A 48,579-nucleotide genomic window follows, 5' to 3' on the forward strand; every position below is an offset into this window, starting at 1 on the left:
CCGCACCCCCAAGGACGTCGAGCTCGCCGCATAACCCCAGCGACCCCGAACCACCCCAAACCCGACAGGGGTGCCTTGACACAGGACATAGAGGCACCCCCCGCGCCCGCCCCTTCCCGCAGGGAAGTCCGGCCCGGGGCGGACGTGCTGCGTGCAGAGCCGCGAAGCGAGACCCGAAGAGCCGCGTAGAGCCGCGTAGAGCCGCGAAGAGCTGCGAAAGCCGCGACGAGCCGCGAAGAGGCGTGACGAGCCGGGAAGAGCAAGGCCCGGTCGTCGGTGACCAACGCTGACAGAGGGCAACCAAGCGGACACCGTTTCGTGGCAGGTCAGCGCTGAGCAGGGGTGCTCTGACCTACTCGTTTCCGCCAGAGCACAGGCGTACGGCAAGATGGGGAGTATCTGCCCTCCCTCGGTCACGGCGCACGACGGCCCTGGGGCGGGGCCGCACAGACCCTGATCGATCCAATCTGCCGGACGGTTTCTCTTGGCTGAGTACATCTACACGATGCGCAAGGCGCGCAAGGCGCACGGCGACAAGGTCATCCTCGATGACGTGACGCAGAGCTTCCTGCCGGGCGCAAAGATCGGTGTCGTGGGCCCCAACGGCGCCGGTAAGTCCACGGTACTGAAGATCATGGCCGGTCTTGAGCAGCCGTCGAACGGTGACGCGTTCCTCTCCCCGGGCTACACCGTCGGCATGCTCCTCCAGGAGCCGCCGCTGGACGAGTCCAAGACGGTGCTGCAGAACGTGCAGGACGGCGCCGCCGAGATCATGGGCAAGCTGCACCGCTTCAACGAGGTCGCCGAGCTGATGGCGACCGACTACTCCGACGCGCTGATGGAGGAGATGGGCAAGCTCCAGGAGGACCTCGACCACGCCAACGCGTGGGACCTGGACACCCAGCTGGAGCAGGCCATGGACGCCCTGGGCTGCCCGCCCGGCGACTGGCCGGTCACCAACCTCTCCGGTGGTGAGCGCCGCCGCGTCGCGCTGTGCAAGCTGCTGCTGGAGTCCCCCGACCTGCTGCTGCTCGACGAGCCCACCAACCACCTGGACGCCGAGTCCGTGCAGTGGCTGGAGCAGCACCTCGCGAAGTACCCCGGCACCGTCGTCGCCGTCACCCACGACCGGTACTTCCTCGACCACGTCGCCCAGTGGATCTGCGAGGTCGACCGCGGCCGCCTGCACGGCTACGAGGGCAACTACTCCAAGTACCTGGAGACCAAGCAGACCCGTCTCAAGGTCGAGGGCCAGAAGGACGCCAAGCGCGCCAAGCGTATGAAGGAAGAGTTGGAGTGGGTCCGCTCCAACGCCAAGGGGCGGCAGGCCAAGTCCAAGTCGCGACTGGCCCGTTACGAGGAAATGGCCGCCGAGGCCGACAAGATGCGGAAGCTGGACTTCGAGGAGATCCAGATCCCGCCGGGCCCGCGACTGGGCAATGTCGTCATCGAGGTCGACAAGCTCAACAAGGCCTTCGGCGAGAAGGTCCTGATCGACAACCTGAGCTTCACGCTGCCGCGCAACGGCATCGTGGGCGTGATCGGCCCGAACGGCGCCGGCAAGACCACGCTGTTCAAGATGCTCCAGGGCCTGGAGACCCCGGACTCCGGTGACATCAAGGTCGGCGAGACCGTCAAGATCTCCTACGTCGACCAGAGCCGCGAGAACATCGACCCCAAGAAGACCCTGTGGGCCGTGGTCTCCGACGAGCTGGACTACATCAACGTCGGTCAGGTCGAGATGCCCTCGCGGGCGTATGTCTCCGCGTTCGGTTTCAAGGGCCCGGACCAGCAGAAGCCGGCCGGGGTGCTCTCCGGCGGTGAGCGCAACCGCCTCAACCTGGCGCTGACCCTCAAGCAGGGCGGCAACCTGCTCCTCCTCGACGAGCCGACCAACGACCTCGACGTCGAGACCCTGTCCTCGCTGGAGAACGCGCTCCTGGAGTTCCCGGGCTGCGCCGTGGTCGTCTCCCACGACCGCTGGTTCCTCGACCGCGTCGCCACGCACATCCTGGCGTACGAGGGCGAGTCCAAGTGGTTCTGGTTCGAGGGCAACTTCGAGTCGTACGAGAAGAACAAGGTCGAGCGCCTCGGCGCGGACGCGGCCCGCCCGCACCGTGCCACGTACAAGAAGCTGACCCGGGGCTGACCGCCGTGCGTCACCTCTACTCCTGCCCCCTGCGCTGGTCGGACATGGACGCGTTCGGCCACGTCAACAACGCGGTGTTCGTCCGCTACCTCGAAGAGGCGCGGATCGACTTCATGCGCCGGCTGGCGCCGGGGGACGGCAGCCCGTCGTTCACGGGCGGCTCGGTCGTCGCCCGGCACGAGATCGACTATGTGCGGCCCCTGGTCCACCGGCCCGCCCCGGTGACCGTCGAGTTGTGGGTGACGAAGATCAGCGCCGCGTCGATGACGGTCGGCTACGAGGTCAAGGACGAGGACACCCTCTACCTGCGGGCCTCGACCGTCGTCGTCCCGTACAACTTCACCGAGGAGCGCCCCCGCCGTCTCACGGCGGAGGAGAAGGCGATCCTCAAGGAGTATCTGGACGACGCCGCGCAGCAGCGGGGAGCCGTCGCGGTATGACGGCGTTGCACCTCGCCGGCGCCGGGGAGGCCGCGGATCTCGCCGCCTTCCTGGCCCGGCTGATCCACTACGACAAGGCCGCGGCGGTACGGCTCCAGGCCGGCGGCGGGGTGCTGGCCGTCTTCGGCCGTCCGCCGTCCTTCGAGGTGCTGGCGATCCGCACCGCCCGGCTCGCCGGGGACAGCGCCCTGGACACCACCCTGGACACCACCGTCTCGGCCGGTGAGCTCCTCGACGGCATCGAGGAGCCGGCGGACACGGTGACCGTGCCTGCCGCGGTCACCGGCCCGCCGTGGACCGGGCTGCTGCCGCCGCGCGGCGGCTGGCAGCGGGTGCCGGGGCTGCCCGCGCCCGAGGCGCTGGTGCGTGCGGTGGCCGCCGCGGTCGCCGAATTCCGCTCCCGTGACGAGGCGTTGCCGCCACAGCACCGCACCCGCAGCGAACGGGACCGTATCGGCCGGGAGATCTGGTCGCGCACCCTCGGCGACACCCATCTTCCGCTGCGTGCCGCCCATGCCGCGCAGTCGCTGGGCTTTCTGCGGCGGGCGCGGGCCGGTGCGCTCGCGGGCGGCGGCGCCCCCTCCGGGGCCGCTGCCGCTGTGCCGCAGTCTGCACTCCAGCCCGAACCCCGGCCCGAACCCGAGCCGTTGAGTCTGCTGTCCGCGGGCGGCTGGCTGCGGTTGAGCACCCCGTACGGGTCGGTCGCCGTACGGACCGGGGGTCCGGCAGGGCTGACCGGGCTGTCGGGGCTCACCGTGACGCCCGCCTGATCGAGGCGGGGCGGGGTGAGGCGAGGCGGTTGCTGCGGGGTGTGGTGTGCCTGCCCGGACGTGGACCGAGCCGGACGCGACCTAGCCGGGCCGGACCGAGCCGGACGCGACCGAGCCGGGCCGGACCGAGCCGGACAGGGCGGGGACCGGGCCGGTTCCGTCCGGGGTCCGGCCCGGTGTGGGGCGTCTCTCAGTCCGCGGCGTTGATCATCGTGGCGGCCGCGTACGTGAGGTAGTTCCACAGCTGCGTCGCGTGTGCCTCGGACAGGCCGAGGGAGTCCACCGCGTCCCGCATATGGCGCAGCCAGGCGTCATGGGCGGCCCGGTCGACGGTGAACGGGGCGTGCCGCATCCGCAGCCGGGGGTGGCCGCGCCCGTCGCTGTACGTACGGGGGCCGCCCCAGTACTGCATGAGGAAGAGCGCAAGCCGCTCCTCGGCCGGGCCCAGGTCCTCTTCCGGGTACATCGGCCGCAGCAGCGGGTCCTCGGCGACTCCCTGGTAGAAGCGGTGCACCAGGCGCCGGAAGGTCTCCTCGCCACCGACCTGTTCGTAGAAGGTCTGCTCCTCGAGCGTGCCGCGTGGAATCTTGTTCACCCGTCCATGGTGGCAGACGTCCCGGCCGAGGACTTCGGCCCTGGGGCGAAGAGGCGGGCGACAGCAGGAAATGACCCCGGGGCGCGATCGGCTGATCACGCCCCGGAGTTGCCGTGCGGTGGCCGGCGGGTCAGCCGCGGCGGACGGTCAGCGTCGTCCAGGCGCCGACATGCACCCGGTCGCCCTCATGGAGCGGCACCGGGACATACGGCTGGATGGGGTCCTCGGCGAGGTTGATCGTCGTGCCGTTGGTGGAGTTCTGGTCCACCACTGCCCAGCTGCTGTCCTGCTGCTGCACCAGCAGCGCATGCTGGTGCGAGACGCCCGGGTCCTCCGGCGTGCTGCCCAGATCGATGTCCGGGGCCTCGCCGGTGCTGTTCCGGCGGCGGCCGACCGCGATCTGGCCGTTGGCGAGCGGGAGCACCTGCTCGGGCGAGTACGAGGGCAGGTTGAGGCCCGCCGCCTCCGGGCCGCTGCGGCCCATCATCGCCATGAAGTACTCGCGGTCCGGCGCGATCGCCACCACCCAGCCGTTACCGACGACCGGCGCGGGACCCTGCGGCGGCGCATCGGGAGCCTGGCCGGGTCCGCTGTTCCACTGCTGGTCCGGGCCGGGCATCTGCTGCGGCGGCATCTGCTGCTGCTCGTACGGGCCGGTCTGCTGCTGCTCGAACGGAGTCTGCGGCTGCTGCTCGAACGAGGCCTGCGGCTGCTGCTCGAACGGGGCCTGCTGCTGCGGTTCGTACGGCCCCGGCTGCTGGGGCGGGAACGGTGCGGGCTGCTGCTGTTCGTACGGGGCCTGCGGGGACGGTGCGGGCGGCGCGAACGCGATCGGAGGGGGGCCGGGCTGGGCGCTCGGCGGGTTCAGCGTCCAGTCGTCGCCGCCCTGCTGCGGCGGCGGCGGGCCGGGCCGGCCGGGATCGGGCATGCCGGGCGGCGGACCGGGCGGGCCTGGGAAGCCGCCGGGACCGGGCTGACCGGGCTGGCCGGGGCCGCCGGGCGGCATGCCCTGCTGCTGCGGGGGCTGGGGCTGCTGCGGCGGCGGGAAGCCGTAACCGCCCTGACCGCCCTGCGGGCCGAGGGCGGGCGGCGGGAAGCCATAGCCACCCTGACCGCCGCCCTGCTGGCCGGGAGGCGGGGCGTAGGACGTCGGGGAGTTGGTGAGGAAGTTGTAGCGGCAGCCCTCACAGAACGGCGCCATCGCCTCACGCGGCGTACCGCACTGCGGGCACGTCTCGGACCGCCCGGACGGGTCGGGTCCGGGGACGGGCGGCGGGAAGCCGTAACCGCCCTGGCCGCCCTGGGTGCCCTGACCGCCCTGAGTGCCGGGGCCGGGAGCGCCGGGGCCGGGCGCGGGTGCCGGTGGCGGGAAGCCGTAACTGTCCTGGCCGCCCTGCGGGCCGGGGCCGCCGGGGCCCGGTGCGGGCGGCGGGAAGCCGTAGCCGCCCTGGCTGTCGGGAGCGCCGAAGCCGGGGCCGGGCCCGGGGGCGCCGGGCGGCGGGCCGGGCTGTCCCGGCGGCGGTCCGGTCGGCTGTCCCGGCGGCGGCGGTCCGGCCGGCTGGCCGGGCGGCGGTGTGTTCAGGAATCCTGCAGGCAGGGAGGGCGGCGGGGGGACAGTGCCCGCCATCCGCTGGCCGCACACCTCGCACCAGTCTTCGGCCACCGACTGGTGGCCGCTCGGGCAGGTCGGCATGTCGGTTCTTCCCCCTCCGTACCGATTTGCTTCGGTGGTACTGCTCGGTACTGATCGTGGCTATTTCTTCACGCGAACGGTCTTGGTCGAGCGTGTCTCGAGAGTCATCTCGTCCGCTTCGGCGACCTTCGCCTTCAGTCGCACAGTACCGGTCGCCGCATCGACGACGTCCACCACCTTCGCAAGGAGTTTCGCAGTCTCCTCGTTCCCCGAGGCGCCGGCCAGCTGTACCGCACGGCCCAGTTTCGCCGCCGCGCCGTCGGTATCACCCGACTTGCGGGCATCCAGCCCCTGTTGGATGACGTGTGCCAGTTCGGCCTGTCCTGTGTAGTGCGCCACCTGTGGATTGATCGATGTGGAAACGGTCACATCGTCCGTCCACACGGCCCGTACGAGAGCCTGTGACAGGGGCTGCGCAGGGGTGGCGGGCGCGCTGAGGCCGTCCGCTGCGGGGCCGCCCGCGGCGAGGCTTTCCGCGGTGAGGCCGTCCGCGGTGAGACCGTCCGCTGCGGAGAGGGTCAACGAGACGCGTCCGGCGAGCATTTCCTGGCCGACGGCGGCGGCCGGGACCCGCAGGCAGAGGTGGTAGTCGCGGGACTCGTCGCCCCAGGAGCCGGTCGGGTAGTCCCCCGACCGCGGACCGGACTCCCGGCGCCGGCCCGTCAAGTCCTGGACCGTGGGCGCCACTTGCTTGACGAAGACGGTCTCGGCGCCCAGCGGGGTCCACAGCCGCAGGGCGACATCGGCGACCTCCTTGCCCATCGCCTTCTCCATCACCCGGGTGAAGTCGGCCGTCAGATTGGCCGGATCGGCGACGATATCGGCGGTGCCCAGCAGTGCCGAGGCGATGTCGGTGACCTCCTTGACCTCCCAGTCCGTGCCGACGCCGCGGGCGTCGCAGGTGAAGGAGCCCGAGCAGGCGTCCAGGGCGGCACGCAGTTCCTGCGGCGACTCGTGTTCATTGCGGCCGTCGGTGAGCAGGAGGGCGTGCCGGATGCCGACCCCGGCGGACGACAGCAGCCGGCCGGACAGCCGCAGCCAGGTCCCGATCGCCGTACCGCCGCCCGCGCTCAGCTTCCGCAGCGCCTCCCTGGCCGCCGCCCGGGTGGCCGGGCCCGCCACCGCCAGTCGGCCGCCGCCCGGGTAGACCTCGGCGGCCCGATGGGTTCCGGCCACCACCGCGAAGCCGGCACCGTCACGCACGGTGTCCAGGGCGGCGGCCGTCGCCTCCCGGGCGCCGCGCATCTTCGCCGGCGGATGGTCCATCGACCCGGAGCAGTCCACCATGATCACCACGCCGGCGTCCGGCCCGCCGGCGCCTCCGGCGGTTACCGGCCGGCCCCCGGTCGTGCCGCCCCCGGTCGCGGTGACCGTGACGATGGCGTGCACCTCGCGCCCGCCCTCGGGGAGGTAGGGGTTCTGGTACACCTCGGCGGAGAAACGCGGCACTTGCGACTTGGTGAAGTTGGCCATCCGTTCCGCTCCTTGAGACGCCGTATCAGGTCGATCGGTCCCGTGATGCGTCGTGCGTGGTGCGTGGTACGTGGTGCGTCGTGCGTGGTGCGTCGTGCGTGGTGCGTCGTGCGTGGTGCGTCGTGCGTGGCGTGAGCAGTGCGTGGTGCCGTGCCTCGCGGGGCGCGCCGTGCCTCGTGCCTCATGCGTGAGGCGCGAGGCACGAGGCGTTGTGCTGTGCACCCACCGGCGTCCGGCTCATTCGGATGTCAGCTGGTCAGGCCGATTCTGCCGGTCCCGCCGGAGCGGGGAACGGCACCAGTGCCACCGTGACGTTGTCGTGCCCGCCGCCGTCGAGGGCGTGGGTGACCAGCGTCCGGGCGCTGTCCAGGGGCCGGCTGGGGGCGTCGTACGGCAGGACCGCGGCCATCTGCTCCGCGGTCTCGGCGTAGTTCCACAGTCCGTCGGTGCAGACCACCACGACACCGGGGCCGTCCGGCTTGAACGTGGCGGTGTGCGGCTCGACCTCGTACGCGTCCGCGCCGAGCCAGCCGGTGATGGCGTGTGCCCGTTCGTCGGCGTTCGCCTCGGCCTCGGACATCAGGTTGTTGGCGACCATCTGGGCGGCCCAGGAGTCGTCCTCGGTGAGCCGGGCGGGCGGCGCCGAACGGTCGTTGGGGATCCAGTAGGCGCGGCTGTCGCCGACCCAGCCGACGGTCAGCAGCCCGCCGCCGACCACCGCACCGACGAAGGTGCAGGCCGGGGCGTTCTGCTGGCGGTGTTCGTCATGTGCCGAGGAGGGATCGGCGGCCAGCGCGTCGACCGCCGAGGAGGCCGCCAGGATGGCGTCGTGCATGGCCTGTTGGGGATGGGTGCCGCTGGGCAGCGACGCCCGCAGGGCCTCGCCGGCGGCCGCGGACGCCGCCGCGGACGCCTCGTCCGGGCGGGTCGCCGACGAGACACCGTCGCAGACGACCGCGAGCACGGCGGGGGTGCCGTCGGGGAGCGCGGCGGCGCCGAGCGCGAAGAAGTCCTCGTTGCGATGGTGCCGGTGGCCCCGGTCGCTGACCGCCGCGATGCCCGCCAACGCGCGCTCCATGTGGTCGCGTTCGCGGGGCTGGGCGTGGCCGCAGTGCTCGCAGTAGCCGTCCGGCCCCACGGCGGCGGCACGGCAGGCGGCGCACAGGGGAGTGCCTTGGGCGGGGGTGCCTGGGGCGGGGGTGGCGGACGGGGCAGCGGATCCCGCACCGGGCACACCGGGCCCGACGCCGGGCACGCCGGGCACGCCGGGCCCGACGCCGGGCGCAGGGAACTCCGCGGCCGCCTCCGCCTCCGCCGCCGCGTCGGCGGCCGCCTCGTATCCGGCGACGCGCGGGTCGGCGGCCGGCTGCGGATCGGTCACCGGTGCCGGGCCCGGCACCGCGGGCGCGTGGCCGGGTACCGGTGGCGCGTGGCTCGGCACCGGGGGCGCACCCGCGGCCCCGTACGGGAGAAGGGCCTGCGGGTCGGGTGGCGGCGGACCGGCCGGGCCGGTCCCTCCGGCCGGCGCGTACGGTGCGGGTGCCGCCGGCGGACCGGGCGGCGCCGGTGGCACGGGTGGCGCCGGTGGCACGGCCGGCAGAGGAGGTACGGCCGGCCCGCCGTGCGCGGGCGGGGCGCCGTACGCCGGTGGCGCGGCGGCCGCCAGGAGGTCGGCGCCGCACCGCCCGCAGAAGTTGTCCCCCGCGTCGAGCGGTTCGTCACAGCCCGGACACCGGGACGGCCCAGTCACACCCATGTCACACCCACGTCCTGGGGCGGAAGCGGTTGGCCCGTTCCACCAGTTCGATCCTTTTCTCACCACGCTGCGCCAGCCGTGCGAGCAGGCGGTACGACCGTTCCAGGCCGAACCGCAGGCCCCGCTCGTCCAGCGGGCTGCCGAGCAGCTCCGGCCGCTCGTCCACGGCCGCCGTGCCGTCCGGCCCGGCACCGTGGCTACCGGAGAGTACCCAGTCCAGGGCGCTGCCCAGTACCTCGGTGGTGAGTTGTTCCCGTCGCTCGGCGTCCAGACCGAAGTCCGCGAGCGCTCCGACCTGTTCGGCGGCCGCCCGCAGATCCGCCCGCAGCGGATCGCGGGGCGGGCGCTCCCGCAGCCGGGCGCGGACCGCCGCGATCCGCGCCGCGAGGTAATGGATGGACGACTCCGGTACGGACTCCAGCGCCTCGACCGCGCCCGTACGGTCGCCCGCCGCCAGCCGGACCCGCGCCAGCCCGAACGCCGCGCTGACATAGCTGCGGTCGGTCGCCCACACCAGGTGGTAGTACTCCATGGCGTTGTCCAACTGGCCCAGCAACTCCGCGCAGATCCCCAGCGCCAGCTTCGGTGCCGGCTCACCGGGGAACGCGTCGTAGACCGCGTCGAAGGCCAGCGCGGCGCTCTCGCGGTCACCGGTCGTCAGCGCCACCAGACCGCGGTGCCACACCACCCGCCAGTCCGCGCCCCAGGTGTCGGGCCCCGCACCGCCCCGGTGCGCGGCGGCCCACTGCTCCGCGGGTTCCGCCGCGATCGCCGCCAGCACCCGCTGCGCCGCCGCACCGTCACCCGTCTCCAGACGGGCACGCAGTTCCCGCAGCCGGATCTCCAGGGAGTCGGCGGGCGCCGAGCGCAGGGCGCCCAGCAACTCGGCGGGCGGAGCGGCCAGCAGTCCGGCCAGCAGCCCGGCGTTGCGGTCGCCCGGATCCACCCGCGGCACCGGCAGGGCCAGGGCCGCGCCGGCGACGTCCAGCGGGCGCAGCACGGGACCACCGGACCGCGGCTCCTCGGGGCGCACCGGCGCCGCCCCGCGCGCCCCCAGCAGCGAACTGTCGCCCTCCGCCGCGGCCATCAGCTCCGTGTCGACCACCCGGAGTTCGGGCCCGAACAGCTGGGACAGCGCAGGCCGCGGCTCGCCCGTCTGGAGCGCCACCACCTCCCGCAGCACGCCCGTCAGCTGCTCGGCCATCTCCTGTGCCGAGGCGAATCTGCGCACCCGGTCCGGGTCCGTGGCGCGCACCAGCAGCCGGTAGAAGGACTCGTAGGTGCGGAACACCTCGATGTTGTCCGGATCGGGCAGGGAGTCCGCGAAGACGTTGGTGTAGCCCTGGAAGTCGAAGGTGAGGACGGCGAGGGTGCGCGCGACGGTATAGAGATCGGAGGAGACCGACGGGCCCAGCGCGGCGATTTCCGGCGCCTGGTAGCCGATCGTGCCGTAGATCGGACTCTCGTGGTCGTCCATCCTGCGCACCGCGCCCATGTCGATCAGCTTGAGCTGGTCGTGCTGCTGGATGGCGTTGTCGACCTTGAAGTCGCAGTAGAGGTAGCCACGGCTGTGCAGATGACCGAGCGCCTCCAGGGCCGCGATGCCGTACGCACAGGCCTGTTCGACGGGCAGCGGATCGCGCCTGCCCTGGGGCGTGCGCCGGTCGTTGGCGAGGTCCTTGAGGGACATGCCGCCGACGTACTCCATGACGATGTAGCCGTCGAGGCTGCCCGTCGTCCGGTCGAGATGCTCCACGAAGTTGTAGATCCGCACGATGTTGGAGTGCTCGATCTCGGCGAGGAAGCGCCGCTCGGACATCGCCACCGCCAGCGCCTCCTCATCGCCGGTGTCCAGCAGCCCCTTGAGCACCACCCACCGGTCGGAGACCGCATGGTCCGCCGCCAGATAGATCCAGCCGAGCCCGCCGTGCGCCAGACAGCCCACGACCTCGTACTGGCCGTGCACCATGTCGCCGGGCCGCAGTTTGGGAACGAAGCTGTACGGATGGCTGCACTTGGTGCAGAACCCTTCCGTACGGCCCGGCTGCTCACCGCGCGCCCGGCCCACCGGCGCACCGCAGTCCGCACGGCTGCAGAACCGCTTGCGCTCCGGGACCTGCGGGTCCTCCAGCACCGCCGTGGCCGGATCGGGACGCGGCACCTCCGGCACCGTCACCAGGCCCGCGCCCAGCCGCCCGCGCGCCGCCCCCGAGGACGCACCGCTGCCCGCACTGTGCACCGACACTGCCGGCATCCCGCGCGTCGGACCACCGCCGGACACCGCGCGCGAGCGCCGCCCGGACACCGAGCGCCGGGACGTCGACGAGCGGGCGGACGGCGCACTGTGGCCGGAGCCGGAGCCGGAGCCGGAGCCGGAGCCGGAGCCGGAGCCGGGAGCGGGGGAGGGGACCGTCAGCAACGCCCCCGCCGCCGCCCGGCGGGCCGTGGTGCCGGCGAGCGCCCGGCCCGTCAGCCCCGTGGGCGGCGAGGACAGCAGGCCGTCCGGCGAGACCACCGGCGCCAGACCGCACACATCGCAGTACAGCTGCCCGCCGCCGACATCCTCGTAACTGCCCGCGCAGTCCCGCCGCTGGCAGCGCTCATCGGCCCGCTCCGTCACCGGTCCCCCCTGCTCTCACCCTCCGGCTGCGGCGGCACCAACGCCTCCGCCGCCGCCTGCTGATAACGCCACACCGCCTGCTCGGCCACCCGCAGATCGCACGGCGCGCTCCACAGCATCCGGCGTGCCAGGTCGTAGCGCTCCGTCAGCAGCGGGTCCTCCGCCATGCCGTGGCGCGCCACCTTCGCCTTGTACGCGTCCAGCCGGCCGCGCAGCTCGGCCCGCACCGCCAGCGGCGCGGTCACCGCCGTCAACGACTCGCGGGCCCGGTGGAGTTCGTCCTCCGCCCGCTCCTCCAGGCTGTCCAGCAGTGGCGAGAGCCGGTGCCACTGCGCCCGTCTGCGGTAGTCGGCGGCCGCTGCCAGCTGCTCGTGCAGCGCCGTCGACGGGCCGCTGACCGCCGGCACCTCCGACGCGGCGATCTTCGCCAGCACCTCGCCCCGGGCCTGCCGCGCCTCGGTCAGCGTGCGGTCCGCCCGCGACAGCACGTCCCGCAGCTGCATCAGCCGTCGCTCCGCGTCCTGCCGCACATCCAGCACCGCCGCCACCTCCCGCCGGATGTCCTCCAGCGCACGCGCCGCACGGTCATAGCGCGCCGTGTCCGGACGGCCCCCGCCCGGCGCCGAACTCCCCGTCGACGAGGACACCCAGAACGCCAGCGGATCCGCGATCACCCGGTCCCGCAGCCGCAACAGCTCGTCCGTGATCCGCTCCAGGTCGTCCCCCGCCGGATGCTCGCCGGGCCGCACCCCCACCGAATGCGCCAGCGAACGGGTGCGCTGCAACTCGGCGGAGAGCAGGTCTATCCGGGCCGGCAGCGCCGACCAGACCGCATCGGCGGCCACGATCACATCCAGCGACTGCGCGTACAGCCCGTTCATCCGCTCGACGAGCCCCGCCAGGCTGAAGCGTTCGCTCAGCCGGGCCCCACCGCTCTCCGCGCCGCCGCCTGCCGCGGCCGCACCGGGCACCGTCACCCCGTCCCCGTGCAGCAGCTCCGTCAGCTCCGCCAGATCCTCCGGGGACGGCCACCGGCGCCGCGCACGCAGCTCCCGCGCCGTCTCCAACGCCGCCGTGTACGCATCGAACAGCGACCACAGGACCGTGATGGCGCGCTCCGCGGCGGCCCAGCGCTCCTTGGTCGTACCAGACAGGTCGGCGCCCTCCAGCAGCCGGCGCCCGGCGTGATCCTGCAACGCGAGCAGCGACGTCTCGATCGCCTCGTACTCGGCGCCGAGCCGCGCCAGGGCGCGGTCCACCGCCTCCCGGTCCGGCACCGGGGCATCGGGCCTCCCCGGAGAACCGGGGAAGGGTCCAGGGACCCCCATCGATCACCTCTCCAATACGCGTACGGTGCACGGCGGTTGCTGCGGCCCGGCGGCCGCTGCGGTCTGCTCCTCCCAGGTCCTCTTCCATAGTGACGGCATCCGGCCCTCCCGGGGCGATCGGCGGCGTGAGTCCGCTCCTTGGAGCGATCAGTCGCTGTACTCCGGCGACGGCGGCCCGGATATGCCCGGCAGATCGGCCTTCAGCCACTTGCGGTATGCCTGCATCCAGGCGCTGTCTTCCCCGCCGCCCCGGTAGGCGTCCAGGACCTTGTTGACCCGCCGCACCAGATCCGTGTCGTCCTTGTTCATCGCCACGCCGTATGACTCGTCCGTGAACGGCTCGCCCTTGAGCTCCACCGTCGGATCCTGCGCTGCCTGGGCCGCGGCCAGCGCACTGTCCGTGACCACCGCATCCGCCTGGCCCAGCTGCAGCCGTACCAGACAGTCGAGTTGATTGGGCACCGTCAGCACCTTCGCGCCGTGCCGCCGCGCCGTCAGCGCGCTCTCGCCCGTCGAACCCGCAGCCGTGCACACCCGCTTGCCCCGCAGCGAATCGTCGAACGCCTTGACCTTCGAGGTGATCGGGGCCAGCACCTGCTGCCCCGCCTGGAAGTACGACGTCGAGAACGCCACCTGCTGCTTGCGCGCACAGTTGATCGTCATCGTCCGCACCACCATGTCCACCGAGCGTTTCTGCAGCGCCGGAATCCGCTGGTTGGTCGGCACCGCTTTGAAGACCACATCGGGGTGCGGTCCCAGGATGTCCTCGGCGATCGCCCGCGCCAGATCGATGTCGAAGCCCTCCAGGGCGCCGGTGGCCGGATCGCGGTACCCCCACCGGTAGGTGTTCTGGTCGACCCCGACGACCAGCTGGCCCTTCTCCTTGATCCGCGTCACCGCCGCACCGTCGGCGGACGACGGGCGCAGACTCTCCGCGGCGTTCCCCGCCGTGCACGGCGCGGCGGCGGGCGCGGCATGCGCCGCCCCCGGGCCGTACGCCCGGTGCGCCGCGGTCGGCGGGGAGGCCCCGCCCTGAGCGCCACCCGCCCGCCCGGCACCGGCGCCCAGCGCCGGCACCAGCACGGCGGCGGCCGCCGCCATCACACACATCCCGGCCGTGACCGGCGCCAGGACGGCCCGCAGATTCCTCAGCCCTCGCGCGCCCACCCTCATGTCCCTCTCACCAGGCCCCCTCACCGGTACTCCGCCAGCCTGCGGCCGATCCCCAGCACCGCGCCCGCCGCCGCCAGCGCCGCCAGCACCCCGGCCCCCACCGGCAGCCCGCCCAGCGCCCCGCGCCCGGCGTCCGCCGCCGACCGGAACTCCGCCTGCTCGTACACCAGCGCCTGCTGCAGTCCGGCAGCCACCCGGTCGAAGGACGCGCCGGTGGAATCGCCCGCGCCGATCACCTTGGCCAGCGCCCGTTCGTAATCACCCTTGTCGTCCGCCGCCCGCGCCTCGGCGTGCCGCGCCTGCCACTGCCGCACCTGCGTCAGCGCCTCGCGCACCGGACGCCGCCCCGCCTCGTCGTCGGCCAGGGCCAGCGCCGCCCCCAGCCTGCTCTTCGCCCCCGCCGCACCGTGCTCGCCCCCGCCCGCCAGATCCGCCATCCCGGAACGGAAACCGGCCTCGTAGAAATCCTGCTGCCCCTCGGTCAGCACCGCACCGCGCGCCACCAGCGTCAGGTTCTCGTCCCCGCGCGCCTGCAGCGCATCGATCCGCGCCTCGTTGAGCACCCGCAGCGAGCGGGCACCGTGCTCATACGAACCGGTCAGCCCCGTACGCGCCACCGTATGCCCCGCCACCAGCCACAACAACACCGCAACGGACCCGGCCGTCGCCGCCAGCAGCCCCCGGTTGAACACCCGGTGGGTACGCCGGTAGAGCCGCCGCTGGGCCCATACCAGCGCACCGGTCGCCACCACCCCGGCCGCCACCGCGAACCACGGCCATGCCTTCGCCGCACCGTAGTCCTGTGCCAGCCGGTCCGTCTCCGCGTCGTACAACGCCCGTGCGGCCGGGAGGAGTTCCGTCCGCATCTGCTCATTGGCGTACCGCAGATAGGCACCGCCCAGCGGCAGCCCCTGCCGGTTGTTCGCCCGCGCCGTCTCCACCAGCCCCGTATAGCGCGGCAGCAGGCCGTTGAGCTTCGCTATCTGCGCGCCCGCGCCGTCCGAACCCCCGCTGTTCGCCGACGCCTTGACCAGGAGCGCGGAGGCCGTGGAGATATCGGTGGTGTACCGGTCACGGGTCGCCTCGCTCTCCTTGTCGCCCGCCAGGAAGCCCGCGGCGGCCGTTGTATCGGCGTCCGCCAGCGACCGGTAGATGCTCGCCGCGTCCGCCGTCAGCGGCTGGCTGCGCTCCACCACGTCGTCCGCGGCCGCCGCCCGGTCCGCGACCTGCCAGGCCGTGACCGCGCCGAACAGCACCACCAGCAGGGCCAGTACGGCTCCGGTCGCCCGCAGCCGGCCCGGCTCGGTCGTCGCCGCGGCCCGCAGCTCGTCCAGCCCCTCGGCCCAGGCCGTCCTGCGGCCCGGGACGGTCGGTGAAGCGTTGGTGGCCGACGCGTTGGTGGCCGGCACGCTGGTGGTCGACACGGAACCTCCCCCTGGGCGCTGACTTCGGGACCGGCCCCCTGCGCACAGCGCCCGGGAGCGCTCACGAGAAGGACTGGTGCATGGGCAGCAGTATGTCCGTAGCCGCTGACACACACACCGCGATTGCCCCGATCTTGTTCGGATTGCGATCCGGGGCAGGGCCCTGCCTGCCACCGGGACCGGCACCGGAGTGGGCGGGAGAGTCATCAGACATCAGGCGATGCCGGGGCATCAGGTGATGCCGGCGCCCGGCAAAGCGCCGGAGGGGGAGTGCTCTCGTGCAGTCCGTCCGCAAGGGCAGGGTGTCGCTCGTGGAGACCGCGACCGACGAGATCCGCACCCGGATCGTGAGCGGCGCCTGGCCGGTGGGCAGCCGCACCACCTACCCCCAAGCCCCCCGCAGCCACTCATAAGCCCCCGGCCCCGCTCCCGCCCGGTCCAATGTGTCGAGGGCCGCGCCCAGTACCGGTGGGGCGGTCACCACATGGGGAACGGCCTTCGGGGCACGGGCGGCCAGGAGTTGGGTGATCCGGTCGTGGAGGAGCGGGTGGCGGGCCGCCAGGACGCCGCCGCCCAGCACCACGGGGACCGGTTCGCCGAGGAGGCCGAGGCGGTCCAGGGCGATGGCGGCCAGGAGGGCGATCTCCTCCGCCTGGCGTGCCACGATGCCGCGGGCGACCGGGTCGCCGGAAGCCGCGACGGCGAAGAGGAGCGGGGTCAGTTCCTGGCGGCGGCAGCCGGGGACGGCTTGCAGATGGAGTGCCTCGATCAGTTCCAGCATGCTGGACCGGCCGAAGTGGGCGGGCAGGGCGTGGGCCAGCCCGGTCGGTTCACCGCGGCCGTCCTCGGCGCGGGCCGCGTGCCACAGCGCCTCGTCGGCGAGGTGGGCACCGCCGCCCCAGTCACCGGAGAGCCGTCCCAGGGACGGGAAGCGCGCGACGGTCCCGCCGTGGCCGAGCCCCGCGCAGTTGATGCCCGCCCCGCACACCACGGCGACGCCCACCGGCTCCCCGCCGTCCGGCAGTCCGGCCCGCAGCAGCGCGAAGGTGTCATTGCGGACGCTCACCGTGCGCGCCCACCCCCGGCCCGCGATCTCGGCGGTCAGGTCCGCCTCCTCGACGGGGAGGTCGGCGTTGGCGAGGAAGGCGGAGAGGTGCCCGACGGGGCCCGTCACCCCGGCCTGCGCCAGGGCCGACCGCACCAGGGGCGCCAGCACGTCGACCGCCCGGCCGACGCCCACCACCGGTGGCTGGAAGCCACCGCCGCGTGCCGTCCCGAGCAGTCTGCCGTCCGCGGCCACCAGCGCCACGTCGGTCTTGCTGTTGCCCGCGTCGATGGCGAGCGCCGTGCCGGTCAGGCCCACGTGAGGTGCTCCCGGTTGTGCGCGATCAGCTCGTCGGTGAGCCGGTCCGCGCGGTCGCTCTGGCCGATGAGGGGGTGGGCCAGGAGGGCGGCGAAGACGGCATTGCGCCCGCCGGCCCGGTCGGCGCCCCGGGCCCGCAGCGCGGCCTCCAGCGCGAGGTGTTCATAGGCGGTGACATGGGCGACCAGCCCGGCGTGCAGCGGTTCCAGGGGGCGTACGGGAAGGGGCGTGGCGCCCGTCGAGTCCACGGTCGCGGGTACCTCGATCACCGCGTCGTCGGGCAGGAACGGCAGGGTGCCGCGGTTGAGGGCGTTGACGACCTGGGTGTCGTGGGTGTGACGCAGGAGGGAGGAGGTGAGCGCCACCGCGGCCTCCGAGTAGAAGGCGCCGCCGCGCCGGGACAGCAGCTCCGGCTTCTCGTCGAGCGCCGGGTCGCCGTACATGCCCAGGAGCTGTTGCTCGATGGCGGCGACCTCCGCAGCGCGGGAGGGCTTGCTGCGCAACTCCCGTACGACCGCGTCGTGTCGGTAGTAGTAGCGCAGATAGTAGGAGGGGATGACGCCGAGGCGGTCGAGGAGCGGGCGGGGCAGGCGCAGCTCGCCGGCGAGGGTGTCGCCGTGTTCCGCCAGCAGCCCGGGGAGCACGTCCTCGCCCGCGACGCGTACCGCCCGCTCCCAGGTGAGGTGATTGAGGCCGACGTGGTCCAGTTCGACCTGGCCGGGGGAGACGCCCAGCAGCGCGGCGAATCTGCGCTGGAAGCCGATGGCGACATTGCACAGTCCGACGGCCTTGTGGCCGTGGGTGAGCAGCGCCCGGGTGACGATGCCGACGGGATTGGTGAAGTCGATGATCCAGGCATCGGGGTTGCGGCGGCGCACCCGGTCGGCGATGTCGAGGACGACAGGTACGGTGCGCAGCGCCTTGGCGAGGCCGCCGGCGCCGGTGGTTTCCTGGCCGACGCAGCCGCACTCCAGCGGCCAGGTCTCGTCCTGGTTGCGGGCGGCCTGGCCGCCGATGCGCAGTTGCAGCAGGACGGCGTCCGCGCCGTCGGCACCGGCGTCCAGATCGCCGGTCCAGGTGATCCGGCCCGGGTGCCCCTGCTTGGCGAAGATCCGCCGGGCCAGGCCGCCGACCAGCTCCAGCCGGTCCGCGGCCGGATCGATCAGGACGAGTTCCTCCAGCGGCAGGACGTCACGCAACCGCGCGAAACCGTCGATGAGTTCGGGGGTGTAGGTGGAGCCGCCGCCGACCACGGCGAGCTTGATGCGGCGGTGCGGGGAGCGTCCCTCGGGAGACGGCATGCGGGTTCAGCCCTTCACTCCGGTGAGCGTGACGCCTTCGACGAAGGCCTTCTGTGCGAAGAAGAAAACGAGCATGACCGGCGCCATGACCAGCAGCGTCGCGGCCATGGTGAGGTTCCAGTCGACGCTGTGCGCGCTCTTGAAGGACTCCAGCCCGTAGGAGAGCGTCCAGGAGGCCGGGTTCTGCGCGGCGTAGATCTGCGGGCCGAAGTAGTCGTTCCAGCAGGAGAAGAACTGGAAGAGGGCGATGGCGGCGATACCGGGCCTGGCCATCGGCACGATGATCTGCAGCAGGGTGCGCAGCTCCCCGCAGCCGTCGACCTTCGCCGATTCGAGGTACTCCTGCGGGATGGTCAGCAGGAACTGCCGCAGCAGAAAGATCGAGTACGCGTCGCCGAACGCCATCGGAATGATCAGCGGCCACAGCGAACCGGCCAGATGCAGCTGCTGCGCCCAGACCAGATACATCGGGATCACGATGACCTGCGGCGGCAGCATCATCGTGGAGATGACCAGGACCAGCGCGGTGCGCCGGCCGCGGAAGCGGAACTTGGCGAGGGCGTAGGCGACGGGGACGGCCGAGCAGACCGTGAAGAGGGTGCCCAGGCCCGAGTACAGCAGGGAGTTCTTCCACCAGTCCAGGAACCCGGGGGTCTCGAAGACGGTGACGTAGTGGGACCAGTTCCACTCGTGGGGCCACAACTGGCCGCTCATTGCCTGGTTGTCGCTCATGACGGACGTCAGGAAGACGAACACGAACGGCAGCACGAAGAAGAGCGCGGCGGCGACGGCGACGGTGTGCACGGCGATCCAGTGGAGCAGCCGGGTGCGACGGGCGCGGGCGGCCGGGCCGCGGGTGGTGCCGCTGCGGGCCGGGGCACGGCGCGTGGTGAGGGTCGTGGTGGTCATCTCGGATCAGTCCTCCGCCGGGAGCAGGCCGGCGCGCTTGCGCAGCAGCAGGGTGGTGACGGCCATGGCGATGACGAACAGCACGAGCGAGAGCGCACATGCCGCGCCGGTGTTGAAGTTCTGGAAGCCCAGGGAGTAGACGAGCTGCGGGACGGTGAGGGTGGAGTGGTCCGGGTAGCCGGGCTGGATGACCGTGCCGGGGCCGAGGGAGACGCCGGAGGCGAGCTTTCCGGCGACCAGCGCCTGGGTGTAGTACTGCATGGTCTGGACGACGCCGGTGACCACCGCGAACAGTACGACCGGGGTGATGGCCGGCCAGGTGACGTAGCGGAACTTCCCCCAGGCGCCCGCCCCGTCCAGCGCGGCGGCCTCGTACTGCTCCCTGGGGACGTCCAGCAGCGCCGCCATGAAGATCACCATCAGGTCGCCGATGCCCCACAGGGACAGCATGACCAGCGACGGCTTGGCCCATGCCGGGTCGTTGAACCAGGACGGCGCCCCGAGGCCGGCCGCCCCGAGGATCTTGTTGACCGGCCCGGTGCCGGGGTTGAGCAGGAAGACGAACGCCACGGTGGCGGCCACCGGGGGCGCCAGATACGGGAGAGAGAAAACCGTACGGAAGAGGCCGGCGCCCGACGTGATTTTCGTGACGAGGATGCCGATGCCCAGTCCGAAGACCACCCGCAGCGCGACCATCACCACGACCAGCCACAGGGTGTTCCACAGCGCCGGCCCGAACAGCGGCATCTGCGTCAGCACATATCTCCAGTTGCGCAGCCCCACGAAAGCCGGGGGCTGGATCTGGTTGTAATGCATGAAGGAGAAGTAGACGGTGGCGATCAGCGGATAGCCGAAGAAGACCGAGAAGCCGACGAGCCAGGGGGAGAGAAATCCGAGGATGCGCAGCCGTTCGCGGGTGCGCTTTCGCCGGAGTGCGGGAGACACGGGGGTGGTCGATGCCATGGCGGGTCTCCGTCAGTTCTGGGACTGAAGGTTGTCGGCGTCGATCTGGGCGTCGAGGCCGCGCAGGCCCTCGTCGAGATCGGGGACCTTTCCGGCCTCGACCTGATAGGAGAAGTCCTGCAGCGCGGTGACGTACTGCCCGCCGTTGTCGGACGGCGGCAGGGCCACGCTGTGCGGATTCTGCGCGATGTCGAGGAAGGTGCGGAATGCGGGATCGGCGTCCAGCCGGGGCGATTTCAGTGCCGCGCGGGTCGACGGCACGTTATGGATGGCATTGGCGAACCGCACCACCTGATCGGTGTTCACGGTCAGGAATTTCACCAGCTCCCATGCCGCGTTCTGGTGCCGGCTGCTGTGCGCGATGCCGGCGACGGTCCCGGTGAGATAGCCGCGGCCGTAGGTGTCCGCCCGGTCGTCCGGTACCGGCATCGGTGCCGTGCCCCAGGCGAAGCGGGCCTTTGCCCGGCGGAGCATCAGCCCACGCCATTCGCCGTCCATGTGCATGGCCAGCTTCTGTGTGAGAAAGGCGTTCTGCGTGGACATCTCGTCGCCGAAGGTGGTCCGGAATTTCTCCAGCGGCCCGTAGCCGCCCTGGGCGTCGGCCAACTCGCGTACGGTGGTGAAGAATTCCTTGCTCGCCGGTTCCTCGGCGAGCCGCGCCTTGCCGTTCCTGTCGAAGTATGTCGGTCCCCACTGGGCGAACATCCGGTCCGGACTGTTCTGGTAGAGCCGGAAACCGGGCATGAATCCCACCTGCTGGTACGAGCCGTCACGGGTACGCCGGGTGAGCCTTATGGCGTCCCGCTTCAGCTCGGACATGGTGTGCGGGGGCCGGGCTATTCCGGCTTTTTTGAAGGCGTCCTTGTTGTAGTACAGCCCGTAGGAATCGGCGAGCAGCGGCAGGGCGCACTGCTTTCCCTCGGCACGCGTGTAATCCAGGAGGGTCTTGGGGAAGACCTTTTCCTTGTCCACCCCGGTCTTCTTCAGGAACGGGTCGAGGTCCACCCACATCCCCGACGAGCAGTTCTGCCCCACATTGTTGGTGGTGAACGACGACACCACATCGGGTGCGTCGTCCCCGCCGGCCCGCAGCGCCTGGTTCATCGTCTCGTCGGTGACATCGGGCACCACTTTCACGGTGATGTTGCGGTGCTGTCTCTCGAAGCGGGCGACGCTGTCATCGAGGGCTTTTCTCTCGCCGGGGGTGGACCAGCCGTGCCAGAACGTGAGCGTGACCGGCTGGGCCGGATCGTCGTGCGCACTGCCGACGCCGGGGTTGGCGCAGCCGGGCACGAGCAGCCCGGCGCCGGCCAGTGCCGCCGACAACCAGGTACGCAGACGCGGAAACGGCATGGCGGACTTCCTTTACTGCGGAGTGAGTGGGGAAGTGACGCGGGGTGTACTCGGATTCTTGGGGGCAGCGGTGCGGCCGGACCGTTCACCGCGCCGTGCCCGCCGTGGTGCTCAGCCGGTGTGGAACACCGCATCGCGCGCCTGGGCGAGCGCGGTCCGTAGCGCGCCGATGAGGATCGGACGGCCGTCGATATGGCTCAGGCGCAGTGCCGGCCGGGGCAGCGCGAGTCCGGTGAACTCCTCCTCGACCAGGGCGCGCAGCACCTCCCCGCCGGCCTGGGCGACCTCGCCGGACAGCACCACCAGCCGGGGGTCGACGACCGCGACCACGGCCGCGATGCCGGTCGCCAGCCGCCGTGCGATCTCGGCCCGGACCCCGTCGTGCGCCATCGCCCCGGCGACCGTACGGACCTGTGGGGCCCCGTACTCCCGGGCCAGTTCGATCACGCTCGGCGAGCCGACGAGCCGCTGGAAGCCGCCGCCGCCGTCCGGCCGCGCGGCACTGCGGTCGCCGTCGCGGGCCAACGGGGCGCCGGGCAGCGGCATATAGCCGATCTCGCCCGCGCCGCCGGTGGCGCCGCGCAGCAGCCGGCCGCCCAGCACGATGGCGGCGCCGACCCCCTCGTCGGCCCACACCAGCACGAAGTCGTCGAAGTCCTGGGCGGCCCCGTCGTACTGCTCGGCGACCGCCGCCAGATTCACATCGTTCTCGATGGTGATCGGCGTGCCCAGCACCTCGGCCAGCTCTTCCTTGAGCGCCCGTGAGTGCCAGCCCGGCAGATGCGGCGCATAGCGCAGCCGCCCGGTCTGCGGGTCCAGTGCACCGGGTGTGCCGAGCACCGCCCCGTACAGCTGCTCGCGCCCCAGCCCGGCCTTGGCCAGCGCCCCGTCGACGGACCGCGCGACCAGCCGCGCGGTCCGGTTCGGCGCGTCGTCGGCAACGGCGCCGGTGTCGACCCGCTCCTCCCCGAGCACCTGTCCGGTGAGGTCGGCGACCGCGGCGGTGATCCCCAGTTGATCGACGGCCAGTGCGGCGATATGCGCCGCCGTCGGGTTGATCTCGTACAGCTGCGCACTGGGCCCCGGCCGCCCGGTCACATTCCCGGTCGTCCGCACCAGCCCCGCGGCCTCCAGCCGTGCCAGCAGCTGCGAGGCGGTGGGCTTCGACAGCCCGGTCAGCTCCCCGATCTGCGTACGGGTCAGCGGGCCCTGCGACACCAGCAGATCGAGTGCGGCCCGGTCGTTCATGGCCCGCAACACCCGCGGTGTCCCGGGCGTCCCCTGCGCGCGCCGCCCACCGGACATGATCGTCACCCCGTTTCGCCGGGCGGCCGGAACAACCTCCCGAGCATCCGTTAAGGCATCTGTTAAGAAACCTTCCAATTAATGCACAGGAAGGTAGGCCGCGGATCAGGGCGGCGTCAATGGATTCAACGTGGTGAGTTTGAGTGTCGCCCACACCCGCTTCCCGACTCCACCCCGCGGGCACACCCCCCACCGCTCCGCCAAAGCGGCCACCAGCAGTAACCCGCGACGCCATGAGGGAGTTCGCCCAGGACTTCGTGACGGCGGTCTTCTTCGGCTGCCGGCGCACGGAGGTCTTGTCGAGACCGGTGGGGATGTTTGAACCGCGGATGCCTGTCACGCTGTAGTGATCACCGAGTACAACCGACAGGACGCCGCCGGGACGGCCGTTCTCTGACAAGCATGGGTTGGAGGCACAGGTGACCGAGAACGCGGTGGGTGCGGTGCACGGTCGGGACGAGCGCGGACCGCAACACGACGCGCTGTTGTCTTCCGGGCTGGAATCCACACAACTCCAGGCGCTGCACGCCCTGGTGACGGAACGGAGCGTCACCGGCGCCGCCGCGCGGCTCGGGCGCAGTCAGCCGACGTTGTCGAGTGCGTTGGCGCGGTTGCGACGCCACTTCGGGGACGAACTGCTCACCCGCAGCGGCAACCACTACCGGCTGACGCGCTTCGCCGAGCAGCTGCGTCCGCTGGCGGCCACCGCGGTGGCGGCGGTGGACCGGGTGTTCGCCGCGGAGGCGGAGTTTGCCCCGGCAACCAGCTGCCGCACGTTCAGCGTGGTCTCCTCCGACCATGGGGTCGGCACGGTCGGCGCCCGCCTGGTGGCCCGGGTGGCGGACGAGGCGCCGCAGGTGTGCGTGCGGTTCGTGCCGGTCACGACGCGGGCGCTCGGCGACGAGGAGGAATACCTGCGGACGGTGGACGGTGTGTTCATGCCGCACGGCTATCTGGACCTGCCGCGCTCGATCGATCTGCACTCCGATCGGTGGGTCTGCGTGGTGGCCGCCGAGAACACGGCGGTGGGCGACCGGCTCACCATGGACGACCTGCGCACACTGCCGTGGATCGCGACCTTCGCGGACCGGCTGGGGCGCGCCGCGGCGTGGCGGCAGATGGAGCTGCTCGGTGTCATGCCACGGGTGATCGCGGTGGCCGAGTCGTTCCTGGTGGTGCCGGAACTCGTGCGGGCGTCCGGTGCGGTGGCGCTGTTGCAGGAGAAGGTGGCGGCGCTGGTCGCCGCGGGGTCCGAGTTCCGGGTGCTCGACTGCCCCTTCGACGCGGTGCCGCTGGTCGAGGCGTTCTGGTGGCATCCGGTGCACGACGACGACCCCGGCCACAGCTGGCTGCGGCACTGCCTGCACGACATCGCGACCTCCTGAAACAGGCGGCCCATAGACGTGGTCTATGGCGGGCATGGCAAAGATTGGCTTCCTTCTGGGCGTTGGCGACAGCAGGCTGAAGTGCGTCGCCGAGCGTTGCGGAGGGAAGCCGATGGCAGCCACTGTCGATGTCCACGCGCATCTGTGGGCAGCCGAGGTCGAAAGCCTCGTCGCGGGCCGGCCGGGGCACACCGACCACCTGGCGCTGGAGGCCCGGCGCCTCGGTGCCGCATCCGCCGAGGTGGGTACGGCACAACTGCGGGACCGGATCGCGCTCCTCGTCGATGTCGAGGCTCGGCTCGGCGCGATGGACGCCGCGGGAGTCGGCGCCCAGGTCGTCTCGGTCACACCGACCCAGTTCCACCACTGGATCACCGACCCCGTACTCGCCGCCGAGGTCGCCCAGGCGACCAACGAGGCCGTGGCCGGGCACTGCGTGCTCCGCCCGGACCGGCTCACCGGCCTCGGGGCGGTGCCGCAGCAGTTCCCGGAGCTGGCGCCGGCGGCGCTGGAGGACGCGGTGCTCCGGCAGGGCTTGCGTGGCATCGAGATGTCCTCGTACGCGCCGGGCCCAACGGGGCGCGCGCCGCTGGAGCTCTCCGACCGCCGCTACGACGAGTTGTGGCAGCGTGCCGTCGAGTTAGAAGCGGTGGTCTTCCTGCACCCCTGGGGGTGCACGCTCGACGATCGGCTGGCCCGCTGGTATCTGTCCAACACCGTCGGCCAGCCGGTCGAGCACGCAGTCGCACTCTCCCACGTCATCGTCGGCGGCGTACTCGACCGGTTCCCCGGACTTCGGCTGCTCGCCGCCCACGGCGGCGGCTACCTGCCCGGCATGCTGGGCCGGGCCGACCACGCCTGGGCCCACCGGCCGGAAGCCCGCACCACCGAATGCCGGCCCAGCAGCTACCTGCCAGAGCTGTTCTTCGACTCACTGGTCTACGAGCCGGAGGCATTGGTACGGCTGATCGGGCTGGCCGGCCCGGGTCACGTACTGCTCGGCTCCGATCACCCTTTCGACATGGGCGTTCACGATCCGGTCGGGCGGCTGCACGCCACCGGGCTCGACGACGCCATCATCGCGGCCGTCGCAGGCGGGAACGCCGTGCGGCTCAACCTGGCGCCCGCCCGGATGTGCCCCACACCGGTCGACCGCTGAGCGGCTCGACACCACATCCGCTCATCTGCTGAGGAAGAACCATGAACGCATCAACGGATCGCGAAATCCTGCGGTACCGGTGGTCCTCCGACGACCAGACCGACCGCTTCACCGTCGAGAACCCCGCCACCGGCATGCCCATCGTCACCCTTCAGGGTGCGGGGGAGAAGGAGGTCGACGCGGCGGTGCGCGCCGCATACGCGGGCCATCTCGGGTGGAAGGCACGCCCACCGCACGAGCGCGCGAAGTACCTGCACGCCATCGCCGCCGCCGTGCGGGAGAACGCCGACGAGATCGCCCGACTGGAGTCGAGCGACAACGGCAAGCCGGTCACCCAGGCGCGCGGGTTCGACCTTGAGGCCGCGATCGCGATCTTCGAGTTGTTCGCGGGGCTGACCACGGCGCTGCCCGGTGCGGTGCACGACGGCGGACCGATCCTCGACGTCACGACGCTGGAGCCCTACGGGGTCGTCGGGGCGATCGTGCCGTTCAACTGGCCACCGCTGCACACGGCGGGCAAGCTCGCCCCGGCGCTCGCGGTCGGGAACGCCGTCGTGCTCAAGCCGCCGGAGCAGGCGCCGCTGTCGGTGCTGAAGGTGATCGAGATCGCGCAGTCGGTGCTCCCCGACGATGTCGTGCACGCCATCCCGGGCGGCGGCGCGGTGGGCGCGGCGCTGGCGGGCCATCCGATGGTCAAGAAAGTCTCTTTCACCGGCGCCCCGACCACCGGTACCGCCGTGTTGAAGACGGTCGCGGACAACCTCACGCCCGCACTCCTCGAACTGGGCGGAAAGAACCCCCTGATCGTCTTCGACGACGCCGACCTCGACTCGGTGATCCCCTGGATCGTCGAAGGCGGCTGGTTCAACCAGGGGGAGGCGTGCACCGCGGCATCCCGCGTGCTGGTCCAGTCGAGCCGCTACGAGCAGGTCGCCCAACGGCTCGGGGCCGCGGTCCGCCGACTGAAGGTAGGTGACGGCGCGGACCCGGGCACACACGTCGGCCCGCTGGTCACCCGGCAGCAGCAACGCCGCGTGCTCGACCACCTCGACGCCGGCGTGGCCGAAGGCGCCACGATCGCCGCGCAGGCACCCTTGCCACAGCACCCGCGACTGGCCGGCGGCTGCTACGTGCGCCCGACGCTCTTCACCGGCGTGCGCCCGGACATGCGGATCGCCAGGGAGGAGATCTTCGGCCCGGTGGTCGCCCTGATCCCCTTCGACGACGAGGCCGAGGCGGTCCGGATCGCCAACGCCACCGAATTCGGCCTCGTCGCGGGCGTGTTCACCACCGACGCCGAGCGTTCGATGCGGGTCAGCCGCGCCATCGAGTGCGGAATCGTCTTCGTCAACCACTACAACCGAGCGGTCTTCGGAGCCCCCTTCGGAGGGATCGGCGCCAGCGGTTACGGCCGTGAGCACGCACGCGAAACGCTGCACGAATACGGCTACAGCAAGACCCTGCGCATCCCGACGGGCGCCGGCCCGATCCCCCGCTGGGCGCCGTCGCTGGAAGTCAGCGACGCCGAAGAAGGCACCGGAAAGTGAGCGCAACCATGACGAAGGTCGACGGGTGGGTGGATGTGCACGGCCACTTCACACCACCGACGTCCCTCCTCGTGCCACCCGCCTACTTCCCCGTCTTCGACGGCGCCGCTATCGGGCTGGTCGCCTCGGACTGCGGGGACTGCGGATTGTTGAGGGCCGAGGGGGCCGCCATCTCGGCGGCGGGGTCCGCGGCTTCCGCTTCCTCGTCCGCGGGGGCCGGGCGCGGGACGAGGTGGACGCCGGCGGCATCCAGGGCGCGCTTGATCCGCCAGCGCAGTTCGCGTTCCACGCCGGGGGCCTTGCCGGGCATGGTCTTGGCCGAGACGCTGATGGTGACCGTGTCGAGGTGCACCTCGCTCAGGCCGAGGACCTCCACCGGCTCCCAGAGCTGCTCGTTCCAGGGCTCGCCCTTGGACATCTCCTGGCCGGCGGTGGTGATGATCTCGCGGGCGTGCTCCAGGTCCTGGTCGGCGGCGATCACCACGTTGACGACGGCCGTGGACCAGCCCTGGCTGAGGTTGCCGATCCGCTTGACCTCACCGTTGCGGATGTACCAGATCGCGCCGTTGGGGCCGCGCAGCTTGGTGACGCGCAGGCCGACCTCGATGACCGTACCCGTGGCCACCCCCGCGTCGATCTCGTCGCCGACGCCGTACTGGTCCTCAAGGATCATGAAGACGCCGGAGAGGAAGTCGGTGACGAGGTTGCGGGCGCCGAAACCGATGGCGACACCGGCGACACCGGCGCTGGCCAGCAGCGGCGCCAGGTTGATCTTCAGGACGGAGAGCACCGTCAGGGCGGCGGTGCCCATGATCACGAAGGAGGCGACGCTGCGCAGCACCGACCCGATGGCTTCGGAGCGCTGCCGGCGTCTCTCGGCGTTGACGAGCAGACCGCCCAGCGCGGTGCCCTGGGCGGCGGCCACGGTGCGGTTCATCCGCTCGATGAGCTTGGTGATCGTGCGGCGGATCACATGCCGTAGCACCACCGCGATCACGATGATCAGCAAAATCTGCAGGCCGGACGTGAGCCACGTCCCCCAGTTCTCCTGCACCCAGCCGGCGGCGTTGGTGGCCTTATCCGTGGCCTCGTCGAGCGAGGTCGGGCCGGTTGAGCCGGGGGTGGCGGCGCGCAGGGGCGCGGCAGCGACCGGCGAAGCGGACCAGAACACAGTCGAACCTTCCGTGTGGGACAGCAGACCCGGGGCCTCGGTGGGATACCGGGAACCGGGCAGACCAACCACACTAACGGGGCAACGGGGGCGGTCCGCGCCCTTGTTCGGGTCGGACAGGTGGTGCGCGGTCGGGAATGAGCCGGATATGGCGGGGCTCGGCGGGGTGTGGTGGAAAACACCTCCGACCCGTTACTCGGTCATGGTGGCGCTCCCACCAGGCACCGGGGGACACTGTGGGGAGATCGTCCCGGCGCGAGCCACGCGCCGCCGGCGTACAAGGAGGCACCCGTGCCGCATGTCCTGGTCCTCAACGCGTCGTACGAGCCGCTCGGCGTCGTACCGCTCCGCCGCGCGCTCATCCTCGTACTCAATGAGAAGGCTGTCAGCCTTGAGGAGTCCGGCGCCCTGATGCACAGTGCGACCCATGTCATACCCGCCCCGAGCGTGGTCCGCTTGAAGCGGTTTGTGCGGGTGCCCTTTCGCGGCCCCGTGCCACTGACCCGCCGGGCGCTGTTCGCCCGTGACGGCGGGCGCTGTATGTACTGCGGTGGCGTCGCAACCAGCGTCGACCACGTCATCCCGCGCAGCCGCGGAGGTCAGCACACCTGGGAAAACGTCGTCGCCGCCTGCCGGCGCTGCAATCACGTCAAGGCCGACCGCCATGTCGCCGAGATCGGCTGGCGGCTGCGGCATCAGCCCGCTCCGCCGTCAGGACTGGCGTGGCGGATCATCGGCACGGGCCATCGTGACCCGCGCTGGCTGCCGTATTTGCAGCCGTACGGCGCGGATGACGCCCTGGCCCGGATCGACGCCGTATCGGCGTAGGTCCGGGTTTCTCCGTCTCTGACGGTGGCCTCGCCGCTCCCGCTCCGCCGGGGCGGACGCCGCCGGACCCTCGCCCCGTGGCCGGCCGCCGCGGTGCCGAGGGTCCCGCGGCGCCCACGACGGCAGCCCGCCCGCCGTACGGCTCACCCGTCATCCACCACGGCGGCCACCGCGCCCGCCGTATGTCTCACCCGTGGTCCGCAACCGCATATGCCTCCACCGACCACAGCGAGTAGCCGAAGCGCGTGGCCCGCCTGTCGCCCTGGATGCGGACGAAACGGGCGTCCTTGACGAGCGGCGCCGTGGAGCGGTGGCGACGGCGGGCTCCCGGCCCGGCCGGCGCCGGGCAGCCGGGCGCCGGGCGCCGGGCGCCGTGGTGATGGCGGGGGTCCCGGACGGCCGGTCGTGAACAGGGTGCGGGCGGGGGCGTGCGCGGTGCCACGGGCCGTGACGCAGGCGGTGTCACGGGCCGTGACACAGACGGTGCTGCGGGCGGTGCGCCGGGGCTCGCCGGTCCGCAGAACTTCCGTCCCGACGCCCGTTTCCTCCGCGTTCTCTGCGCCCTTGGGTGCTCCCCGCAGTGAAATCGCCTGCGTGAGGCATAATGTGACGTGGGTCACGTTTCGTGAGCAGATGCGTCTGCGATCGAGTCGAGTGGGTAGGGCCCATGTGTCCCACTACCGATGAACGGGAGGCCCTCGTGGCCGCATCCGCTCAGCTTCTCCTCGACGCCCTGTCCTCCAAACCGGGAGGTGCGACGATGGAGCGCGACATCTTCGACGGGGTGTCCGACCCCGATTCCGGTCTGGACGGCTCCGGATCCTTCAGCTTCGTCGAGCCGCCCCTGACCAGCGAGCCCCCGCTCGCCGACGCCGCCCCGCTGACCAGCGAGGTCCCGATCTCCGCCGAGCTGCCGCTGACCAGCGAGCCGACCGCCGCCGGTCTGGGTACGGAGTCCATGGAGGTCTGAGGACCCATGGGCCGCGCGCGGCTCGCCCGGCTGCACGGCATCGCCACGTCCTACGAGCCCTCGCCGGGCAGGAGCGTCCAGATCGCCGACGACACCGTCGTCGCCGTGCTCGCCGCACTGGGAGTCGATGCCTCGACCCCGCACGCCGTGCGCACCGCCCTGGCCGCGTACGAGGACGGCGCGGGCCGCGGCCTGCTTCCCCGCACCGTCGTCGCCCGCCCGGACCGCCCGCCCGGCCTCGCGCGTCTCCCCGAAGGCACCGTCCTGCGGGTGGAGACCGAGGGCGGCGGGGCCGTGGAAGACCTGGGGGTATCCGATCCGGCGGCGCTCGCCCGGCTGCCCCTGGGGGTCCATGTGCTGCACGCCCTGGCCCCCGACGGCCGCAGCGACCGGGCCCGGCTGATCGTCGCGCCCGACCGGGTGCCTGCGCCGCCCGGCCGCAGCCACGGCTTCCTGGTGCAGCTGTACTCCCTGCTGTCCCGGCAGTCCTGGGGCATGGGCGACCTCGGTGACCTCGCCGAACTCGCCGCGTGGTCCGGTCGCGCCCTGGGCACCGGCTTCGTCCAGCTCAATCCGCTGCATGCGGCCGTCCCCGGCCCGCCCACCGACCCGTCCCCCTACCGGCCCTCCTCGCGCCGCTACCCCGACCCGGTCCATCTGCGGATCGCGCACATCCCGGAGTACGCCCAGCTCACCGGCGCCGCGCGGTTACGGGCCGACGAGCTGGCCGGGCAGGCCCGTGCGCTGTGCGCCGGGGTGCTCGAAAGGGGTGCGCTGATCGACCGGGACGCGGTCTGGGCACTCAAGCGCGAGGCCCTGGAGCTGCTGTGGACGGTCCCGCTCGGTCCGGGCCGGCGGGCCGCGTACTGCGACTTCCTCGCCGAGCAGGGCGAGGCCCTGGAGGACCACGCCACCTGGTGCGCGATCGCCGAGCGGCACGGCCCCGACTGGCGCCGCTGGCCCGCCGGGCTGCGCGATCCCCGCTCCCGGGACACGGCCCGGCTGCGGCCGCAGCTGCTGGACCGGATCGACTTCCACTGCCGGCTGGTCTGGCTCACCGACCAGCAGCTGGCCGCCGCGCAGCGGGCCGCGCGAGAGGCCGGGATGGGCATCGGGCTGGTGCACGACCTCGCCGTCGGTGTCCATCCCTCCGGCGCCGACACCTGGGCGCAGCAGGACGCCTTCGCCGCCGGGATGTCCATCGGGGCGCCGCCGGACGCCTTCAACCCGCGCGGCCAGGACTGGGGCCTGCCGCCCTGGCGCCCGGACGCGCTGGCCGCCGCGGGCTACGCCCCCTACCGGGAACTGCTGCGCCAGCTGCTGCGGCACGCCGGGGCGCTGCGGATCGACCATGTGATGGGGCTGTTCCGGCTGTGGTGGGTCCCGGAGGGCCGGCCGCCGACGGAGGGCGCCTACGTCCGCTACGACGGTGAGGCGATGCTCTCGGTGCTGGCCCTGGAGGCGCACCGGGCCGGCGCCGCGGTGATCGGGGAGGACCTGGGCACCGTCGAACCGGGCGTCCGCGGCGCGCTCGCCGAACGGGGCGTCCTGGGGACCTCGGTGCTGTGGTTCGAGCGGGACTACCAGGGCGGGGGGCGGGAGACAGCAGCTGGGGGGCGGGAGACGGCAGCCGGGGGGTGGGAGACGGCAGCTGGGGGGCGGGAGACAGCACCTGAAGGGCGGGAGACAGCACCTGAAGGGCAGGAGGCAGCGGCCGGGGAACGGGAGGACGCGGACCGGCGCAGGGGCAGGGACGGGGCCGGGGCGCCGCCGGAGTCCGCCCCGCAGTCCGTCCCGGAACCTGCCCCGCAGTCCGCCCCGCAGTCCGCTCCGGAGTCCGCTCCGGAGCCCGCCCGGAAGGCCGCCCCCGAGTCCGTCGCCGTGGCCCGCATCCTGGCGCCCGAGGAGTGGCGCAGCGCCTGTCTGGCCACCGTCACCACCCACGATCTGCCGCCCACCGCGGCCCGGCTGGCCGGCGAGGACGTCGCGCTGCGCGAACGGCTCGGACTGCTCGCCGGGCCGCCGGAGCGCGAGCGCTCCCGCGCCCGGTACGAACGCGCCGAGTGGCTGCGGGAGTTGGTGCGGCGCGGTCTGCTGCCCGAAGGGGCGGGCGACGAAGAGGCGGCGGTCAAGGCCGTACACCGCTTTCTGCTGCGCACCCCGGCGCGGATGGTGGGCGTCTGGCTGCCCGACGCGGTGGGGGACCGGCGCCCGCAGAACCTCCCCGGGACATGGGATGAATACCCGAACTGGCGCCTTCCGATTGCCGGCCCCGACGGGCGTCCGCAGACCCTGGAAGAGCTGGCCGCCTCGCCCCGTCTGCATGCGCTGATGCGGGAACTGTCCGACGGGCAGCGGCAGTCCGCTGCCGCGGACCGGTTCCGGGCCCCGGGCGCAGCTGATGGACCTCCATGAGAAGCGGGTGAGCGCTTCTGGGTACAGGCGCGGACCGGCGGGGCACGGACGAGTGTCGCCCGGGGCACGGCCATCGGGCACCGGCGGATCCCGGCGCCGGTGGCCGCGGACGCCGTGCGGGTCACCCGTCGGGGAATCCCGCGGGCCGGTCCGGCTCGCGGGGGTGACGCCGCACCGGAGCCGGGCCGTGGACGGCCGGGCCGGCCCGGCCCGGCCGGGGCCGCAGGTTGTGCCACCCCGGGCGCGCGGGGCGGCAGGGCGTCCGATACGTTGACTTCGTGAGCAACAAGGTCAATAAGAATGTCCTGCGCGCCGGAACCATCACGGCCGGCACCGCGCTGATGCTGCTGATGTCGTCCCCCGCGTTTGCGCTCACCCGCGACGATGGTGACGACCCGGGTCCGGGCCTGAGCGTGATCCAGACGCTCGGCCTCTATGTCGCTGCACCCATCGTGCTGTTCCTGATCATCGCCGGGCTGGTCGTCGCGAGCGACAAGTCCCGCAAGCAGGCCAAGTCCAAGGGCTGACGCCGGGCACCAGCGACACCTTCGGGGCGCCCTTCGGTCACAGGACCGAGGGGCGCCCTTCGTCGTGTCCGGCCGGGGGAAGCGTCCCCGGCCAGGGCGCCCACCGGTGACAAGAACCGGTGGGCGCCCTTTGTCGTACCCGGATATTTCCGCGGGTGGAAAAGGGGTTGCGAGGCGGCTATCGAGCGCTTTTCGGCCGGTTTGAACGGGGGGTGATGTTTAACCGGCCCTAACCTACGATGACGTAACCTACGGGTCCGTAGGTCAAACCTACGGACCCGTAGGTCATCGTCCCCAGGAGTTCCCCCGTGACCATCGCCCCCGCCCGCCATAACGGAGAGCTCGGCCAGGCCGCCTGGAGCGACGCCCAGCTGCTCTATGCGCTCGAAGAGGTCGTCGAGAAGGAACTCAACCGCCATCTGAAGATCGCCAAGGACTGGATGCCCCACGAGTACGTGCCGTGGAGCGACGGGCGCAACTTCCCCGGGCCGCTGGACGGCGACGCCTGGGACCCCGAGCAGTCCAAGGTCAGTGACATCGGCCGGATCGCCCTCGTGGTCAACCTCCTCACCGAGGACAACCTCCCCAGCTACCACCACGAGATCGCCAGCCTCTTCGGCCGCGACGGCGCCTGGGGCACCTGGGTGCACCGCTGGACCGCCGAGGAGGGCCGGCACGGCATCGTGATGCGCGACTACCTGCTCACCAGCCGGGCCGTCGACCCGGACGAGCTGGAGCGGTTCCGCATGGCGCACATGTCGGAGGGCTTCGAGTCCGACAACGGGCACAGCATGCTGCACTCGGTGGCGTACGTCGCCTTCCAGGAGCTGGCCACCCGGATCTCGCACCGCAACACCGGCCACCACTCCGGCGACCCGGTCTGCGACCGGATGCTGGCCCGGATCGCCACCGACGAGAACCTCCACATGGTCTTCTACCGCAACCTCCTCGGTGCGGCCTTCGAGATGGCGCCCGACCAGACCATGTGCGCGGTGCGCGATGTCGTCACCGGCTTCCGGATGCCGGGCCACGGCATGCCCGGCTTCGAGCGCTCGGCCGCCCGGATGGCCATCGGCGGGATCTACAACCTGCGCATCCACCACGACGATGTGCTGCAGCCGGTGCTGCGCCATCTGAAGGTGCTGGAGATCGGCGGGCTGGGCCCGGCCGGGCTGGCGGCGCAGGAGGAGCTGGGCCTGTACATGGACGGGCTGGACGGCCAGGCGCGGAAGTTCGACGAGCGCCAGGCCGCCCTCCTCGCCCGCCGCGAGGCCAACCGCCGCGGCTGACCCGGCCGGCTCGCTCTCCCGCCGCCTGCGGGCGGGTGGCCGCGGCGGCGGGTGCGTACGCTGCCCGCATGGCCGACTGGGACCTCAAGAAGCTGCGCATCCTGCGCACCCTCCAAGAGCTGGGCACGGTCACCGCGACCGCCGAGGCGCTGCACATGACGCCCTCGGCGGTCTCCCAGCAGCTGACCGGGCTCGCCAGGGCGCTGGGGGTCACGCTCCTGGAGGCCCACGGCCGGCGGGTACGGCTGACCGGCGCCGCGCAGCTGGTGCTGCGGCACGCCGAGGCGGTCTTCGCCCAGCTGGAGCGCGCGGACGCGGACCTGCTGGGCTACCTCCAGGGCGAGGCGGGCCAGGTGCGGGTCGGCGCGTTCTCCACCGCCATCCCCGCGCTGGTGGTCCCGGCCGTACAGGAACTGCGCCGTACGCACCCGGGGCTGTCGGTCGCCGTACGCGAGGCGGAGGCGGAGGCCGCCTACGAGCTGCTGGCGGAGGGGAGCGTCGACCTGGCGCTGTCGCTGGCGGCGCACGCCCCCACCCCGCGCGACCCCAAGTTCAGCCGGGTCTCGCTGCTCGCCGACCCGCTGGACGTGGCGCTGCCGGCCGGCCATCCGCTGGCCGCGGAGCCGGGGCTGCGGCTGGCCGATCTGGCGGACGAGCCCTGGATCTTCGGCAGCAGCGGACCCTGGTCGCAGATCACCACCACCGCCTGCGAAAACGCCGGCTTCGTGCCCGAGCAGGCGCATGCCGCCGCCGACTGGAGCGCGATCTGGGCCATGGTCGCGGCGGGGATGGGGGTGGCGCTGGTGCCCCGGATGGCGATGGCGGGCGGCCTCGGCACCGTCGGGCACGGTGCGGGGGAGCGCGGCGTACGGGCGGAACCGCGCGGCGGCAAGGTGGCGCTGCGGGTGCTGCACGCCGACCAGCCGCGCCGCCATGTGATCGCCGCCGCCCGGCGCGGCTCCGAAGGGGCGCCGGGGCCGGCCCGGGTGCTGGCCGCGCTCCGGCAGGCGGCCGCCGGCCAGACACCGGAGGGCCCCATCGTTCAGCCCAGCTGAACGTATTCCTCAAAAACTTTCGATGGACCTGAGGGGTGGCCCGCTGCGACCGTGGAGCGGACCGCACCTCCCGCCCCGTCGAAAGGCAACGATGACCCCCCAGCCGGCCGCCGACACCACTGATCCGCACGCCAACGACGCGAACCCCTACGGTGGCGGAGACCCCTACGCCGACTACCGCGGCGGGGACTTCCCCTTCACGTCGCTGATCGATCTCGCCGACCGCCGCTTCGGCGCCGGGGTGACCGCCGCGAACGACGAGTTCTTCGCCGAGCGCGAGAACCTGCTCAAGCCGGGCCCGGCGGTCTTCGACCCCGAGCACTTCGGCCACAAGGGCAAGATCATGGACGGCTGGGAGACCCGGCGCCGCCGTGGCGCCGACGGCGAGCACCCCTTCCCGGCCGACGACGCGCACGACTGGGCGCTGATCCGCCTCGCCGCCCCCGGCGTGATCCACGGGGTCGTCGTCGACACCGCCCACTTCCGCGGCAACTACCCGCAGCAGGTCAGCCTCGAGGCCACCGCGCTCCCCGGCAGCCCCGGGCCCGAGGAGCTGCTCGCCGACGAGGTGGAGTGGGAGGAGCTGGTCCCGCGCACCCCCGTCCGCGGCCACGCCGCCAACGGCTTCGAGGTCACCGTGCAGCGCCGCTTCACCCACCTGCGGCTCAAGCAGCACCCCGACGGCGGCATAGCCCGCCTGAGGGTCCACGGCGAGGTCGTGCCGGACCCGGCGTGGCTCGATGCGCTCGGCACCCTCGACCTGGCCTCCGTCATGCACGGCGGCACCGTCGAGGACGCCTCCGACCGCTTCTACTCCTCGCCCGCCCAGATCATCCAGCCCGATCTGTCCCGCAAGATGGACGACGGCTGGGAGAACCGCCGCCGCCGGGTCAAGGGCACCCACGACTGGGTCCGCTTCCGTCTCGCCGCGCAGGGCGAGATCCGTGCCGTGGAGATCGACACCGCCTACCTCAAGGGCAACTCCGCGGGCTGGGCCGCCCTGTACGGGTGCGACGGCGACCCCTGTGACCAGGCCTCCTGGTACGAGATCCTGCCGAAGACGAAGCTCCAGCCCGATACCCCGCACCGCTTCGTGCTGCCGCGGACCGCCACCGCCACCCACGTACGGCTCGACGTCTTCCCCGACGGCGGTCTCGCGCGGATGCGCCTGCACGGTGCGCTCACCGAGGCCGGCCGCGCCGCCCTCGTCCGCCGCTTCGACGCACTCGGCGGCTGAGCCGTACCACGTGCTTCCGCCGGGCCCCGGGGGAGGGACGGGGCCCGGCGGATGCGTTCCTCAAGGCCGGTCAGGCCGCCGCGTCGGCCCGCTGCGCCTTCTGCGCCCGCTCGATCCCGGCCCGCGACTCGGTCATCAGCCGGCGCAGCGCCGCACTCGGCGCGGCCGAGGCCAGCCAGGCGTCCGTGGCGTCGAGCGTCTCCTGCGAGACCTGCAGCGCCGGGTAGAGACCCACCGCGACCTGCTGGGCCATCTCATGGCTGCGGGAGTTCCAGATGTCCTTCACGGTGGCGAAGTACTTCGCGGTGTACGGCGCCAGCAGCTCCCGCTGGTCGGTCTGCACAAAGCCGCCGATGACCGCCTCCTGCAGGGAGTTGGGGAGCTGGTCGGACTCCACCACCGAGGCCCAGGCCTCGGCCTTGGCCTCGGCCGTCGGACGTGCCGCGCGGGCCGTCGCGGCATACCGCTCGCCCGCCGAGGTCTTGTCCCGCTCCAGCTCCGCCGCGATGGCCTTCTCGTCCGCCCGCCCGGTGGCGGCCAGCCGCTGGAGCAGCGTCCAGCGCAGATCGGTGTCCACGGCGAGCCCAGGAATCTCCTCGGTCCCGTCCAGCAGGCCCTGCAGCAGGTCGAGCTGACCGTCCGTACGGGCCGTGGCGGCGAACGCACGGGCCCAGGCGAGCTGGTGGTCGCTGCCCGGCTCGGCCGCCCGCAGCTGCTCCAGGGCCGCCGCGGTCCAGGTCGTCAGGCCTGTCTCGCGCCACTCCGCAGCCGCGTACAGGTCCAGTGCCAGCTTCACCTGGCGGTGCAGCGACTGGACGACGCCGATGTCCGACTCCTTGCCGATGCCGGACAGCACCAGCGACAGATAGTCGCGGGCGGCCAGTTCGCCGTCCCGCGTCATGTCCCAGGCCGATGCCCACGACAGGGCGCGCGGCAGCGACTCGGTGAAGTCGCCCAGGTGCTCGGTGACGACCTTCAGCGACTCCTCGTCCAGCCGGACCTTGGCGTAGGACAGGTCGTCGTCGTTGAGCAGGACGACGGCGGGCCGCCGGGTGCCCACCAGCTGCGGTACGGGGGTCAGGGCGCCGTCCACGTCCAGTTCGATCCGCTCGGTGCGGACCAGCTTCCCGCCCTGCAGCTCATAGGCGCCGATCGCGATCCGGTGCGGCCGCAGCACCCCACGCGGCGGAGCCGCATCATCGGACACCGTGCCCTTGGCGCCGGCCGGCAGCGCCGGGGCCTCCTGCCGCACCGCGAAGGAGGTGATCACGCCCTCGGCGTCCACCTCGATCTCCGGGCGCAGGATGTTGATCCCGGCCGTCTCCAGCCACTTCTTCGACCAGGTCTTCAGATCCCGGCCGCTGGTCTCCTCCAGCGCGCCGAGCAGGTCCGACAGCCGGGTGTTGCCGTACGCGTGCGCCTTGAAGTACGCCTGTACGCCCTGGAAGAACTCGTCCATGCCGACGTAGGCCACCAGCTGCTTGAGCACGCTGGCGCCCTTGGCGTAGGTGATGCCGTCGAAGTTGACCAGCACATCGTCGAGGTCGTTGATCTCGGCCATGATCGGGTGGGTCGAGGGCAGCTGGTCCTGCCGGTAGGCCCAGGTCTTCATGGAGTTGGCGAACGTGGTCCACGAATGCGGCCACTTCGAGCCGGGGGCGTAGGCCTGGCAGGCGATCGAGGTGTAGGTGGCGAACGACTCGTTCAGCCACAGGTCGTTCCACCACTCCATGGTGACCAGGTCGCCGAACCACATGTGGGCCAGCTCGTGCAGAATCGTCTCCGCGCGCACCTCGTACGCCGCGTCCGTCACCTTCGACCGGAAGACGTACTGGTCGCGGATGGTCACCGCGCCCGCGTTCTCCATCGCGCCGGCATTGAACTCCGGCACGAAGAGCTGGTCGTACTTCTCGAACGGGTAGGCGTAGTCGAACTTCTCCTGGAACCAGTCGAAGCCCTGCCGGGTGACCGCGAAGATCTCCTCCGCGTCCAGGTGCTCGGCCAGCGACGGCCGGCAGTAGATGCCCAGCGGCACCGTCCGGCCGTCCTTCTCGTACGAGCTGTGCACGCTGTGGTAAGGACCGGCGATCAGCGCCGTGATGTAGGTCGAGATCCGCGGCGTCGGGGCGAAGCGCCAGATGTTTTCGCCGGGCTCCGGCGTCGGCGAATTGGAGATCACCGTCCAGCCCTCCGGGGCCTTCACGGTGAACTGGAACGTCGCCTTCAGATCCGGCTGTTCGAAGGACGCGTACACCCGCCGCGCGTCCGGCACCTCGAACTGTGTGTACAGATAGGCCTGCTGGTCCACCGGGTCGACAAAGCGGTGCAGTCCCTCACCGGTGTTGGTGTAGGCGCAGTCCGCCACCACCGTCAGCTCATTGCGGCCGGCCCGCAGCCCCGGCAGGGCGATCCGCGAGTCCTTGAACACCTCGCCCGGATCCAGCGCCTCGCCGTTGAGCACCACCTCGCGCACGGCCGGCGCGACCAGGTCGATGAAGGAGTCCGCGCCCGCCTCGGCCACATCGAACCGCACCGTCGTCACCGACCGGTACGTGCCACCCCCGCTCTCGGCGTCGCCCGGGGTACCCCCCTCCTGCGCGCCGGAGAGGTCGAGATCGATCTCATACGCATCCACGGTCAGCAGGCGCGCCCGCTGCTGCGCCTCGTCGCGGGTCAGATTCGTGCCAGGCACCAGGTCATCTCCTCGTAAGCGGCCTCGTATGCGGCGTTTCCGCCATCCTTCCACGGGGCGGGGCCGGTGATCGTGGGCGGTTTGCGATCGGGCACCGCCGGGGGTGCCGCCCGTCGCCCGCCGCCGCGAACACGGCGTCCGATTCCCGCCAGCCGGCCTCGCCCCCAGGGCCGACGCTGGACCCATGACGACCCACACACCGCACCTGTCCCCGCACCCCACGGCCCACACCGCTCTTCCCATCCCGGAAATCGCCCTCCAGGAGCTACGGGTCACCGATGACGCCGGGTGGCCCGCCGAGCCGTTCACCGCCCGTGCGGACGGGGTGCCGCACGATGCCGTCGGGTCGCTGCTGCGCTGCTGTCTGCGTGCGGCCCGGAGCGGCGAGCGGGTGGCGCTGGTCTCGTATGCGCCACTGCGCCGCTGGGCGGCCGGGACCGGGGCGAAGCCCGGGGCGTATGACGAGCAGGGGCCGGTGTTCATCCATGCCGAGGCGTGCGGCGGCCCGGACCGTGCGGCCGGCCGGTATCCGGCCGTACGGGCCGGTGCGCTGCGGACGCTGCGCCGCTACAACGACCGGGGGCAGATCACCGGCGGCCGGCTCCTGGAGGTTCCCGAGGACGCCGAGGCCGCGTTCGACGCGGCCCTCACGGAGGCGTTCGCCGACCCGGAGGTGGCTCTGGTGCAGGTCCGGGCCGTGGAGTACGGGTGCCTCCAGTTCGAGGTCCGGCAGCCGTGAAAGCCGGCCGTCGGCAGTCGTGAAAGCCGGTGGCACGGTGGCCGGTGGCCGTGAAAGCCGGCCGTCGGCAGTCGTGAAAGCCGTGAGCCGCCGGCCGTGAAAAACGGCAGCCGTGAAAAACGGCGGGTGCCCGTACGGAGACTCCGTACGGGCACCCGCCGTCATGCGGTGCGCTAGGCCGCGCAGCTCAGCCGCGCAGCTCCGCCGCGACCAGCTCCGCGATCTGGACGGCGTTCAGCGCCGCGCCCTTGCGGAGGTTGTCGTTGGAGACGAACAGCGACAGACCGTTCTCGGCGGTCTCGTCCGTGCGGATCCGGCCCACGAAGGACGCGTCCTGGCCGGCGGCCTGGAGCGGGGTGGGCACCTCGCAGAGGGCGACGCCGGGGGCGCCGGCCAGCAGCTCCTGGGCGCGGGCGGGGCTGATCGGACGCGCGAAGCGGGCGTTGACCTGCAGCGAGTGGCCGGTGAAGACCGGCACGCGGACGCAGGTGCCGGACACCTTCAGGTCCGGGATCTCCAGGATCTTGCGGCTCTCGTGGCGGAGCTTCTGCTCCTCGTCGGTCTCGTTCAGACCGTCGTCGACGACCGAGCCGGCCATCGGCAGCACATTGAAGGCGATCGGGCGGACGTACGTGTCCGGCTCGGGGAACTCCACGGCCGCGCCGTCGTGCGTCAGCTTGGTGGCGTCCTGCTCGACGGCCTTGCGGACCTGGCCGTCCAGCTCCTCCACACCGGCCAGACCGCTGCCGGAGACCGCCTGGTAGGTGGCGACGACCAGCGACACCAGGCCGGCCTCGTCGTGCAGAGGGCGCAGCACCGGCATCGCGGCCATGGTGGTGCAGTTCGGGTTGGCGATGATCCCCTTGGGGCGCTCGGTGATCGCCGACGGGTTGACCTCGGAGACGACCAGCGGGACGTCGGGGTCGCGGCGCCAGGCCGAGGAGTTGTCGATCACGACGGGGCCGGCGTCGGCGACCTTCTCCGCCAGCGCCTTGGACGTGGCGCCGCCGGCCGAGAAGATCACGATGTCCAGCGCCGAGTAGTCGGCGGTGGCCGCGTCCTCGACCGTGATCTCGGTGTCCTGCCAGGGCAGGGTGCGTCCGGCGGACCGGGCCGAAGCGAACAGCCGCAGCTGCTCGACCGGGAAGTTCCGCTCGGCGAGGATGCCCCGCACCACGCCGCCGACCTGTCCGGTGGCTCCGACGATTCCGATCCTCATGGGACTCCTTCTTTCTGGCCTGGCTCGGGTGTCTGCTCGGAACACCTGCTCAGTAGTGCCTCCATCATGTGTGTGACACCCGTCGCCTTGTCCAATCCGTTCCGTTCCGTGGCGGGTCGCACGGGCGGACGGCGACGGAGCGTGCCGGTGCGCACGCGGGGCGTACCGGCGCCGGCGGGCTCGCGGGCGTACCGGCCGGCCGGTGTGGTCGTGGGCATGGTCGTGGACATACCGACCGGCCGGTGGGCAGCGCGCCGCTACCCCGCGGAGTGAACGGCCGGCGACCGGCGGCCGCACCCCCGGGCAGGGCTCCATGACCGGCCGGTGGCCGGCAGATCCCTGTGCGGTGATGGGCTCCCCGCGTTGCGGTGGCGTTCACACACCGGTCATCCCCGATGCCAACCATCGCAGGTGACAGGGCAGTTGTGCTGCCCGGCCGCCTTCGCGTTCGCACCCGGGGAGCCTGCGTATGTCCCGTATACGGTCCGCCGCCGCCCGTCTTGACCGCCGTACGTTCCTCACCGCCACCGGAGCCGTCGGCGCCGCCACCGGCCTCGGTCTCGCCTTCGGCATCGGCCCCGACCGGTCGGCACAGGCCGCGACCGTCACCTCCGGCCCGGCCCCGGCCGCGCCCGTCCCGGTCGATGCCCCCGCGGTCCCCCGTACGCCGTACACCCGGGGCACCACGCTCGGCAGCGTGGCCGCCCCGCGCGGCAGCGGCGGCTACCGCCGGCTCGCCGACGGCCCCGCCTGGGACCGGGTCATACGCGCCGAGCTGGCCACGGCCCACGGCGGGCGCGAGCGGCGGCGCACCGCACTGGCGTCGTTCGTGCAGTTCACCGACCTGCACCTGGTCGATGTGCAGAACCCGCTGCGCTACGAGTACCTGCGCGCCGAGACGGCCAGCGCCTGGCGGCCGCAGGAGGCGCTGTCGGTGGCCGGGGTGGTCTCGCTGATCGAGCGGGTCAATGCGCTGCCCGGCGGGCCCGCCACCGGTGCCCCGCTGTCCTTCGTGATGACCACCGGCGACAACACCGACAACAACTCCAAGCTGGAGCTGGAGTGGCTCCTGACCGCGATGAGCGGCGGCCGGATCACCCCGAACTCCGGCGACCCGCGCCGCTACGAAGGTGTCCAGGACAGCGGGCTGAAGCTCTACTGGCAGCCGGACAGCGCGCTGCGCGACGCCGACAAGAACCTGGGCTTCCCACAGCTCGACGGCTTCCTGAAGGCCGCGATCCGGGCCGTCCACAGCCCGGGGCTGCGGCTGCCCTGGTACTCGACGGTCGGCAACCACGACTCACTGCCCGGCGGCTGCTATGCCCCCGGCGACCCCTTCTTCACCGAGATCGCCACCGGCGGCCACAAGCTGGAGACGCTGCCCGCCGCCGAGGCCGCCAAGGTCTGGAAGGCGGTCAAGGACGGCCTCGACCCCAAGGGCGCGGACTTCAAGCGGCTGCTGAAGGCCCACGCCAAGCAGGCCAGGAGGGTCACCCCCGACGAGCGGCGCGCCCCCTTCACCCGGGCCGAGTATCTGCGCGCCCACCTCGACCCGGCGCACACCGGCCCCGGCCCGCACGGCCACGGCTACACCTCCGCGCATCTCGACGCGAACCGCCTCTACTACACCTTCCGGGTCTCCGACGACGTCCTCGGCATCAGCCTGGACACCACCGACCCCGGCGGCCACTACACCGGCTCGGTCGGTGACGCGCAACTGCGCTGGCTGGAGCGGACCCTGCAGGAGAACGAGAAGGGGGAGAAGGCACATGTGCTGGTCTTCAGCCACCACACCGGCAAGACGATGAACAACACCCGCCCCGACCCGGCCCACCCGCACGAGAAGCGGCACGGCGGTGCGGAGCTGGTGGAGCTGCTGGCCGCCCACCCCCGCGTCGTCGGCTGGATCAACGGCCACAGCCACAAGAACGAGATCGTCGCGCACGGCAGCTTCTGGGAGATCTCCACCGCCTCGCACATCGACTTTCCGCAGCTGGCCCGGGTCATCGAGCTGGTGGACAACCACGACGGCACCCTGTCGCTGTTCACCACCCTGGTCGAGTCGGCGGCGCCGCACCGCACGGACTTCACCGACCTCTCGCAGACCGGACTGGCCGCCCTCTACCGCGAGCTGTCCTTCAACGCCCCCGAGGCCCGCACGGACCTCGCCGGCGCGGCCCGGGACCGCAACGTCGAGCTGCTGCTCAAGCGGCGCTGAGCGCCCGGACCGGCCGGGCACGCTTCAGCGCGGCAGCACCACCACATACGCGCTGGGCTCCCGGTCCCCCGCCGCCATCAGGGCCGTACGGATCACCGCGGCCTGCTGCTCGGGGGCCGTGCGCAGGGTGCGCGGCAGACAGCGCACGACGGTGATGCCCAGCCGCTCCAGATGCTCGCGCTTGTGGAAGAACGGCGACTGCAGCGGGTCCTCCTCGGGGCGCGCGGCCCGGGTGTCGATCTCCAGGGCCACCGCGTGCTCCGGCCAGAAGGCGTCCACACCGCCCAGCTGCGGCCCGCCCGGCAGCCGCAGCTCGACGTTCCACAGCGGGTCCGGCAGGCCGTGGGTGCGCACCATCGCATACAGCCGCTGCTCGGCCAGCGCCCGGCCCTCGGCCAGCAGGGTGTCCACCGCGTCCACCACGTGCGGCCGGGACAGCAGCCGGGCCCGGCTCAGCTCCCGCACCACGGAGGTCGCCTCGCAGTGGCCGCCGCGTACCGCCTCGGTCAGCAGCCGGCGCACCGTCGTGGCGTCGGTGAGCGCGCCGACCGCGTCCGCCACCGCGCGCGGCACCGGCGCGGCCGGCACCCCGGTGATCTCCTGCGCGACGGGCAGCTCCACCGTCCGCACGATCCGCGCGAAACCGGTCGAGCGCAGCCGCCGGGTACGGGCCACGAGCACGTCGATGCGGTCCAGGGCGAGCAGCGGGGGTGCCTCCGTGAAGCCGTGCAGGGCGAGCGCCGCCAGGCCGGTGATCATTGCCTCGGGGGCGTCCTGGGACTCGGCCGCCTGCCGGGGCACCGCCGGCCCCCGGTGACTGGCGTACAACAGGACCGCCCGCAGCCGTTCCTCGCCGGTGGGCGGCCCCGGGTGCAACAGATAGATACCGGGGAGCAGTTGTTGCCAGGGGCCGCCGGGGCGGCAGCGTTCGGCGGCCTCCGGCGCGGGGATGCCGTGCTCCCGCAGCTGACGGGTGCTCATCACCCGGCACTGCGCGTCGGAGAGGTGGCGGAGGGGGAGGGGGGAGAGCGGGGTGTCGTGGTTCATGACCCGTCGATTCCCGCGCCCGCTCCACTCCCTAACCGCTGTTACATGCCCGTACCACAAACCGGACAACCCTGTACTAAAGTACGGGCGTTCGACTGCCGAAAAGGGCTGGTCGTCACGGGGGTTACGGCCTCGGTCCGGCCGCCTCGTCACAAGCCTGTGCACGCAGCGCACGGGCCAGGTCGTCCCGCTTCTCCAGGACCAGCCGGCGCAGCGCCGGTGCCGCCCCTTCGTGCGCGGTCAGCCAGTCGTCCGCGGCGTCCAGCGTGGCCTGTTCCACCAGCCAGGACGGGAACAGCCCGTGCACCACGGCCATCGCGATCTCGATGGAACGCTCCCGCCACACCCGCTCGATCGCCGCGAAGTACCGCGGCCGGTAGGGGGCCAGCAGCTCCTGCTGCCCGAACTGCCCGAAACCGGCGACCGTCGCCTCCACCAGGGCGTTGGAGAGCGCATCGGACTCCACGGCCTGTGCCCACGCCTGCGCCTTGACCCCGGCCGAGGGGCGGGCGGCCAGACAGCGCACCTGGTGGCGCTTGCCGGAGGCGGTGTTGTCGCGCGCCAGCTCGGTGGCGATCACGGTCTCGTCCACGATGCCGTGCGCGGCCAGCGGCTCCAGGATCGTCCAGCGCAGCTCCTGGTCCACGTCCAGGCCGTCGATCTTCGCCGTACCGTCCAGCAGGCCCTGGAGCAGCTGGAGATCGGCGGGGCCGGCGGCAAGGGCGGTGAAGTGCCGGGCCCAGGCGAGCTGGTGGTCGCTGCCGGGCCCGGCCACCCGCAGCTCGTGCAGCGCGCCCTCGGCAAGCTCCCGGGCGGCGCGCTCGTGGCGGTCCGGCGCGGAGTACTGCTCCAGCGCCGTCCGCGCCTGCCCGTGCAGCGACTGCAGCACGCCGATGTCGGTCTCCCGGCCGGCGAAGCGCCGTACCAGGTCGAGGTAGTCGCGGGCCGGCATCAGCCCGTCACGGGTCAGGCCCCACAGCGCCGCCCAGCACAGCGCCCGCGCCATCGGGTCGGCCAGATCGCCGAGCCGGGCCCGCAGTGTGGCCAGCGAACCCTCGTCGAAGCGGACCTTGGCGTACGTCAGGTCCTCGTCGTTGACCAGCACCAGCTCGGGCCGTTCCAGGCCGGTCAGCGCGGGCACGGCGGTCCGCGGCCCGAAGACGTCCACCTCGGCGCGGGCGTAGCGCACCAGAGCGGAGTCCGCGTCCTGCCGCCGGTAGAGGCCGACCGCGACCCGGTGCGGCCGCAGCTGCGGGTGCGAGGGCGCCGCCTCCTGGAGGATGCTCAGCTCGGTGATCCGGTCCTGGGCGTCGTAAGTGACCTGTGGTGTGAGGGAGTTGACGCCCGCGGTCTGGAGCCAGGCCCGGGACCAAGCCGCCAGATCCCGCCCGGAGGTCTCCTCCAGCACCGCCAGCAGGTCCGTCAGCCGGGTGTTGCCGTAGGCGTGCCGCCGGAAGTAGCGCCGGGCGCCCTCCAGGAAGGCGTCCTGCCCCACATACGCGACCAGTTGCTTGAGGACGGCCGCGCCCTTGGCGTAGGTGATGCCGTCGAAGTTGAGCTTGGCGTCCTCCAGGTCACGGATGTCGGCGGTGACCGGGTGGGTGGAGGGCAGCTGGTCGGCGCGGTAGGCCCAGGACTTACGGCGGTTGGCGAAGGTGATCCAGCCGCCCGTGAAGCGCGTCGCCTCCACCAGCGCGAAGACGCCCATGAAGTCCGCGTAGGACTCCTTGAGCCACAGGTCGTCCCACCACTGCATGGTGACCAGATCGCCGAACCACATGTGCGCCATCTCGTGCAGGATGACGTTGGCCCGGTTCTCGTAGGACGCCTCGGTCACCCTCCCGCGGAAGACGAACTCCTCGCGGAAGGTGACACAGCCCGGGTTCTCCATGGCCCCGAGGTTGTACTCCGGGACGAAGGCGCTGTCGTACTTCCCGAACGGGTAGGGGAAGTCGAAGTGGTCGTGGAAGAAGTCCAGGCCCTGCTTGGTGACGGTGAAGATGTCGTCCGCGTCGAAGTGCTTGGCCAGCCCCTTGCGGCACAGCGCGCCGAGCGGGATCTCCAGCTCGGTGCCGTCCTCGAAGGTGCGGCGGTAGAGGTCGGACACGTAGTGGTACGGGCCGGCGACCACGGCCGTGATGTACGTCGAGATCGGCTCGGTCACCGCGAAACGGTGCCGGCCGCCCTCCGACTCGCCGTCCTGCGCACCGTTGCTGAGCACCCGCCAGCCTTCGGGGGCGGTCACCTCGAAGGTGAACGGGGCCTTGAGGTCGGGCTGTTCGAAGGTGGTGAAAACCCGGCGGGCATCGGCCGGCTCGTACTGGGTGTAGAGGTAGACCTCGCCGTCCTCGGGGTCCACGAAGCGGTGCAGGCCCTCACCGGTGCGGCTGTAGGCGCACTGCGCGTCGACGACGAGGGTGTTCTCGGCGGCCAGGGCGTCCAGCGCGATCCGGGTGCCGTCGAAGACCGCGGCGGGGTCCAGCTCCCGGCCGTTGAGGGTGACGGAGGTGACCGACGGCGCCAGCAGGTCGGCGAAGGTGGCGGCGCCGGGCTCGGCACAGCGGAAGCGCAGCGTCGTCCGGGAGCGGAAGGTCTTTGCGGCCGTACCGGACGCGACCGCTGAGCGGACGTCGAGCGCCACGTCGTAGGCGTCGACGCGCAGCAGCCGGCCCCGTTCCCGTGCCTCGTCCCGGGACAGATTCTCACCTGGCACGACGTGACTCCTTTGTCCTCGTCTCGAATATCGAACACCGGGAATCATGGCATGCCCGTTGTCGGTTGAACCTGCCACGGAACAGCGCCGCCGACCGACGTAGCACAGCTCTTATGAGGAGATCCCGTGTCCGACACCGCGAAGACCCCCGCAGACTTCTGGTTCGACCCGCTGTGCCCCTGGGCGTGGATGACGTCCCGCTGGATGCTGGAGGTGGAGAAGGTCCGCCCGGTCGAGGTGCGCTGGCATGTGATGAGCCTGGCGGTACTGAACGAGGACAAGCTCGACGAGCTGCCCGAGGCGTACCGCGAGAACATGCGCCCCGGCGGCAAGGCCTGGGGCCCGGTCCGGGTGGTGATCGCCGCACAGCAGCTGCACGGCGACGAGGTCCTGGGCAAGCTCTACACCGCGCTCGGCGCCCGCATCCACAACGAGGGCCTGGGGGTGACCCCCGAGAGCATCGCCGCCGCCCTCGACGACGCGGGCCTGCCCGCCGGCCTGATCGAGTACGCGGACAAGGACACCTACGACGCTCAGCTGCGCGCCTCCCACAAGGAAGGCATCGACCTGGTCGGCCAGGACGTCGGCACTCCGGTCATCGCCGTCCCCGGCCACGACGGGGGGCAGATCGCCTTCTTCGGCCCGGTCGTCACCCCGGCCCCCAAGGGCGAGGAGGCCGCCAAGCTGTGGGACGGGACGCTGATGGTCGCTTCCATCCCCGGCTTCTACGAGATCAAGCGGACCCGGACGCAGGGCCCGAATTTCGAGTGACACCGGGCCCGTGCCCCCGTTCCGTCCGGCGGAGCGGGGGCACGGACCAGCCGTCGCCGGTCCGCCGCCGGACAGGGGCCGGGCCCCACGAGTCACGTCCTCGTGGGGCCCGGCCGTTTCTCCGCCCGCCAGGCGAAAGGTGAGAAGACGATCACGAGGCGGGACGTCTCACGGCGTTACGGCGCCAGCAGCAAGTTGTTCGCGCGCTCCCGGGCCAAGCGGTACCGCTTGGCGACGTCCTGCCAGTTCACGACCTGCCACATGGCCTCGATGAAGTCCACCTTCTGGTTCTTGTACTGCAGGTAGAAGGCGTGCTCCCAGGCGTCGAAGACCAGGACCGGGACCGAGCCCTGTCCGACGTTGCCCTGGTGGTCGTAGATCTGCTCGACGATCAGCCGGCCGGAGACCGGCTCGTAGGCCAGCACCCCCCAGCCGGAGCCCTGGGTGGTGGCCGAGGCCTTGGTCAGCTGGGCCTTGAACCTGGCGAACGAGCCGAAAGACTCGGCGATCGCGTCGGCCAGCTCGCCCACGCCGTCCTTCTCCAGCGGCTCACCGCCGCCGTCGCCGGTCATGTTGTGCCAGTAGATGCTGTGCAGGATGTGGCCGGAGAGGTGGAACGCGAGGTTCTTCTCCAGGCCGTTGATGGTGCCCCACGCGTCCTTGTCGCGCGCCTCGGCGAGCTGCTCCAGGGTGTCGTTCGCGCCCTTCACATACGCCGCGTGGTGCTTGTCGTGGTGCAGCTCGATGATCTCGGGGCTGATGACCGGGGCCAGCGCCGAGTAGTCGTACGGAAGTTCCGGAAGTGTGTAGGTGGCCATGCCGAGCCTCTCCAACTGCTTACGACTTCTTATTGCAATCGATGTGCAGAAGCACGCTATCAGCAGGATCGGTCATCGGCCGGTCAATCGGTCATCGGCCGGTCATGGGCACCGGACCGGTCCCGAAGACGCAGGCGGGGCGGGACCTCCGAGGGAGGTCCCGC

General features: G+C 72.1%; 37 protein-coding genes. 17 read left to right on the forward strand and 20 right to left on the reverse strand.

The genetic code is table 11. From position 1 onward, the window contains the following. Window positions 1–484 precede the first annotated feature (484 nt). From ettA to ACWGJY_RS28845, 3 genes are read left to right on the forward strand one after another with little or no spacing between them, the layout of a single operon-like run. On the forward strand, window positions 485–2,149 hold the full coding sequence (gene ettA, locus ACWGJY_RS28835; RefSeq protein WP_453263791.1) for an energy-dependent translational throttle protein EttA: 1,665 nt from the start codon (window positions 485–487) through the stop codon (window positions 2,147–2,149). Between the two features lie 5 nt (window positions 2,150–2,154). Beyond that, window positions 2,155–2,589, forward strand: a complete 435-nt coding sequence (locus ACWGJY_RS28840; protein WP_453263792.1) for an acyl-CoA thioesterase — start codon at window positions 2,155–2,157, stop codon at window positions 2,587–2,589. Then, window positions 2,586–3,359: a hypothetical protein gene (locus ACWGJY_RS28845; protein ID WP_453263793.1), complete on the forward strand. Its 774-nt coding sequence runs from the start codon at window positions 2,586–2,588 to the stop codon at window positions 3,357–3,359. Before ACWGJY_RS28840 ends, ACWGJY_RS28845 begins: the two co-directional genes overlap by 4 nt. Window positions 3,360–3,549: 190 nt before the next feature. On the opposite strand, the gene ACWGJY_RS28850 is transcribed toward ACWGJY_RS28845, so the two are convergent. The 8 genes from ACWGJY_RS28850 to ACWGJY_RS28885 all read right to left on the reverse strand — a co-directional run bounded on the left by ACWGJY_RS28850 (window position 3,550) and on the right by ACWGJY_RS28885 (window position 15,421). Continuing rightward, the gene (locus ACWGJY_RS28850; RefSeq protein WP_453263794.1) at window positions 3,550–3,954 is read right to left on the reverse strand and encodes a globin; all 405 of its coding nucleotides are present in this window, start codon (window positions 3,952–3,954) and stop codon (window positions 3,550–3,552) included. A 130-nt stretch (window positions 3,955–4,084) separates the two neighbouring features. Beyond that, complete coding sequence (locus tag ACWGJY_RS28855) at window positions 4,085–5,647, reverse strand: FHA domain-containing protein (RefSeq protein ID WP_453263795.1); 1,563 nt, start codon at window positions 5,645–5,647, stop codon at window positions 4,085–4,087. 60 nt (window positions 5,648–5,707) lie between these two features. Further along, window positions 5,708–7,120 (reverse strand): vWA domain-containing protein, encoded by a 1,413-nt coding sequence (locus ACWGJY_RS28860; RefSeq protein WP_453263796.1) that lies wholly within the window; start codon window positions 7,118–7,120, stop codon window positions 5,708–5,710. A gap of 256 nt (window positions 7,121–7,376) precedes the next feature. After that, window positions 7,377–8,876, reverse strand: a complete 1,500-nt coding sequence (locus tag ACWGJY_RS28865) for a PP2C family serine/threonine-protein phosphatase (protein ID WP_453263797.1) — start codon at window positions 8,874–8,876, stop codon at window positions 7,377–7,379. Between the two features lies 1 nt (window position 8,877). Continuing rightward, window positions 8,878–11,496, reverse strand: a complete 2,619-nt coding sequence (locus tag ACWGJY_RS28870; RefSeq protein WP_453263798.1) for a tetratricopeptide repeat protein — start codon at window positions 11,494–11,496, stop codon at window positions 8,878–8,880. Beyond that, window positions 11,493–12,824: a hypothetical protein gene (locus ACWGJY_RS28875; protein ID WP_453263799.1), complete on the reverse strand. Its 1,332-nt coding sequence runs from the start codon at window positions 12,822–12,824 to the stop codon at window positions 11,493–11,495. Before ACWGJY_RS28875 ends, ACWGJY_RS28870 begins: the two co-directional genes overlap by 4 nt. 147 nt (window positions 12,825–12,971) lie before the next feature. Continuing rightward, the gene (locus ACWGJY_RS28880; RefSeq protein ID WP_453263800.1) at window positions 12,972–13,997 is read right to left on the reverse strand and encodes a glutamate ABC transporter substrate-binding protein; all 1,026 of its coding nucleotides are present in this window, start codon (window positions 13,995–13,997) and stop codon (window positions 12,972–12,974) included. 20 nt (window positions 13,998–14,017) lie between these two features. Beyond that, window positions 14,018–15,421 (reverse strand): hypothetical protein, encoded by a 1,404-nt coding sequence (locus ACWGJY_RS28885; protein WP_453263801.1) that lies wholly within the window; start codon window positions 15,419–15,421, stop codon window positions 14,018–14,020. 278 nt (window positions 15,422–15,699) lie between these two features. On the opposite strand from ACWGJY_RS28885, the gene ACWGJY_RS28890 reads away from it, so the two are divergent. After that, the gene (locus ACWGJY_RS28890; RefSeq protein ID WP_453263802.1) at window positions 15,700–15,834 is read left to right on the forward strand and encodes a hypothetical protein; all 135 of its coding nucleotides are present in this window, start codon (window positions 15,700–15,702) and stop codon (window positions 15,832–15,834) included. On the opposite strand, the gene ACWGJY_RS28895 is transcribed toward ACWGJY_RS28890, so the two are convergent. From ACWGJY_RS28895 to ACWGJY_RS28920, 6 genes are all read right to left on the reverse strand, one after another. After that, window positions 15,804–16,784 carry an N-acetylglucosamine kinase gene (locus ACWGJY_RS28895; RefSeq protein ID WP_453263803.1) on the reverse strand — a complete coding sequence of 327 codons (981 nt, stop codon included), beginning with the start codon at window positions 16,782–16,784 and terminating at the stop codon, window positions 15,804–15,806. The genes ACWGJY_RS28890 and ACWGJY_RS28895 overlap by 31 nt on opposite strands. Next, window positions 16,775–18,049, reverse strand: coding sequence for a 6-phospho-beta-glucosidase (locus tag ACWGJY_RS28900; protein ID WP_453263826.1), 1,275 nt, complete (start codon window positions 18,047–18,049; stop codon window positions 16,775–16,777). The genes ACWGJY_RS28895 and ACWGJY_RS28900 overlap by 10 nt, the downstream gene beginning before the upstream one ends. Before the next feature lie 42 nt (window positions 18,050–18,091). After that, on the reverse strand, window positions 18,092–18,994 hold the full coding sequence (locus tag ACWGJY_RS28905) for a carbohydrate ABC transporter permease (RefSeq protein ID WP_453263804.1): 903 nt from the start codon (window positions 18,992–18,994) through the stop codon (window positions 18,092–18,094). Between the two features lie 6 nt (window positions 18,995–19,000). Next, window positions 19,001–19,957, reverse strand: coding sequence for a carbohydrate ABC transporter permease (locus ACWGJY_RS28910; RefSeq protein WP_453263805.1), 957 nt, complete (start codon window positions 19,955–19,957; stop codon window positions 19,001–19,003). Between the two features lie 12 nt (window positions 19,958–19,969). Further along, the gene (locus ACWGJY_RS28915; RefSeq protein ID WP_453263806.1) at window positions 19,970–21,310 is read right to left on the reverse strand and encodes an ABC transporter substrate-binding protein; all 1,341 of its coding nucleotides are present in this window, start codon (window positions 21,308–21,310) and stop codon (window positions 19,970–19,972) included. Between the two features lie 111 nt (window positions 21,311–21,421). After that, window positions 21,422–22,558 carry an ROK family transcriptional regulator gene (locus tag ACWGJY_RS28920; protein ID WP_453263807.1) on the reverse strand — a complete coding sequence of 379 codons (1,137 nt, stop codon included), beginning with the start codon at window positions 22,556–22,558 and terminating at the stop codon, window positions 21,422–21,424. 476 nt (window positions 22,559–23,034) lie between these two features. Here ACWGJY_RS28920 and ACWGJY_RS28925 point away from each other — a divergent pair, with 476 nt between their 5' ends. The 3 genes from ACWGJY_RS28925 to ACWGJY_RS28935 all read left to right on the forward strand — a co-directional run bounded on the left by ACWGJY_RS28925 (window position 23,035) and on the right by ACWGJY_RS28935 (window position 26,706). Then, window positions 23,035–24,000, forward strand: coding sequence for a LysR family transcriptional regulator (locus ACWGJY_RS28925; RefSeq protein WP_453263808.1), 966 nt, complete (start codon window positions 23,035–23,037; stop codon window positions 23,998–24,000). A gap of 112 nt (window positions 24,001–24,112) precedes the next feature. Continuing rightward, the gene (locus ACWGJY_RS28930) at window positions 24,113–25,159 is read left to right on the forward strand and encodes an amidohydrolase family protein (RefSeq protein WP_453263809.1); all 1,047 of its coding nucleotides are present in this window, start codon (window positions 24,113–24,115) and stop codon (window positions 25,157–25,159) included. A 41-nt stretch (window positions 25,160–25,200) separates the two neighbouring features. Further along, window positions 25,201–26,706, forward strand: a complete 1,506-nt coding sequence (locus ACWGJY_RS28935) for an aldehyde dehydrogenase family protein (RefSeq protein WP_453263810.1) — start codon at window positions 25,201–25,203, stop codon at window positions 26,704–26,706. An 82-nt stretch (window positions 26,707–26,788) separates the two neighbouring features. Here ACWGJY_RS28935 and ACWGJY_RS28940 read toward each other — a convergent pair whose 3' ends face one another. Further along, window positions 26,789–27,877 carry a mechanosensitive ion channel family protein gene (locus ACWGJY_RS28940; protein WP_453263811.1) on the reverse strand — a complete coding sequence of 363 codons (1,089 nt, stop codon included), beginning with the start codon at window positions 27,875–27,877 and terminating at the stop codon, window positions 26,789–26,791. Between the two features lie 291 nt (window positions 27,878–28,168). Here ACWGJY_RS28940 and ACWGJY_RS28945 point away from each other — a divergent pair, with 291 nt between their 5' ends. The 7 genes from ACWGJY_RS28945 (at window position 28,169) to alc (ending at window position 36,198) form a co-directional block, all read left to right on the forward strand. After that, complete coding sequence (locus tag ACWGJY_RS28945) at window positions 28,169–28,705, forward strand: HNH endonuclease (protein WP_006605595.1); 537 nt, start codon at window positions 28,169–28,171, stop codon at window positions 28,703–28,705. A 700-nt stretch (window positions 28,706–29,405) separates the two neighbouring features. Continuing rightward, window positions 29,406–29,675: a hypothetical protein gene (locus ACWGJY_RS28950; protein ID WP_453263812.1), complete on the forward strand. Its 270-nt coding sequence runs from the start codon at window positions 29,406–29,408 to the stop codon at window positions 29,673–29,675. A gap of 6 nt (window positions 29,676–29,681) precedes the next feature. Beyond that, window positions 29,682–32,090: a 4-alpha-glucanotransferase gene (malQ, locus tag ACWGJY_RS28955; RefSeq protein ID WP_453263813.1), complete on the forward strand. Its 2,409-nt coding sequence runs from the start codon at window positions 29,682–29,684 to the stop codon at window positions 32,088–32,090. A gap of 278 nt (window positions 32,091–32,368) precedes the next feature. After that, window positions 32,369–32,617: a hypothetical protein gene (locus ACWGJY_RS28960; protein WP_453263814.1), complete on the forward strand. Its 249-nt coding sequence runs from the start codon at window positions 32,369–32,371 to the stop codon at window positions 32,615–32,617. Between the two features lie 308 nt (window positions 32,618–32,925). Beyond that, window positions 32,926–33,906, forward strand: a complete 981-nt coding sequence (locus ACWGJY_RS28965) for an acyl-ACP desaturase (RefSeq protein WP_453263815.1) — start codon at window positions 32,926–32,928, stop codon at window positions 33,904–33,906. A gap of 68 nt (window positions 33,907–33,974) precedes the next feature. Further along, window positions 33,975–34,961, forward strand: a complete 987-nt coding sequence (locus tag ACWGJY_RS28970) for a LysR family transcriptional regulator (protein ID WP_453263816.1) — start codon at window positions 33,975–33,977, stop codon at window positions 34,959–34,961. A 91-nt stretch (window positions 34,962–35,052) separates the two neighbouring features. Beyond that, window positions 35,053–36,198, forward strand: a complete 1,146-nt coding sequence (gene alc, locus ACWGJY_RS28975) for an allantoicase (RefSeq protein WP_453263817.1) — start codon at window positions 35,053–35,055, stop codon at window positions 36,196–36,198. Between the two features lie 70 nt (window positions 36,199–36,268). Here alc and pepN (ACWGJY_RS28980) read toward each other — a convergent pair whose 3' ends face one another. Continuing rightward, entirely contained in the window at window positions 36,269–38,890 is a 2,622-nt protein-coding gene (gene pepN / locus ACWGJY_RS28980) for an aminopeptidase N (protein WP_453263818.1), read from the reverse strand. A 184-nt stretch (window positions 38,891–39,074) separates the two neighbouring features. On the opposite strand from pepN (ACWGJY_RS28980), the gene ACWGJY_RS28985 reads away from it, so the two are divergent. Then, window positions 39,075–39,629: a DUF1203 domain-containing protein gene (locus tag ACWGJY_RS28985; protein ID WP_453263819.1), complete on the forward strand. Its 555-nt coding sequence runs from the start codon at window positions 39,075–39,077 to the stop codon at window positions 39,627–39,629. A 187-nt stretch (window positions 39,630–39,816) separates the two neighbouring features. On the opposite strand, the gene ACWGJY_RS28990 is transcribed toward ACWGJY_RS28985, so the two are convergent. Beyond that, window positions 39,817–40,848 (reverse strand): aspartate-semialdehyde dehydrogenase, encoded by a 1,032-nt coding sequence (locus ACWGJY_RS28990; RefSeq protein ID WP_453263820.1) that lies wholly within the window; start codon window positions 40,846–40,848, stop codon window positions 39,817–39,819. Between the two features lie 469 nt (window positions 40,849–41,317). On the opposite strand from ACWGJY_RS28990, the gene ACWGJY_RS28995 reads away from it, so the two are divergent. Continuing rightward, the gene (locus ACWGJY_RS28995) at window positions 41,318–43,066 is read left to right on the forward strand and encodes a TIGR03767 family metallophosphoesterase (protein WP_453263821.1); all 1,749 of its coding nucleotides are present in this window, start codon (window positions 41,318–41,320) and stop codon (window positions 43,064–43,066) included. Between the two features lie 24 nt (window positions 43,067–43,090). On the opposite strand, the gene ACWGJY_RS29000 is transcribed toward ACWGJY_RS28995, so the two are convergent. Both ACWGJY_RS29000 and pepN (ACWGJY_RS29005) read right to left on the reverse strand, forming a co-directional pair. After that, window positions 43,091–44,113: a hypothetical protein gene (locus ACWGJY_RS29000; protein ID WP_453263822.1), complete on the reverse strand. Its 1,023-nt coding sequence runs from the start codon at window positions 44,111–44,113 to the stop codon at window positions 43,091–43,093. A 124-nt stretch (window positions 44,114–44,237) separates the two neighbouring features. Next, the gene (gene pepN / locus ACWGJY_RS29005) at window positions 44,238–46,826 is read right to left on the reverse strand and encodes an aminopeptidase N (protein WP_453263823.1); all 2,589 of its coding nucleotides are present in this window, start codon (window positions 46,824–46,826) and stop codon (window positions 44,238–44,240) included. A gap of 126 nt (window positions 46,827–46,952) precedes the next feature. On the opposite strand from pepN (ACWGJY_RS29005), the gene ACWGJY_RS29010 reads away from it, so the two are divergent. Beyond that, entirely contained in the window at window positions 46,953–47,597 is a 645-nt protein-coding gene (locus tag ACWGJY_RS29010; protein WP_453263824.1) for a mycothiol-dependent nitroreductase Rv2466c family protein, read from the forward strand. Window positions 47,598–47,773: 176 nt separating this feature from the next. Here the strand turns inward: ACWGJY_RS29010 and ACWGJY_RS29015 are convergent, their stop codons facing one another. Then, a complete protein-coding gene (locus tag ACWGJY_RS29015; RefSeq protein WP_453263825.1) occupies window positions 47,774–48,415 on the reverse strand; it encodes a superoxide dismutase in 642 nt (213 codons plus the stop codon). Between the last annotated feature and the right edge of the window lie 164 nt (window positions 48,416–48,579).

It is taken from the genome of Streptomyces sp. NPDC054765 (assembly GCF_053612065.1).

Excerpts from the sequence above, each read along its gene's own strand:
- ACWGJY_RS28845 (WP_453263793.1), top strand. The coding sequence starts at position 2,586 with ATGACGGCGTTGCACCTCGCCGGCGCCGGGGAGGCCGCGGATCTCGCC.
- ACWGJY_RS28855 (WP_453263795.1), bottom strand. The coding sequence starts at position 5,647 with ATGCCGACCTGCCCGAGCGGCCACCAGTCGGTGGCCGAAGACTGGTGC.
- ACWGJY_RS28860 (WP_453263796.1), bottom strand. The coding sequence starts at position 7,120 with ATGGCCAACTTCACCAAGTCGCAAGTGCCGCGTTTCTCCGCCGAGGTG.
- ACWGJY_RS28865 (WP_453263797.1), bottom strand. The coding sequence starts at position 8,876 with ATGGGTGTGACTGGGCCGTCCCGGTGTCCGGGCTGTGACGAACCGCTC.
- ACWGJY_RS28875 (WP_453263799.1), bottom strand. The coding sequence starts at position 12,824 with ATGGGGGTCCCTGGACCCTTCCCCGGTTCTCCGGGGAGGCCCGATGCC.
- ACWGJY_RS28880 (WP_453263800.1), bottom strand. The coding sequence starts at position 13,997 with ATGAGGGTGGGCGCGCGAGGGCTGAGGAATCTGCGGGCCGTCCTGGCG.
- ACWGJY_RS28905 (WP_453263804.1), bottom strand. The coding sequence starts at position 18,994 with ATGACCACCACGACCCTCACCACGCGCCGTGCCCCGGCCCGCAGCGGC.
- ACWGJY_RS28910 (WP_453263805.1), bottom strand. The coding sequence starts at position 19,957 with ATGGCATCGACCACCCCCGTGTCTCCCGCACTCCGGCGAAAGCGCACC.
- ACWGJY_RS28915 (WP_453263806.1), bottom strand. The coding sequence starts at position 21,310 with ATGCCGTTTCCGCGTCTGCGTACCTGGTTGTCGGCGGCACTGGCCGGC.
- ACWGJY_RS28920 (WP_453263807.1), bottom strand. The coding sequence starts at position 22,558 with ATGAACGACCGGGCCGCACTCGATCTGCTGGTGTCGCAGGGCCCGCTG.
- ACWGJY_RS28930 (WP_453263809.1), top strand. The coding sequence starts at position 24,113 with ATGGCAGCCACTGTCGATGTCCACGCGCATCTGTGGGCAGCCGAGGTC.
- ACWGJY_RS28935 (WP_453263810.1), top strand. The coding sequence starts at position 25,201 with ATGAACGCATCAACGGATCGCGAAATCCTGCGGTACCGGTGGTCCTCC.
- malQ (WP_453263813.1), top strand. The coding sequence starts at position 29,682 with ATGGGCCGCGCGCGGCTCGCCCGGCTGCACGGCATCGCCACGTCCTAC.
- ACWGJY_RS28970 (WP_453263816.1), top strand. The coding sequence starts at position 33,975 with ATGGCCGACTGGGACCTCAAGAAGCTGCGCATCCTGCGCACCCTCCAA.
- alc (WP_453263817.1), top strand. The coding sequence starts at position 35,053 with ATGACCCCCCAGCCGGCCGCCGACACCACTGATCCGCACGCCAACGAC.
- ACWGJY_RS28985 (WP_453263819.1), top strand. The coding sequence starts at position 39,075 with ATGACGACCCACACACCGCACCTGTCCCCGCACCCCACGGCCCACACC.
- ACWGJY_RS28990 (WP_453263820.1), bottom strand. The coding sequence starts at position 40,848 with ATGAGGATCGGAATCGTCGGAGCCACCGGACAGGTCGGCGGCGTGGTG.
- ACWGJY_RS28995 (WP_453263821.1), top strand. The coding sequence starts at position 41,318 with ATGTCCCGTATACGGTCCGCCGCCGCCCGTCTTGACCGCCGTACGTTC.
- ACWGJY_RS29000 (WP_453263822.1), bottom strand. The coding sequence starts at position 44,113 with ATGAACCACGACACCCCGCTCTCCCCCCTCCCCCTCCGCCACCTCTCC.
- ACWGJY_RS29015 (WP_453263825.1), bottom strand. The coding sequence starts at position 48,415 with ATGGCCACCTACACACTTCCGGAACTTCCGTACGACTACTCGGCGCTG.